Origin of the sequence: Fodinicurvata fenggangensis DSM 21160 (assembly GCF_000686045.1) — a bacterium.
GTDB lineage: Bacteria > Pseudomonadota > Alphaproteobacteria > Kiloniellales > DSM-21159 > Fodinicurvata > Fodinicurvata fenggangensis.
The window spans coordinates 1-56,247 of sequence record NZ_JMLV01000014.1 but is presented as its reverse complement, the minus strand read 5'-3'; the positions used below and the strand labels follow the sequence as shown (position 1 = coordinate 56,247).

Genomic DNA, 56,247 nt, shown 5'->3' with positions numbered 1-56,247 from the left:
GAACATCACTTCCGAAGCGATGAACAGCAGCATGCCATAGCGCAGGCCGATCTGGACGATCGGGGTGTGATGGCCTTCGACGACGGCCTCGCGAATGACCTGGGCCCACCAGCCGACCATGGTGATAAGGACCATCAGAATGCCCAGGGCCATCAGCCAGACCCCTTCCCCGTGCATGAAGAACACGGTCCCAAAGGCCAGGGTGCCGCCCGAGATCGCGCCGATCAGCGGCCAGGGGCTGGGATCGACCAGGTGATAGGGATGGTTCGGTTTGCCGTGTGCTTCACTCATGTTCCTTCGTTCCCCCAGTCGGCGCCGCCCCCTGCACAAGGGGCCGCGCGCTGTTGCTCTATCAGTTCGCTTTGGCCACCCGGCCCGTCTTGCCGGAGGAGTCCTCACGGCGGCTGATTTCCGTTTCCTCTCCGGGATCCTCGATCTCGTCAAGACTGCGGAAAAAGGTATAGGACAGCGTGATGGTCTTCACGTTGTCCAGGTTGGGATCCTCCTCGATCGCCGGATCGACGAAGAAGCTGACACCCATTTCCATTTCCTGGCCCGGCTGCAGGGTCTGCTCAGTGAAACAGAAACAGGCGACCTTGTTGAAGTACTGTCCGGCCTTGGTGGGCGTCACGTTGAAAGTGGCGACACCAGTGATCGCCTGGTCTGCCTCGTTTCTCGCCTTGTAGAAGGTCAGGCGGTTTTCACCAACCCGAACCGTCACTTCGCGCTCCTCAGCGGCAAAGCTCCAGGGCAGGTCACCGTTGACGTCGGCGTTGAAACGAACATTCATGCGCCGCTCGGAAACAGCCTCGGCGCCCGCCTCGGCCCGCTGTGTCGTGCCCCCGAAACCCGTGACCTGGCAGAACAGCTCATAGAGCGGAACGGCTGCGAAAGAGACGCCGACCATGCCGAAGACAATGCCCGAAAGCAGCAGGGCAATGCGTGCATTCTTGCCGGATGAAGCGGACATGCCTAGCCCCCCATCCTTACAATGGCGACGAAGTAGACAATCACGATAAAGGCAACCAGCGCCGCCAGGATCGCAAGATTCTTGCCCCGCTTGGCACGGTGCACCTTGGAATCCCCGGGGCGTCTGTTCCTGTCGTCTCCGGACATATTCGTTCCCTATGCCAACAGGCTTCCACTCAGGAGCCCCGGCGCACGGTCCAGGATCAGCAGAGCGAAAAGCAGGAATAGATACAGGATGGAAAAGGCGAACATCTGCTTGGCGGCGCGATGGGTCTCATCGCGCATAACCCTCAGGGCACAGAGGACGAACAGACCGCCAAGGCCAAGTGCGGCTCCGCCATAAATCCAGCCGGCAGTTCCGAGGAAGCTGGGCAGAACCGCCACTGGAAGAAGCACCAGGGTGTAGAGCAGCATCTGGCGTTTCGTGGACTCGGCACCGGCCACTATGGGCATCATGGGCACGCCGGCGCGCTGGTAATCATCGGAGCGATAGAGCGCCAGCGCCCAGAAGTGCGGTGGAGTCCAGAGAAAGATCAGCAGGAAGAGGACCAGCGACTCCAGGGATACGCCGCCCGTCACCGCCGCCCAACCGATCATCGGAGGAAAGGCCCCGGCCGCCCCGCCGATCACGATATTCTGCGGTGTGCGGCGCTTCAGCCAGATAGTGTAGACGAAGACGTAGAAGGCATTGGCCAGCGCCAACAGGGCGGCTGCCGTCCAGTTGACCGCCAGTCCCATCAGCATCACGGAAAAAAGCGACAGCACCACGCCAAAGGCCAACGCTTCGGGCGCCGCCACACGGCCCTGCACGATGGGACGACCGCGTGTGCGCTGCATCACGGCATCGATGTCACGGTCGTACCACATGTTGATGGCGCCGGCTGCCCCGGCCCCGATGGCAATGCAGAGCACCGCCACGGCCATGATCAGTGGATGCAGCGTCCCCGGTGCCACCAGCAGTCCGGCCAGGCCGGAGAAGACAACCAGCGACATGACACGCGGCTTGAGCAGGGCAATATAGTCCTGCACGCGTCCTTTCGCGTCTATCTCTTGGTCCAGGCTGACGGTTGCGTCCACCACGTTTGCTGTCCTTTTCGTTATGACCAGGCCGTCCCTGCAGGGACGGCCCGATTTACCTTACTTGATGCGCGGCAGTTCCTCGAAGGTGTGGAACGGCGGCGGGGAACTGACGGTCCACTCCAGGGTTGTGGCACCCTCGCCCCAGTAGTTCTCGCCCACCTTGCGGCCAGCGGCCAGGACCCAGATCAGCAGGCCGATGAAGAATAGGGTGGAGGCAAAGGAGATGTAGGCCCCGATGGAGGAGATGTAGTTCCAGCCGGCAAAGGCATCGGGATAGTCGATATAACGGCGCGGCATGCCCTGAAGGCCCAGGAAGTGCTGCGGGAAGAACACGAGGTTGACGCCGATGAAGGTCGTCCAGAAGTGCAGCTTCCCGGCCCATTCCGGATAGGTCCGTCCGCTCATCTTGCCCAGCCAATAGTACATGCCGGCAAAGATGCCGAAGACCGCGCCCAGGCTGAGGACGTAGTGGAAGTGGGCCACCACGTAGTAGGTGTCGTGCAGCACGGTGTCGATTCCGGCATTGGCCAGCACCACGCCGGTCACGCCGCCGATGGTAAACAGGAAGATGAAGCCCATTGCCCACAGCATGGGCGTCTTGAACTCGATGGAGCCGCCCCACATCGTGGCGATCCAGCTGAAGATCTTCACACCCGTCGGCACCGCGATGATCAGGGTCGCCATGGTGAAGTAGGCCTTGGTGTCCACGTCCAGTCCTACCGTGAACATGTGGTGTGCCCAGACCACGAAGCCGACCACGCCGATGGCGACCATGGCATAGGCCATACCCAGATAGCCGAAAACCGGCTTTTTCGAGAAGGTCGAGACGATGTGGCTGATGATGCCGAAGGCCGGCAGGATCATGATGTAGACTTCCGGATGCCCAAAGAACCAGAAGAGATGCTGGAACAGGATCGGATCACCGCCGCCAGCCGGATCGAAGAAGCTCGTCCCGAAATTGCGGTCGGTCAGCAGCATGGTGATGGCACCGCCCAGGACCGGCAAGGCGAGCAGCAGCAGGAATGCGGTGATCAGCATGGCCCAGACAAAAAGCGGCATCTTGTGCAGCGTCATGCCCGGCGCGCGCATGTTGAAGATCGTGGTGATGAAGTTGATCGCTCCCAGGATAGAGGAAGCACCTGCCAGGTGGAGGCCGAAGATCGCCATGTCCACTGACATGCCGGGATGCCCCAGACTCGATGACAGGGGCGGGTAGATCGTCCAGCCCGTGCCCGCGCCACTGCCCACGAATGCAGAAGCCAAAACCAAAGTGAAGGCCGGCACCAGAAGCCAGAACGAAATGTTGTTCATGCGCGGGAAGGCCATGTCCGGTGCGCCGATCATCAGCGGCACGAACCAGTTACCGAAACCACCAATCAAGGCGGGCATGACCACGAAGAAGACCATGATCAGGCCATGCGCCGAGATCAGCACGTTCCAGAGCTGCCCATCGGGGCTGCCACCCTGGGTCAGGAACTGGACGCCAGGCTCCTGCAACTCCATCCGCATGATGACGGAAAACAGACCGCCGATCAGACCTGTAATGATCGCGAACAGCAGGTAGAGCGTACCGATGTCCTTGTGGTTCGTCGAAAACAGCCAGCGCGTGATGAAGCCCGGCTTGTGATCGTGATGATCGTGCGAATCGTGTGTCTTGGCTTCAGCCATTTTTCTCATTCCCTGCTAGCGGATCATTCTGCGCGTTCGGCCTGGGCCAACTGCACGGCCCGGTCCTGTTCCGGCGCAGCCGCGTATTCCTCGGCCGCCTGGTCCAGCCATTCCTCGTACTCGTCCTTGGAAACGGCCTTGATCATGATCGGCATGTAGGCGTGGCCGGTGCCGCAGATCTCCGAACACTGGCCATAGTAAGTGCCTTCTTCGTCAATATTCACCCAGGTCTCGTTGATGCGCCCGGGCACGGCGTCCGTCTTCACGCCGAAGGACGGTACGGCGAAGGAGTGCAGCACGTCACCGGCCGTCACGAGAATCCGGATGTTGGTGTCCACCGGCAGCACGACGGTCGTATCGGTGGCCAACAGGCGTGGCAGGTCGGCCTCGGCTGCCTCCTCGTCCGTCAGCATGAAGGAATCGAACTGGAAAAGCCCCTCTTCCGGATGCTCGTATTCATAAGTCCAGAACCACTGCTTGCCGGTGGCCTTGATGGTCATTTCGGACTCGGGAATCTGGTCACTGGCATAGAGCAGCTTGAAGGACGGCACCGCAATGATCACCAGGATCAGCACCGGCACCACCGTCCAGACGATCTCGATCAGGGTGTTGTGCGTGGTCTTGGAGGGGGTCGGATTGGCCCGCGCCCTGAAGCGGATCATCACGTAGATCAGCAGAGCCAGCACAAACAGCGTGATGGCCGTGATGATGACCAGCAGCATGTTGTGGAAGCTTTCCATCTGCGACTTGATGACCGTCGCGGCCTCCTGAAGGCCCAGCCCCCAGTTTTCCGGCTGCCCCTTGCCCTGGGCATTGGCCGGCACGGCCAGCGCCATCAGTGCATAGAATGCCACCACCAACGTAGTGGCCCATCGAGAAACAAGCGCCATCTTATCTTTTCCCGTCTTCGCCTGAACGCGCGGACCCGGCACTGCCTGCCGCTCTCCTGCGACAGGTCACTTCCGGATATTCGGCATACAAGCCGTCCGCCCTACTTTCGAGGTGCGCAACCTAGCTTACTCCCTGCCGCCTCTCAAGCGGCTTCCCGGTTTTCAACACCTCTTTCGCTCTCGCTTTGCAATTGCCTCACTATAGCGAATACCCCAGGCTCTCCCGAGGTTATGCGGCGTTTTGCCGCAAAATCCCGGAGGGTCCTCACAAATATCCGAGGGGCCTGACAGGGCCTACTCCTGTTCGTGCCTCATCTCGTCCTCGACCTCGCGCCCTATGATACGGCGCACCCGGCGCATGCCGAACCAGACAAGGCCGGCAACCACGGGAATGGCGAATCCCGGCGTCATCTCCAGGTAGGCGCCCGGCACATCAAGGCCGCTGGCCTTCAGGCTCTCGGCGGCATAGGAAACCAGGCCCACGCCATAGTAGGTGATCGCCGCCACGGACAGCCCCTCGACCGTTTCCTGCAACAGGAGCTGCAGCTTGGCGCGCCGGCTCATGGTCTCCAGCAGGTCGCGGTTCTGGGCCTCCACCTTGATATCCACCCGCGTGCGCAGCAGTTGGCTGGCCCGGGCCACACGCTTGGACAGGGTATCAAGGCGCTCGGCCACGGCGACACAGGTATTCGTGGCCGGTGCCAGGCGCCGGTCCATGAACTCGCCAATGGTCTGGATTCCCTCGATCCGCTCTTCGCGCAGTTCCGTGATGCGCCGGCGGACCAGTTCGTAATAGGCGCGTGTCGCCCCGAATCGGAAGTTTGTCGCCGCGGCAATCCGTTCGATTTCCGAAGAGAGGTCTGTCAGTTGCGCCAGGAGTCTCTGCTCGCTCTCCAGTGCATCGCACTCGGAAAACTCCGCCGTGATGTCCATCAGGCTGTGACCGAGTTCCGTCAGTTCCACGCCGTGTCGACGCGCCAGCGGCAGCGCCAACAGGGAAAGCATGCGATAGGTCTCGATCTCGAAAAGCCGCTGGACCAGGCGCCCGGCCTGGCGGGGCCGCAGGCGATGGTCACGCAGAAGGATACGCCCGAATCCATCGGAATTGATGGTGAAGTTCATCCAGACCCGGGCGGCGCCTCCGGACACTGTGGAGCCGGCAAAATTCTGGATTCCCAGGATGCGCTCGATCTCATCCACATCGACCTCGCCCGCCTCACGCTCCTCCATCTCCATGTGAATGCCGGCCAGGACCTGCCCGGGAAGCCGGGAAAGCCACTCCTGCGGCACGAACTCCATGGCCGTGCGGGCAAAGCGCTCGCGTGCGCCCTCCCCGTCGAAAACCTCGGCGCGCACAAAGAAGCTGTAGCTCGTGAATTCGGTGTGCCGCTCCCAACGCAGGCGATAGTTCCCCAGATCGGCCGTATGGAAGTTGCTGCCCTCGGCAGGGGCCTCGACACCCTGCTTCTGGCAGAGCTCCGCCACCAGGGCGCGTTCCTCCTCGGCGCCGCGCTCTCCGGTCAGGAACGCCAGGTGCGTAGCCCGCTCGTTCTTGTTCAGGTGCATATAGGGCCGGGCATGCACCTCGGCCGAAAGCTCCTGACGCAGCGGATGGTCCGACAGTGGCAGATCGAAGCTCATGCTTTTCAAGGCCCCCCGATTGCGGAATCCTTGGATTCCGGTGCTGTTATTTACGCTTAGCAACGCTATATCAACAAGGACAGACTGTTCCACCGAGTTTGAGGATAATCTTCATGTCATTGATTGCCGAAACCGATTCGCTGTTCTTCGAACGTGCCGGCATGGACCGCGCCCGCACCCAGACACAGGTCGACGAGGCCCTGAACGGCGCCGATGATGGCGAGCTGTTCCTGGAATACCGGCAATCGGAGGCACTCGGCTGGGACGACGGCCGGCTGAAAAGCGCATCCTTCGATACCTCCCAGGGCTTCGGCCTGCGCTCGGTCAGTGGCGAGGCCGCCGGATACGCCCATGCCGGTGAACTCTCGGAAGCCGCTCTGGACCGTGCGAGCGAGACCGTCCGCGCCGTGCATCGCGGACGTGGCGGCGTCATGGCGGAACCGCCCCAGGGAACGAACAAGCGTCTCTATGAAAGCGACAACCCTCTCAACGATGTTGCTTTCGAGACCAAGGTCGCCCTGCTGGGCGAGATCGACAGCTACCTGCGCGCCAAGGACCCACGGGTGAAGCAGGTCTCGGCCTCGCTGGCCGGCAACTGGCAGGCCGTGCAGATCATCCGCGCCGGCGGCGAGCGCCAGGCCGATATTCGCCCCCTGGTCCGCCTGAACGTCTCGGTGGCGCTGGAAGAGGACGGCCGCATGGAAACCGGCAGCGCCGGCGGCGGCGGCCGCGTCAGCTTCAGCGGCCTGATCGAGGAGGACTCCTGGAAAGGGCTCGCCGACGAGGCCCTGCGCCAGGCCGAAGTCAACCTGGGCTCCATCGACACGCCTGCCGGCGAAATGCCGGTGATCCTGGGGCCCGGCTGGCCCGGCATCCTGCTGCACGAGGCCATCGGGCATGGCCTGGAAGGTGACTTCAACCGCAAGAAAACCTCGGCCTTCGCCGGCCTGATGGGACAGCGTGTGGCCGCCCCCGGCGTGACGGTCATCGACGATGGCACCATGGCCGAACGGCGCGGGTCGCTGACCATCGACGACGAGGGCACGCCCACGAAACGGACGACGCTGATCGAGGACGGCATCCTGACCGGCTACATGCAGGATCGTCAGAACGCCCGCCTGATGGGCATGGAACCCACCGGCAACGGACGCCGGGAATCCTACGCGCACATCCCCATGCCACGCATGACCAACACCGTCATGCTGAATGGTGACAAGGATCCGGGCGAGATGTTCGCCAGTGTGAAGAAGGGGCTTTATGCCGTGAACTTCGGTGGCGGCCAGGTGGACATCACCAGCGGCAAGTTCACCTTCTCCTGCACCGAAGCCTACCTGATCGAGAACGGCAAGATCGGACCCGCCGTCAAGGGCGCCACCCTGATCGGGAACGGTCCGGACGTGCTGACCAAGGTGAAGATGGTGGGCAACGACATGCAGCTCGATCCCGGCATCGGCACCTGCGGCAAGGAAGGGCAGGGTGTGCCCGTGGGCGTGGGACAGCCGAGCCTTCTCGTCGACTCCATCACCGTGGGCGGCACCGCCGCGTAAGCCCCCGGAACGGCACCACCCGGCCTATTCGGCCGGGTGCCCCTCTTCCCTGGGAGCGGCCGTAACGCGCTCGCTCTCTGCATCCAGTTGTTTTGCCACGGCGTTGCGCGAGGACGTGAAGCGGGCCAGCAGGTCATAGAGCACAGGGACCACGAAGAGGGTCAGCAGGGTCGCCAGGACCAGGCCACCAATCACCACCACACCGATGGCGCCTCGGCTTTCGGCTCCGGCGCCCGTGGACAGGACCAATGGAACCGCCCCGACCACCGTCGAGATGGCCGTCATCAGGATGGGGCGAAAGCGCAGGACCGAGCCCTCGACGATGGATTCGCGCACGGATCGTCCCTCTTCACGCAGCTGGTTGGCGAACTCCACGATCAGGATGCCGTTCTTGGACATCAGGCCGATCAGCAGGATGGCACCGATCTGGCTGTAGATGTTGATCGACATGCCGGTCAGCCAGAGCGCCAGCAGCGCGCCGGTCACGGCCAGGGGCACCACCAGCATGATGATGGCCGGATGGATGAAGCTTTCGAACTGGGCGGCCAGCACCAGGAAGACGATCACCAGGGCCAGCAGGAAGGTGAAGTAGATCTCGTTCGAGGTGTCCTGGAACTCCTGCGATTGTCCCAGGTAGCTCAGGCGGGCCGCCTCCGGCAGTTCCTCCTCCGCAAGTTCCTCGAAATAGGCCAGGGCTTCGCCCAGATCGTAACCTGAGGCCAGCGAGGCCGTGAGCGTCACGGACGGTAGGCGGTCCACACGGGTCAGGGACGGCGGCGCCCCGCGCTCGGTCAGGGTCACCAGGCTGCTGAGCGGCACCAGTTCCCCGCTGTCGGCCCGAACGAAGATGTTCTCCAGGTCGTTCGGTGTCATGCGGTCACTGTCCTCCAGCTGCACGATCACGTCGTACTCGCGCCCGCGATCCAGATAGCTGCCCACCACGCGCGAAGCGATCATGCTCTCAAGCGTGGTGGAGATGTCTCGCACGCGAATGCCCAGATCCGCCGCCCGCTTGCGGTCGATGGAAACGCTCAACTGCGGCCGTGTTTCCTTGTAGTCGGTATCCAGATTCAGGATGCGCTCGTTGTCCGATGCCCGCTCCGCCAGGCGATTGGCCCAGGTCCCCACGGTCTCGTAATCGGAGCCGCCCACCACGATCTGGACCGGCTGCTCGAAGGAACTCTGGCCCAGCCCCGGCGGATTGACGGCGAAGGCGCGCAGACCGGGAATGGCCAGGATTTTCGGGAAGATCTCCTGCGTGATCTCCTGCTGCTTCATGTCGCGCTCGGCCCAGGGGGCCAGCCCCAGGATCGTGAAACCGCTGTTGGGGACGTTTCCCCATCCGACAATGGAAAAGATCCGGTTCGCATCCCCGCGTTCATAGACCGGCCGGATGGCTTCCTCCACCTGAAGGACGCTGCGGAAGGTTTCCTGTGGTGTCGCCCCCTCCGGTGCCGAGCTGGGAATGATGATCACGCCGCGATCCTCGGTCGGAGTCAACTCGTTGGGCAGCAGGGAAAACAGCGGCAACGCAATCAGGGCCACCAGCAGGGCCACCCCCAGCACCGCCAGGGGCAGGACGATCACACGCTCCAGCAGCCAGCGATAGCCCCGGGTCAGACCATTCAGGACGGATTCCGTGCTGCGCATAAACAAATTCGGCCGGCGGGTGCGATCGGGGGCCTTCAGCCACTTGGAACAGAGCATGGGCGCCAGGGTCAGCGCGATCAGACTGGAAAAGGCGACAGCCGCCGCCATGGTCAGTCCGAATTCCTCGAACAGGCGCCCGACACTGCCCTGCAGGAAGGCGATGGGCACAAAGACCGCGATCAGGGTCAAACTGGTGGCGATCACGGCAAAGCCCACCTGGCGCGTACCGTGGAAGGCGGCCACCAATGGCGGCTCGCCCTCCTCTATGCGCCGCTGCACATTCTCCAGCACCACGATGGCATCGTCGACCACCAGGCCCACGGCCAGAATCATGGCCAGCAGAGTCAGGACGTTAATGGAGAATCCCAGCGGCGCCATGATGATGAAGGCGCCGACCAGCGAGACAGGGATGGTCACGGCTGGAATGAAGGTGGCGCGGATCGTGCGCAGGAACAGGAAGATGATCACCACCACCAGGCCAATGGCCAGCAACAGCGTCTTCACCACTTCCTTGATCGCCTCGCGAATGAACAGCGATTCGTCATAGCTGGCATTCAGCTCGACGCCCGCAGGCAAATCGTCCCGGATTGCATCGATCTCTGCACGCACCCGGTCCGACACATCGATGGTATTGGCCTTGGACTGCCGGATAATGCCCAGGCCGATGGCACCCTCGCCATTGGAGCGCAGGATGGAGCGTTCGCTTTCCACGCCCCGTTCAACGCGGGCCACCTCGCCCAGGCGGATCTGATAGCCGTCTTCCTGTTTCACCACCAGGCTGGCGAATTCCTCCGGATCTTGCAGTCGGCTTTCGGTGCGCACCGTCAGTTCGCGCGCTTCCGACTCCAGGCGTCCGGCCGGCAGTTCCAGGTTCCCTGCCCGCAAGGCCTGTTCCACATCGGAGACCGTCAGGTCACGAGCCGCCATGGCCTGCCGGTCCAGCCAGATGCGCATGGCATAGCGGCGATCGCCGCCGATGCGAACGCGCGCCACACCGTCCAGGATGGACAGGCGGTCCTCCAGTGTTCGCTCGGCATAGTCGCTCAGTTCTGCGGGATCCAGGCGGTCACTGGTCAGCGTGATCCACATCATCGGACGTGCGTTGGCATCCGCCTTGCGCACCACGGGATCATCGGCTTCCTCGGGCAGCTGCGACAGCACCCGCCCAACCGCATCGCGCACATCGTTGGCCGCCAGGTCCACATCCTGCGAGGTGTTGAACTCGATCGTCGTCTCGGCGCGCCCGTCACGGCTTTCCGACTGGATGTTGCGGATGCCCTCGACGCCGCTGATCGCGCCTTCGATCACTTCCGTGATCTCGCTGTCCACCACCTGAGGGGCGGCCCCGGTGTATGTCGTGTCGATGGACACCACGGGCGGGTCGATGTCGGGATTCTCGCGCACCGCCATCTGCATCAGGAAAGCAACACCCAGCACGACGATCATCAGGCTGATCACCGTTGCCAGGACGGGACGCTTGATCGAGGTATCGGAAAGAAACATCAGCCTGTCCGCCCTACTGCCCGGTCAGCTGCCGGCATCGGGGCCGTCGCCGGTCCCGACCACACGCACCGTGGCGCCATCCTGAAGGCGCTGCAGGCCATAGGTCACCACACGATCGCCCTTGGACAGACCCTCCCGGATTTCCACTTCGCCGGGCAGGCGCGTACCGATCTGCACATCCACACGGCGTACGCTGGCTTGGCCCTCGGCCTCCTCCAGTACATAGACATGCGGCCGGTCCCCCTCGGCCACGAGCGCCATTTCGGGAACCAGGAGGGCGTTTTCCCGCTGGCTGACCAGCAGGCGCACAGCCATGAACATGCCGGTGCGCAGGCGGCGGTCCTCGTTGGGCAGCGTTGCCTCCACACGCAGGGAGCGGGTGGTCGGATCCACGCGGGTATCCACGTCGCTGACCACGCCCTCGAAGGTTTCGTCCGGCCAGGCCACAGAGGTCGCCTCCACGGGCAGGCCGCGTGAAAGCACCCCCATGAAGCGTTCCGGGACCGAAAACTCCATCTTGATCTCGGACAGGTCGTCCAGGGTGGTCACGACGGTCTGGCTGTCGATATAGGCCCCCGGGGAAACACGCCGCAGCCCCACCACGCCATCGAAGGGCGCGCGGATCCTGCGGTCGGCAATATCGGTCTCGATTGCGGCCGCCCGGGCCGCGGCCGCTTCCAGCCCGGCCTGCAGTTCGTCAACACGCGCCTGCGGGACATTCTGGCTGCTCAGAAGCTGGCGTGCCCGCTCCAGCTGGCGGGCCATGTCCCGACGATTGGCCTCGGCTTCGCGCAGCAAGGCCTGCTGGCGCGTACTGTCGAGTTCCAGCAGGACCGCCTCGGCCGCAACCTCCTGGCCCTGCTCGAAATGGATGGTTTCAATGCGTCCGGCCACTTCGGGGACCACATCGATGGACTCCCGGGCCTCGGCCGTGCCGACGGCCTCCACGCGCTCGGCGACGAGGCCGACCCGCACGTCGCTGACCACCACAGGACTGGCCTGGGCGCCATTCCCCGGCGGGGCACCATCAGAGCCGCCGGGCCCGCTGGAAGAAAAGTTCTGCCAGGCATAGTACCCGCCACCGGCAAGTAGCAGGATGAAGAGAATTTGGAAGACTGTGCGCATCATCGGGTGTTTTACGAGCTCGATTCCTGTTCGGACCATTTCGCCGCAACACCCTTTCGTGCGGAGTCTCCGCAAAAATCGATCCGGACGCGACGAAATCCGCTGCTGAAAACTAGTGGCAATGTGTTAAACATTCCACCCGGAAAGTCATTCCGGTGGGGGAATATCATGCACAGAGTCGCGCGCAGAAGCCTGATGCTGGCCAGCATCATCCTCTGCCTGCTTCCTGGCCTGGCGGCGGCCCAGGGCGAAACGGCAGGGCAGAGCAATCCGAAAGGCCGCCAGATGGCCGCTTTGGAAGCCGGCGTGGATTACATCGAGGTCCGCAAGGGCGATCGGGTGCTGGAACTCCATCGCGATGGCGAGGTCCTGGCCAGCTATCCGATCCAGCTCGGCAAGCGTCCCGAGGGACACAAGCGCTTCGAAGGGGACCAACGTACGCCCGAAGGCACCTATCGTATCGGCTGGCGCAATCCGGAAAGCAGTTTCTTCCTCTCGCTGGGCATCACCTATCCCAACGAGCAGGACCGCGCCTACGCCGAACAATACGGGGTCAGTCCCGGCGGACAAATCATGCTGCACGGCATGCCCAACGACACGGAATACCGCAAGGAAGTCTTCAACGAACCCAACTGGACCAATGGCTGCATCGCGCTTCGCGATCACCACATGATGCAGATCTGGGAATCGGTCGAGGTCGGCACGCCCATCCGCATCAAGCCTTGATGCGCAGCCACAGCAGACCGAGCCACTCATGCAGTGCGTGATCGCTGCGTCGCAGGTTCCCCGCTGAGGGCAGCCAAGCCTGCAGTTCGGCTGCAGAAGCCTGCACCCGCCGAGAGTCCGTTGAGGCCGGAATCGGGTTCAGCCCGGCCCTGCCTGCCAGTTTCAGCGCCCGCGGCATGTGCGCGGCGGAGGTCACCAGGATAAATGGGTCCTGTCCCATCCTGCGCGCCAACGCCTGCATTTCCCCCGCCGTATCGCGCGGCGCTGCCTCGGCGACAATGGCCGCCTCCGGCACGCCCAGGGACACTGCTGCACGCTTCATCGCCTCGGCCACGGGCAGAGGCTCCCGCCCGGCGTCGCCCGTGAAGATCAGCGGCAGATCCGAAAGTCCGGCTAGGCCCCGCAGGCGCAGGGCTTCCATCAAGCGCGCCGAGGCCGCCCGCCCCAGCCAGTCCGCCGGCGGCTGGCCCGGCCGCACATGATGGCCGGCCCCCAGCACCACGATGGCTTCCGGTCGTGGCTGTGCCTCCTGAAGCCCTGCAAAGGGCGATACCTGGCTTTCCAGCGGGCGGAGCAAGGCATTGGGCAACCAGGGCAGGGAAAAGGCCAGAAAAAGCAGCAGCGAACAGGCCAGCAGTCCCCGTGCCAGGCGCGGCGCACCGCCCACCAGCATCAGGACCACGCCGGCCAGCAACAGCACCAGCACAAGCCCGACCGGCGACAGCAGCGCGCCCAGCAGCTTCTTCAGAAAGAACATTGCAGTTCACAGGTCGATATCGGCATCGGGCTGGCCGGCCGCCAGGGCATTGATACAGGCCAGGCACAAGTCCCGGAAAGCGATGACCTCATTCTCCGTGACGGCTTGCCAATCGGGCAATCGAGTCACGGCCTCTTTGAGGAAGTCGCTGGAAAAGAGCCCACTCTGTATTATTGTATCGACCGACACGAACGCCCCCTGCGCTCACCTGTTCAAATCACTGGTTACCCCGCCCCTGTTTGTCCTACAGGATAATCGGCGGCATCGGAAGAACCAGAAGCTACACATCTGGATCAGCACCCCTCCGGAACGGGACGCTTTACCGCGACTCATTCCGGACGTAGACTCCAGACTGGAGAAAGTCATGAGCAACGAGCAGCTTCGCTACACCTTCCGAATCAACGACAAGACGCCCGAAACCATGCCGTTCGGGCGTCTGCTGGACTATTATGTCCAGCTCAAGGACATGCTGGGTCTCGAAGACCATCTTCATTTGGTTGCAATTGGAGAGGGCAGTCATGCCAATGCCTTCTCCATGGATTGCGCGCATGAAACCGAACTCACGGAGCGGCTTTCCGGTCTGCAGAGTGGACAGGCTCCCAAGAAAGCCCTGACGGCCCGCAACAGAATCAATGAGATGCTGAGTGAGGATTCCACAAGCGGCTGCCTGTCCGGGCCGGGCAATGCACAAGTCATGACATTTCCAGGGAGTCACAAACCCTCCAAGGCTGCGCTTTCTCTCAGGGATACCATGAGCCTGACCGGGGAACTCTATTACCTGGCTGCCAGCGGCAACAATGTTGCCGTTCGCCTGAGGACGGAAAGCCATGGTGCCGTCTTTGGCACGACCAGCAAGGATGTGGGACATGCGCTTCGCAGCGTTCTGTTCGAACAGGTGAAACTGGATGGACATGGAGAATGGCTGCGCCATGAGGATGGAACCTGGTCGGTAGAGTCGTTTACCGTTGCCAGTTTCACTCCGGTTGGCAGTGCAAACCTGCGGGAAACAGTAGACCACATCCGCAACATGGACCTGGATTGGCCAAGTGACCCACTGGCACGCTTGCGTGAGATGGAAGAGAAGAACGGGCAGGCTCATTGATTGTCGCATTCGACAATACCTTCCTGTCCTTGGTGCTACGGCCAGGCAGTCCCCCCGCCTCGAATTACGAAACGGGCCAACCGGTTGAATACAGCAGAGAACGCATAGAGGCGCTTGTAGACAGTTTGGCGAATACGGGCGGACGTGTCCTGATACCCACGCCCTGCCTTACCGAACTTCTGTCTGCCGTGCCTGACCTGGAAAGAGCTGTTTCCGAAATAGACAGGTCTCCTGCCTTTCAGATCGCTTCCTTCGACGCCCGTTGTGCCATCGAGCTTGCAGAGGTTGTTCGCAAGGCATTTGACAAGGGTGACAAGAAATCTGGCTCCAAGGCAGGATGGAATGAGGTCAAATATGATCGCCAGATTGCAATGATTGCGAAGGTTTATGGTGCGGAAGCACTTTATACAGATGATCGTAACCAATCGACCTTTGCAGAGGAAATCGGCTTGAAGGTCCTGCACACTTGGGACCTGGAATTGCCTTCGGATTACGCTCAGGCAAGCCTGGACCTGGGAAAGCAGGAGTAAAGCAAACAAGCGGGGAAAGGCGTTGACAGCACGTTTGTCAGGGTTATATTCGCCCCTCTCGCACGGAAGGCATGGATTTCCGTGTCGTTTTTTACGTCCGAACGCAGGCATTTCATCATGTACGCAGTCATCAAGACAGGCGGCAAGCAATATAAAGTCGCCAAAGACGACGTTCTCACGGTCGAGAAGTTGTCTGCTAACGCCGGAGACAGCGTGTCTCTGGACGAAGTCCTCATGGTGGGCGCCGAAGGCGACCTGAAGGTGGGCAGCCCGACCGTGTCCGGCGCCAGCGTCAAGGCCGAGGTTCTCGAGCAGACGCGCGGCGACAAGATCGTCGTCTTCAAGAAGCACCGCCGCAAGCACTATCGTCGCAAGAACGGGCATCGCCAGGAGCTGAGCAAGATTCGCGTGACGGAAATCGTCGGCGCGGGCAAGGCCAAGAAGGCGGCCCCTAAGAAGGCGGCTGCGGAAAAGACCGAGGAGTAAGCTGCAATGGCACAGAAAAAGGCAGGCGGCAGTTCCAAGAACGGGCGCGACTCAATTGGTCGCCGCCTGGGCGTCAAGAAGTTCGGTGGCGAAGAGGTTCGCGCCGGCAACATCATCATTCGCCAGCGCGGCACCAAGTGGCGCCCGGGCGAGAACGTGGGCCTGGGCAAGGACCACACCATCTTCTCCCTGATCGAAGGCAAGGTTGCCTATCGCAAGGGCGCGGAAAACCGTACCTATGTGTCGGTCACGCCGATCCAGGAGCCGGCCGAGTAGATCGCGGACCCTGCCGCGTTCGAGGATTCGGGGGAATGGTACGCCATTCCCCCTTTTTCGTTTCAAACCAGGGCGCTGACATGAGCCTCTCCGCATGAAGTTTCTCGACGAAGCCAAGATATTCCTGAAAAGCGGTGACGGCGGAGGCGGATCGGTCTCCTTCCGGCGCGAGAAGTATGTCGAGTTCGGCGGACCTGACGGCGGCAACGGCGGTCGCGGCGGCGACATCGTCTTCCAGGCGATGGACGGCCTGAACACCCTGATCGACTTCCGCTATCAGCAGCATTTCAAGGCAGGGCGCGGCCATCACGGCATGGGACGCGACCGTTCGGGGGCCGCCGGAGACACGATTACCATCAAGGTGCCCGTCGGCACGCAGATCCTGGCCGAGGACAAGGAAGCCCTGCTGGCCGACCTGACCGAAGTCGGGCAGACCATGACCCTGCTGCGCGGCGGCGACGGCGGATTCGGAAATGCCCACTTCAAGTCCTCCACCAACCAGGCGCCACGACGCGCCGACCCCGGCTGGCCGGGCGAGGAGCGCTGGGTCTGGCTGCGCCTGAAGCTGATCGCGGATGCCGGCCTGGTCGGCCTGCCCAATGCCGGCAAGTCCACCTTTCTCTCCGCCGTCAGCCGCGCCCGGCCCAAGGTGGCCGACTATCCCTTCACCACCCTGCACCCCAACCTGGGCGTAATCCGCAACGACGAGGCCGACTTCGTCCTGGCGGACATTCCCGGCCTGATCGCGGGCGCGCATCAGGGCGCCGGCCTGGGCGACCGCTTCCTGGGCCATGTGGAGCGCTGCGGTGTTCTGCTGCATCTGGTGGATGGCACCCAGGAGGACCCGGTTGGCGCATGGCGAACCGTGCGCCAGGAGCTGGAGGCCTATGGCGGCGCCCTGGCCGAGAAACCCGAGGTTCTGGCACTGAACAAGACCGATGCGCTGGACGAGGAAACCATTCGTACGCGCCAGAAAGCCCTGGCCGAGGCCTCGGGTGAGGAGGTCCATCCGATTTCGGGCATATCGGGGCGCGGCGTCAAGCAGATGCTCCGGCTGTTGCAGCAGCATATCCGCGCCTACCGCGCAGCCGAGGCCGAAGCGGACGCGGCACGCCAGCAGGCGCTCGAGGAGCTGACCGCGCAACGCGACGATGACTGAGACCTCGCCCCTGGACAGCGCACGGCGCATTGTCGTCAAGATCGGCTCGGCCCTGCTGGTCGAGGAAAGCGACGGCAGCATCCGTCATGGGTGGCTGCAGAGCCTGGCCCAGGACCTGGCAAACCTGCATGGCCAGGGACGCGAGGTGATCGTGGTCTCCTCCGGCGCCATTGCCGTGGGTCGGCACTACCTGGGCCTGGGCAACGGACGCCTGAAGCTGGAGGAGAAACAGGCAGCCGCGGCCACGGGGCAGTTGCGACTGGCCCATGCCTACCAGGAAGGCCTGGCCGCCCACGACATCACGGTCTCCCAGATCCTGCTGACCCTGGGTGACACCGAGGAGCGCCGCCGGCACCTGAACGCACGCAACACCCTCAACACGCTGCTGCGCCACCGCAGCCTGCCGGTCATCAACGAGAACGACACCATCGCCACCAGCGAGATCCGCTTCGGCGACAACGACCGCCTCGCGGCCCGGGTCGCGGCCATGATCAATGCCGAGGCCCTCATCCTGCTCTCGGACATCGACGGCCTATACACCAGCGACCCCCGCAGCGATCCGAAGGCCAAGCATATCCCACAGATCCCGCGCCTGTCCGCCGAGATAGAGGCCATGGCCGGCCAGGCACCGCCCGGCCATTCCTCGGGCGGCATGGTGACCAAGCTTGCCGCGGCCCGGATTGCCGTCGGCGCCGGCTGTCACATGGCCATTGCGGATGGACGCGCCGAAGCGCCCCTGCGCCGGCTGGCCGAGGGCGCGCGGTGCAGCTGGTTCCTCTCCGACACCGAGCCGCTGGCCGCACGCAAGCAGTGGATTGCCGGCGCCCTGAAGCCCAGCGGCAGCATTCATATCGATGCAGGCGCCCGCCAGGCCCTGCTGAACGGGCGTTCGCTGCTGCCCGCCGGCATCACTGCAATCACGGGAGACTTCGAGCGCGGTGACGCGGTGCTGGTACGCGACTTGGCAGGCGAAGAAATCGCCCGCGGGCTCTCGGCCTATGGTGCGGAGGACGCCCGGCGCATCCTGGGTCACAAGAGTCGGGACATCGAAACCATCCTTGGCTACCGTGGGCGCGAGGAAATGATTCACCGTGACGACCTGGTGCTTACAACCCTGGAAAAGGGAGCTGCCGGATGACCGCAGAGACAGTTGAAAGCCGGATTGAACCGGGCCTGGAAGAGCAGATCGCGGAACTGGGCCGCCAGGCACGCACGGCCGCCCAGGAACTGGCCATCAGCAGCACGGAGCAGCGCAACAGGGCCCTGCGTGAAGCCGCCGCTGCCTTGCGCGCCGGCACAGCCGCCATTCTGTCGGCCAACAGCCAGGACCTGGACCAGGCCCGCAATCGCGGGACCACCGGCGCCTTCCTGGATCGCCTGGCGCTGGACGAGGGGCGTATCGAGGCCATGGCCAAGGGACTCGAGGATATCGCGGCCCTGCCCGACCCCCTCGGACGCACGCTGGCCGCCTGGGAGCAGCCAAGCGGCCTGGAGATCGAGCGGCGGTCGGTACCGCTGGGTGTGATCGGGATCATCTACGAAAGCCGGCCCAACGTGACCGCGGATGCAGGTGGGCTCTGCCTGAAATCCGGCAATGCCGCGATCCTGCGCGGGGGCTCGGAGTCCCATCACACCTCGGGGGTCATCCTGGACTGCCTGCGTGAAGGCCTGCTGGCGGCCGACCTGCCCGAGTCAGCCCTGCAGCGCCCTCCCACCTCCGACCGGGCGGCTGTGGGGCACCTGCTGCGCCTCAACAGCTGCATCGACCTGATCGTACCCCGCGGGGGCCGCAGCCTGATCGAACGTGTCAGCGAGGAAAGCCGGATACCTGTCCTGGCCCACCTGGAAGGCGTCAACCACTGCTACCTGCACCAGGCCGCCGACCCCGAGAAGGCGCTTCACGTGGTCATGAACGCCAAGATGCGGCGCACCGGCGTCTGCGGTGCTGCGGAAACCCTGCTGGTTGATCGTGCGGTTGCCGAAGAGCTTCTGCCACCGATCCTGAAGGCCCTGCGGGACAGCGGCTGCGAGCTGCGCGGCGATGATGCCGTGCGCCGCCTGGACTCCTCCGTTGCGCCGGCAACGGACACCGACTGGGATACCGAGTATCTCGATGCCATCCTGTCGGTCCGGCTGGTCGAGGGGCTGGAACAGGCGCTTGCGCACATCGCACGCCATGGCTCGGGGCACACGGAGTGCATCGTCACCGAGGACGCCCAGGCCGCAGACAGCTTCCTGGCCCGGGTGGACGCCGCCATCGTCATGCAGAACACCTCGACCCAGTTTGCCGACGGCGGGGAGTTCGGAATGGGGGCCGAGATTGGCATTGCCACCGGCAAGCTGCATGCCCGCGGCCCCGTGGGGGCAGACCAGCTGACCAGCTACAAGTACCTGGTCCGCAGCAACGGCGCCATCCGCCCCTGAATTCCTTTTCGAAGAGTGCCGTCCCGATCCATGTCGCGAACCCGTCCGAAACCTGTCCGCTGCCCCACGCCGGCCATGCTCGGACAGGCCCTGGGCGGCCCCCTGCCAAAGCCTGGCCGCCGGATCGGCCTGTTGGGCGGATCCTTCAATCCGGCCCACCAGGGACACCGGCATATTGCGCTGGAAGCGTGCAAGCGCCTGAAGCTGGACGAGGTCTGGCTGCTGGTCAGCCCGCAGAACCCCCTCAAGGAAGCAGCCGGGATGGCCGGTCTGGAGGCGCGCCTGGCCTCGGCGCGACAAATCGCGCAGCACCCGCGTCTGCGGGTCACGACCCTGGAAACCGCGTTGGGCACACGCGTGACGGCGGACACCCTGAAGGCGCTGCGCTGCTGCTTTCCCGGGATCGATTTCGTCTGGCTGATGGGGGCGGACAACCTGGCCCAGGTCCATCGCTGGGGGCGCTGGACAGAAATCTTTAACACGCTCCCCGTTGCGGTCCTTGATCGTCCATCCTATTCTTTATCTGTGTTGTATGCCAAGGCAGCGCAGCGGTTCGCGAGTGCCCGAGTTGCGGAAAGACGGGCCGCCACGCTTCCAGGGCGATCTGCGCCGGCATGGACGTTTCTGCACATACGGCTCAATCCCCTTTCGGCTACGGCACTGAGAGAAGGCCGCGGCCATCTGGTTGACGGCACGAGAACAACCAACCACGGCGAAGCGTTCGCCCATGCGAGCCCTCGCCCAGACAAGGAGTAAGACTGTCATACTCGACAAAGCCATGACGCAAAACAGCGTCGAAGAGATGCCCGGCAACCTGAAGGCCGTGCCCGGCACCGATTCCGACAGCCTGATTCAACTGGTCCAGGCCTCCCTGGATGAGGATCAGGCCGTGGAGCCCGTGATCATCGATCTTTCCGGAAAAAGCTCGTTCGCCGACTACATGGTGATCGCCAGCGGCCGTTCGGCCCGTCAGGTCGGCGCCATTGCCGAGCACCTGCGCGAACGACTGAAAGCGACCGGTCTGAAGGACCTGGCCGTCGAAGGCCTGTCCCACTGCGACTGGGTGCTGATCGATGCCGGAGACATCGTGATTCACCTTTTCCGTCCCGAGATTCGCGAATTCTACAATCTCGAGAAGATGTGGGGTGGATCGCTGTCCGATGAGACGCACGAAGCCGACGCCTGAGGCCGGCTAACACCAAGCCGGTCACACAGGCCCCGGTCACACAGGCGAATGTCCGGCCAAGGCTTGCGGGCGCGGGTCTCGTGACCTGCTGCCCTCCTGGAAGATATGAGCCCTTCAAGGGCCACGACCGCCCTTTACGACAAAGCTTCCTGACATGCAGATCACAATTCTTGCCGTTGGCCGCTTTCGTTCCGGGCCTCAACGCGCCCTCTACGAGGATTACGCGGCCCGCCTGAAGAAAGGCACCCTGCTGGGGCCACTCAAGCTGCAGGAAGTGGAGGAGAAACGTAATCTCGAGCCCGCGCGCCTGAAGGCGCGCGAGGGCGAGCTGCTGGACCGCGCACTGCCCGAGGGCGCGCGCTGCATCGCCCTGGACGAACGCGGCGACAACCTGGACAGCGCCCAGTTGGCCGGTCTTCTGGGGCAGTGGCGCGAGGAAGGTCTCCGCGAGACCGTGTTTCTGATTGGCGGGGCCGATGGCCTGTCGCCCGAACTGCGCCAACGCGCGGACAGGGTTCTCAGCTTCGGGCGCATGACCTGGCCGCACCTGCTGGTCCGCGGGCTGCTGGCCGAGCAGGTCTTCCGCGCCAACGCCATCCTGAGCGGCCACCCCTATCACAGGGCAGACTGAAGACAAGATCCGCCGGCCCCTTCCCTTTGCCGGGCAGGAAAGCTATGAAGGGGACCTCTCAGGGCCGATCCCGTCCGGGACCGGCAATCGGAACGGCAATACGGAGAAAGCAAGTCATGGGATGTCTGGTACTGCTGCGCCACGGACAGAGCGACTGGAACGCGCAGAACCGCTTCACCGGGTTCGTTGATGTCGAACTCAGCGACAAGGGACGGGCGGAAGCCGAGAAGGGCGGCCGCCTGCTGAAGGACATCCGCTTTGATCGGGTTTTCGCCTCCACCCTGAAACGGGCCTACGATACGGCCGAGATCGCGCTCGAAGCCAGCGGCAACAACGAACACCTGCGCGAGAACGGCGAATGGCAGATCACCAAGCATGACGACCTGCGCGAACGTGACTATGGCGACCTGGCCGGGCTCAACAAGGCTGAGACGGCCGAGAAATTCGGCGATGAACAGGTTCACATCTGGCGCCGCAGTTATGACGTGCGCCCGCCGGGCGGCGAAAGCCTGAAGGATGTGGTCGAGCGCGTCGCGCCCTATTTCGAACGCGAAATCCTGCCCGAGCTGAAGGCCGGCAAGAACATCCTGGTGGGCGCGCACGGCAACACCGTCCGCGCGCTGCTGGTGGCTCTGGATTGTCACAGCCCCGAGGAAATCTCGGGTGTGGAGATCCCCACCGGCGTGCCCATGGTCTTCGAAACCGACAACGGCAGTCCGAAGACCTACCGCTTCCTGGACGGAAAGTGAGATGGGGAGTGGGGCCTAGAGGCTCCCGGTCGCCAGTTCCCTTAAGGCATTGGCGTCTTTGATTTCCAGAAAACCTTGCCGGCTAAGGATCAATTCCCTTTCCCGGAACTCTCTCAAGACGCGACTGACATGCACCTGGGTCAGGCCCAGCGTGTCCGCTATGTCCTGCTGGGTCAGGGGGAACTGGATTCGATCATTGGCCTTCAGGTCCATGCTTTCCTGCTTGCTCTCAAGATAAAGGATAAGGCGCGCAAGACGCTCCTCTGCCCGGCACCGCCCCAACTCGAAGAGCCGCATCTCGTAGTCTTCCTTTTCCGAGAGGCAGGTCGCAATCACGTGATCGAGGAAGCTTGGATCCTGTTGGCATTCCCGACGAATGAGTTCGACGTCAAAGACGCAGGTCTCCAATTTCGTCAGGCTCTGGCCGGCAAACTGTGGCTGCGAGGAAAAAAGGAATGAGGGCGAAATGATCTCACCCGGAAGCTGGTAGGAAAGAATCTGTCGCCGTCCATCCTGGCTGAGCATGTAGCGAAAGGCCCAGCCCTCGCGAACAACATGGATATGCTTGATAGAACTCGACTGTGTGTAAAGGGTTCGACGTCGAAGAAAACTTTGCCGCCCCATGTAGAATGGCGCTGGTGCGTCCGGAAGCACGTCCTTGAAGAAACGGCAGAAGCCCAGCCGGCCGACCTTGCAGGACCGGCAGGGAGTCTCTTCTTCATGGGCAATTTTCTCCGAGCCACTGGGTGATGGCTCTGACAATCATACTCTCCAACCAAGGATAAACTTTACAGTTATACGAAATTTATCCTTTAATCTTAAAGTGCAAAATACCCAAGAACTCTTATTAGACTATACATATGTTATAAACTAGTATTATAAATAAATGATTTAAACTACTTGCATAATTTAATATTTTATAAATTTATATTCATTTATATTAATTATAGTTACAGTAAAAATAGTCTGTAATAATAATTACTGCGCAGAGACTCCATAACGCCCTAATGGCTAGAACAGGAGATATCTCGATGCCCTCCCAGAATGAGACAGCCTGCCATGAACGGCTTGAATTCATGGAAATCGATCAAGCGCTCTGCGAGCGCCTGAGAAACCTCTGGCCACACATCGAACAGGTTCTGCCGGCCATCCTGGACGAATTCTATGCACACCTGATGGAGCAATACCATCTCCGCTCACTTCTTGGTGACCAGCAGGAACGCCTGAAAAGAGCGCAAAGCCAGCACTGGAAGCGTTTGTTCACTTCTGGATTCAGTGAAGACTACATGGAGAGCGTGCGGATCATTGGCTATACCCACAATCGCATTGGACTCGAGCCACGCTGGTATATTGGGGGTTACAGCTTCATTCTGCGCCGATTGGTCAAAAGTCTCCTCACAAGACAAGGCTTCTTCGGAACACCCAAATATCTGGACGTCAATGCCGTCATCTCGGCGGTGATGATCGACATGGAAATCGCGGTATCCACCTATCAGGATGCCCTGATTGAAGACCGTATGGCACGCCAGAAAACACTCGAAGAGGCCATTGCAGAACTTGACTCTCAAGTCAGCCAGGCCCTCGGCAAGCTTGACAGCAACACCGGAGAAATGAGCACCCAGACAACAGCCTTGGCCAAACAGGCCCAGGTCGCGCGCGAAGCCGCGTCCTCCGTTGCCTCGGCCGCCGAAGAATCCTCGACAAGCGTCCAGTCCATTGCCGCGGCGAGTGATGAAACCCTCGAAAGCATCGCCGAAGTCGGTCGTCAATCCGAAACCGCCAGAGAAGTCTCGGGCCATGCCCTTTCTGGAATACAGAAGACCGACAGCGAGATGAAGGCGCTCGCGAGTGCTGCTGAGCGGATCGACGAAGTCGTGACCATGATCAACGACATCGCCGGCCAGACCAACCTCCTGGCCCTGAATGCAACTATAGAAGCCGCACGGGCCGGAGAGGCTGGCAAGGGCTTTGCCGTGGTCGCCAGCGAAGTCAAGAAACTTGCAGAACAGACCGCTAGCGCCACCCAGGACATCGAGTCCCAGGTGGCTGACATACAATCAGCCATGACCCGCTCGGTCCATTCGATCGATCAGATAAAGGAAACCATCGAACAGATGGATAGTGCAGCAGCGGAGATTGCCAGAGCCGTTCATGAACAGAAGCAATCTACCCAGGAAGTCACCCACAGTGTTCACCAGACGGCCGAAGGGTCCCGCGAGGTCACTGAAAACATCACCAGGGTCGCCAGTTCGACGGCTGAGACGGAGGATACCTCAGTCAGCCTTGAGGAAGTCGCAAGCAGCCTTTCCTCTTGCAGCAGAGATCTGCGACAGCATTTCGATACCTTTCTGGAGAGTATTCGCCAGGACGTAGCTTGAGCGCCTGTTGGCAGTAGATAGCTTAGAGAACCCCATGAATCATTCGATCCGGATACAAAGCCGAAGGCTTGCGTCTTTTCTTTCCACACAGATCGTCACTGCCCCCAACTGTCAGGAAGCACTCAAACTCAGCCTGCGTATGGGAAGTTTGCTCCTGAAGTCGGACCATGCACAGGCCGAACTCTCACTAAACGGAGTCGATGGCGAACGCACGAGCTACACAAGCAAGCGCGCACGCAAAGACGACATTTCGTCCATACACCCCTTGTCACTCAGGTTCGATGACAAGACGCCGCTTGGAGAGAATGCGGTTCTGCAGGTCCAATTCCTGGCCTGCAGGCGCCCGAAGAACAAGGAATTGACCGAAATGGTCCTTTCCCGCCTCTATCCCGCCCTTGTTTGTCGGGCCAGGGCGGATAGGGCCGAGACGAGCCACCGTCTGTTCAAGGATATCCTGCATGCCGCTGGCGATGCCATCCTGACCATCGATCAGTCACGAAACATCCTGCTTTTCAACGAACAGGCCCAGCGGTTGTTCGGATACACCTCAGAGGAAATCATCGGCAAACCTCTGCAAACCCTCATCCCCCATGAGGTGCAAGCCGCCCATGAAGCCCGTATCAGTGAATTTATGTCCCGGCCCGATCATTCGAAGTCCATGGGGCGCCGACCTGAGGTCTTTGGTCGGCGCAAGGATAACAGTCTATTCCCGGCCGATGTTTCCATAGCCAAGTCCACTAACGGCGATCAGACCCTGATGACCGCCGTTGTGCGTGATCTTACCCGTTTGCGGAACACCGAATACGCACTGCTTGAACGCGAAAGCGAGTTGGAGGAGATCATCGAGCGCATGCCGTTCGGTATTGCCATCTGCGGTGAGGACGATGGCCGGGTGCTTCTCGCGAACGACGCTTTCGTCGAGATGACACGCATGCCGGCCGAAGAGATCAAGGGCCTGCATGCCTCGGCATTCTTTGAGGGCCTCTCCGAGAGCTCACTGGCCCTGGAGCCGCTCTGGAGCCAGGCAACCTTCAAGGACATGGAAATCCCGATACGTCGAAGAGGGGCACCGAACGCCCACTCGATCGTCTCCACAGTTCGGCTGACCTACCAGGGAAAACGCACGGTCCTCTTCGGATGCAACGATATCAGCGCCCTGCTACAGGCCCTGGAGGAACTCAAGAAGCGCCAGGAGAAGCTGACACAGGCCCAGCATATAGCCAGGCTTGGAGATTGGGAATGGAACCTCTCCGACAACCAGCTCCACTGGTCAGATGAAGCAAGCCGCATCCTGGGGCCACAGCTTTCCACGACAACGGCCACTCCCGCCGATTTTCTGGAATGCGTGCACCCAGATGATAGGCACAAGGTGCAGGATGCCTTCGCTTCCGCTTCGACGACCCTCTCGCCGATCAGCGTGACTCTCCGATTGACACCTTCTCCGAAGGATCAATGCAGTGCAAACTCCTTCCCTCCGCATATCCGGCTTGAAGCGCGGCCGGAACAGCACGAAGACGGCAGTGCAGCCAAATGGGTCGGAACGATCCAGGACATCACCCAGCAAGCGCGCATCCATCAGGAACTGGTGGATGCGCGCAACACAGCCCTGGAAGCCAATCAGAGCAAGACGCGCTTCCTGGCAAACATGAGCCACGAACTGCGAACCCCGCTCAATGCCATCATCGGCTTCTCGGAGTTCATTTCCCAGGACCTGTTCGACGGTGACGTGCAGCGCTATCGCAGCTATGCCGAAGATATCCTGCGAAGTGGCAAGCACCTTCTCGATCTCGTGAATGATGTACTGGATTCCAGTCGGATCGAAAGCGGCAACATGCAATTGAACGAGGACTGCATCTGCCTCGCGGAAATCGCCCAGAATTGCCTCAAGATGATGCAGGGTCGAGCAGAAGAGAAGCACATCACCCTCTCCGTTGATCGCGCGCCTGACTTTCCATGGATCTATGCTGATTCTCGACTTTGTCGACAGATCTTTCTTAACCTTCTGGTCAATGCCGTGAAGTTTACGCAGGCAGGAAAGAAGGTCGGGGTCGACCTGAGAAGGGATACCACGGGGCGAGCGGTTGTTGAGGTCTGGGACAATGGCCTGGGAATTGCGGAAGAGAATCTCGATCGCATCCTCAGACCCTTCGAGCAGGTTGCCAGCGATCCCTATGCCCAGCATGAGGGGGTTGGTCTCGGGCTCTCACTCTGCAAGCGATTTGCCGAACTGCATGATGCGGAACTGATTTTGGAAAGCGAGGTTGGTTCAGGTACCTCGGCTCGCGTTATCTTTCCTGCAGATAGAAGCATCGAGACTCCAGAAACCTGCAAGGCTAGCGTCCAGAAAGCCTGAGCCACTCCAAGGTTACCCTGTCATCTTGCCCGTTTCACTGTAGCTGTTCCTGCTCTAGTATCCGGGGGATGCCGTCGCGTTCCGCCCACCTTGTCCAACTGACCGCTCTACTGCCGTTTGCGGTCGGGCTATGGCTGTCGTTCGCGGGACTCGCCGCGGCGCAGGAGGGTGAGGAAGCCGATACCGAAGAAGCCGGGGAACAGCTGGAAGAGGTGGAACGGGCCCTGGAGCGTGACCGCGAGCGGGCCCGCAAACTCGAGGAACAGGCGGAAAGCCTGCGAACGGAAATCCAGGAAGTCCGTGGCGAGAGTGTTGAAGTGGCCGCCTCGGTCCAGGAACTGGAGTCAGAGATCACCCAGCTGGAACTGCTGCTGGCGGTTCATCATGTACGGGCCCTGCGCCTGGATGTGTCCCTGACACGGCGCAAGGGCCAGCTTGCCGATACCCTGGCGGCCCTGCAACGCATTGCCGTCTTTCCTCCGGACGCCGTGCTCGGCGCCCCCGGACAACCGCTGGACAGCCTGCGCAGCGCCATGCTGCTGAGCGATGCCATACCACAGATGGAACGACAGGCGGCGACGATACGCAGGGAACTTGAGGAACAACAGGCGCTGGAAACCGAGATTCTCAGCCAGCGCGACAAGCTGACAGAGCGGCGCCGCCAACTGGAGGACGAGCAGCAGCAACTTGAACGCCTGGCCGAACGCAAGCGCGCCCTTGAGGAAGAAGCACGCGCTGAACGAGCGCGCACCGAAGAACGCCTGAACACCCTCGCCGACCAGGCCGACGACCTGCGCGATCTGATTGCAAGCCTGGAGGCCGAGGCCGAGCGTGAGCGGAAACGCCGGGAAGCCGAGGCCCGTGCAGCGGCGGAGGCCGCCGCCCGTGCCCAGCGGCTGCGTGAAGAGGCCCAGCGTGCGGAAGAGGAACGCCGCGCCGACCAGGAACGCGCACGGCAGGAAGCCGAAGCCGCGGAACGGGAAGCCGACGAAGCACGTGAGCGACAGCAGGCCGCTCTGCCCAGCCAGCCGCCCTCAAACCTGCGCAATTTCCCGGACCAGCCGGGTGGCCTGGTGATGCCGGCCCGAGGCAGCGTAACCGCCGGTTTTGGCGACCAGCATCCCCATCTGGAAGGGGAGGATTCCGAAGGTGTAATCCTGCGTACACGCAAGGCTGCACAGGTCGTGGCGCCCTTTGACGGAAAGGTGGCCTATGCCGGCCCCTTCCGTCGTTACGGGCTTATCTTGATCATTGAGCATGACGAACGATATCATTCCCTCCTGGCTGGCTTCGACCGCCTTTCGGCGGAAGCTGGCCAGTGGGTCATGGCAGGCGAACCTGTCGGTTCCATGAAGGAATCGGGTGACGAAGACCCGGAACTTTACATAGAGTTGAGGCGGGCCGGCCAACCCATCGACCCCCTGCCGTGGCTCGAAACAAGCAGAAATGAGGCGCAAGGCTGATGCGATTTCTCCTATCCGTGACACTGGCCGCTGTTTTTCTGATCAGCGCGCCAGCCTTTTCCCAAGACGAGGAAAATGACGATACCTACAAGCAACTGAAGCTTTTCGGTGAAGTCTTCGAGCGCGTGCGCGCCGATTTCGTGGAAGAAGTCAGCGATCGCGAACTGATCGAAGCCGCGATCGAAGGCATGCTCGCCGACCTGGACCCGCATTCGGGCTATCTTGACAGCGAAAGCTTCAAGGACATGCGCGAACAGACTCGCGGGGAGTTCGGCGGCCTGGGCATCGAGGTCACGATGGAGGACGGGGTGGTCAAGGTGGTTTCGCCCATCGACGACACACCGGCCTTCCGTGCCGGCGTCCAGGCGGGAGACCTGATCACGCACATTGACGGCGAACCCATCATGGGCATGAACCTGAACGAAGCTGTCAAGCTTATGCGCGGGCCCGTAGACACGAACATCGAGGTCACCATCCGGCGCGGCAACGAAGAGCCCTTTGACCTGGAGATCACGCGCGACATCATCCAGGTCCAGTCCGTGCGCAGCCGAGTCGAGGAGGACATCGGCTACATCCGCCTGACCTCCTTCACGGAGCAGACCATGAGCGGACTCGAGGAAGCATTCGGGGAGATTCGTGATGAGCTGGGCGATGACATGAAAGGAATTGTCCTGGACATGCGCAACAATCCCGGCGGCCTCCTGGATCAGGCCATCAGCGTCAGTGACGCCTTCCTGGACCGCGGCGAGATCGTCTCCACGCGGGGCCGGACCGAGGACGAAGCCCAGCGCTGGAATGCGGAAGGCGGGGACATGGCAGAAGGCCTGCCCATTGTTGTCCTGATCAACGGCGGCTCGGCATCGGCATCGGAGATCGTGGCCGGCGCGCTGCAGGATCATCGTCGCGCCATCGTCCTGGGCACCCCCTCCTTCGGAAAGGGATCCGTCCAGACGGTCATTCCGCTTTCCGGGAACGGTGCCATGCGCCTGACCACGGCGCGTTATTACACGCCCAGCGGCCGCTCGATCCAGGCCAAGGGCATCGAGCCGGATATCCTGGTAGAGCAGGCACGCTTGGAGAAACTGGACAACGGCCGCATTCGCCGTGAAGAGGACCTGCCCCGCCATTTGGAGAATGATTTCGATAACGGGGTTCCCACGGAAATCGAAACGCCTGACTCTCAGGAGCAGGGCAACAGCGAGGATGAAGAGGAACCGATGGTCTCGCCCGAGGATCAAGGGGATCCCGAGCAGGACTACCAGCTGGCACGGGCCCTCGATCTTCTGCGCGGCCTGTCGCTTCTCAGTCAGTTGGAAATGAACTGAGCTCGCACAGAAGCGCCAGGATAGATCAGGGGGGTTGGGGAAGAACGTGGCCGCTGAGCGCAAAGGGCGAAGAACAGGGCTGATCGCGCTGCTGCTGGGCTGGGGCATCCTGCTTGCCGGACTGACTGTCCTGGCAGTCTGGCTGTTCACCCGGCCACCCGAACCGGCATCCTATTCCCAGGAGCAGTTTGCCTATCAGGAGGTCCTGCCCGAAGGGCCCGAGGACGACCCCACCCCCGGGCCCGAAGCGGCTGATTCCGATCCCGAGCAGGAACGCACATCGCAGCAGGCCACTGCCGAGGGGGACCTGACCCGTCCTCCGGAGTTGCGGGGTGAGAACGAAGCCGCCCCCAGGGTACAGGACGCCCCACTGATCGACGCTGGCGAGGAAGACTCGCAACCTCTGCAGGACACGACATCACCACCGGAAGTCCCAGCCATCCCTGATACCTCCGACATACCCGAAGCAGTAGAAGCCGAGGTCCAGAAAGAGATATCGGAAACGGAAGGCAGCCCGGATACAGCCTCCGAAAAATCTCCCCCTGAGGAGGCCCCGGAAGCCGACCTGGCAGAGGAATCAGAAACCATCCTGGAAGGCAGCAAAGAGGATCCGGACAACGAGGACACAACGACAGGCGACGCGGCAGACCGTCAACAGCCGGCTTTTGCTCCGCCCCAGTCCTCGCCCGGCCTGCCACCGCCGCCAATTCCGGCCCGCGACGACAGCGCGGACAGCGAAGATGACGAAGACGCAGACGAGAGGGACACAGAGGTCGCGCCAGAAGAGGTGAGTGAACCACCTCAGCCAGACAGCCCGGCGGAGCCGGCGGATAGCGAACAGGAAGCCACGACACCTCGCAGCGGCACGCCAGCCTGGCAGCGCTATGCGCAGCCCTTCGAGCCTGCTGCCGACAAACCGATGATCGCCATTGTCATCACCGGCCTGGGTTTGTCGGAAGGCGCAACGGAAGCGGCCATTCGCCAGCTCCCCGCTGAGATCACTCTGTCCTTCAGTCCCTATGCGCGCCGAATCGACGAATGGATTGCCCTGGCGCGCTCGCAGGGACACGAAGTCTTGCTGGACCTGCCCATGGAACCTGAGACCTTTCCTGAGGACGACCCTGGTCCGCAGGCGATCCTGACCGAGTTGGGTCCGCAGGAAAATGCCGAGCGCCTGCAGTGGGTCCTGTCACGCGGCAGTGCCTATCTGGGTGTGGCCGGTACGGAAGGCGGTGGCTTCACGGCAGCACGTGGTGCCATTGATCCACTGTTCGAACGCCTGGCCCAGGATGGCCTGGTCTTCCTGGGCAACCCGATGGAAGGCCAGCAGGCCATGCGCGAAGCCGCAAGCCTTGCCGGGCTGCCCCTGCTTTTCAGTGACCGCATCCTGGATCAGCAGGCCGCCAGCCGGGCCGTGATCGATGCCGGTTTGACGGCCACCGAGCGGACAGCCCTGTCTGAAGGCCAGGCCGTGGCCGTGGCACGCCCCTATCCGGTCAGCCTGGAACGCCTCCAGAGCTGGACCGAGCAATTGCCCGAGCGGGGCGTGCAACTGGCCCCGCTCAGTGCACTTGTCCGCCAGTAGCGGTAAATGCAATGTCCTGTTACAAGAAAAGCATCCTGAGCGAATGTCCAACTCTCCCTACGACCCCAACAGCGACCTGACCCTGACACCACAGGAGATCGAAAAGCTTCCCTATCGCCCCGGCGTGGGAATCGTTCTGTTCAACCGTGATGGGCGAGTCTTCACAGCCCAGCGCATCGACATGGCCAGCGATGCCTGGCAGATGCCCCAGGGCGGGATTGATCCCGACGAGGATCCACGTGCGGCGCTTTTTCGCGAACTCGAGGAGGAAACCGGTGTCCGCAATGCGGAACTGCTGGCCGAAAGCCGGGACTGGCTCAGCTACGACCTGCCCCATGACCTGGTGCCGAAGATCTGGCGCGGTCGCTTCCGGGGCCAGCAGCAGAAATGGTATGCGCTGAAGTTTCTGGGCGATGAGAATGAAATTGATATCGGCGGTCCTCACGCCGAATTCTCGACCTGGAATTGGCGCCCCCTGCCCGAGACACCCCAGTTGATCGTGCCATTCAAACGGAAACTCTACGAACGGGTGGTGGACGAATTTGGCCACCTGGCAGAGCGTATCCGTACGCGCGGGACCTGAACGGCAGGCCGCCCGGAAAATCAGGCCCGGAAAATCAGCCCAAAATTCAGGCAGCGGCAGCCGTTGCTGCCTCAGCTCTGCGCTGCTTCGACTTCATGAGATGATAGGCCGCTTTCGCGAGCAGTTGTGCCGTGCGCCCGCGCGGATTCAGGCCGGCCGCCTTGCAGGTCATGGCGGCTGCCCGCTCGACACGGACCGGCTTGTAGATGGCAAGGGCCCGGTTCATGTAGGCCTTGCTCCAGCGCTTGCGGTCGTAATCCTCGTTCGCGGGCGTATTGGCCGCGTAATAGGCATAGGCCAACTCGTCATCCTCGGTCTCGCGCACCCGACCCAGGGCGATCATCAGGCGCCGCAGCTTACCGATGCGCTCATGGTCCAGATAGCGGCGCAGATGTGTGTAGAACAGCTTGTAATGGCGCAATTCGTCGGCCGCGATGCGCTGGCAGATATCCTTCAGCACGGGCTCTTCGGTGCTGTCCGCCAGGGACCCGTAATAGGATGAGGTCCCCACCTCGACGATACAGCGGGCCACAAGCTCGCCACAACGTGAACCGCGCACGGAGGAGGTGGCTTCCACATCGACGCTGAAGCCGTCGCGGAAGCGTTTTACGGCGCTGTCGAAGTCGAACTCGGGATCGACCATCTGGGCCCAGCGGCCAAGGGCTTCGCCGTGTTGGACCTCTTCCGCCGCCCACTGCCGGGCGGCCTCCTGGAACTCGGGGTCGTCCCCGAAAACGTTGCAGAGATAGTCGGCATAGTCATCGCCGTTGTATTCCACAAGGCTGGCGGCCTTGATCAACTTGATCATCTCGGGATCGGTTTTGGAACGGTCGAAGCTGTTCCAGTCTATGTCATCGAGAGTCCAGTGCCCAGCCGACATGTTATCCGCCCTTCCTGAAATCCATGCACCCCTTTGCAGGTTCCTGCATATGTAGGGAAAAGCAGGATTGCTCGCAAGAGTACGCTTTGACTCGGCATTCTGCGCTGACCGTCCTTGCAGACAGGGGCGCGAACAAAAAAGCCGCCGCTGGCATCCCTGCTCAAGCGGCGGCCTGTGCGGTGCGGGCCCGCTGGATCAGAATGTCTCCAGGGCCCTCAGTTTTTCTTCCAGGACATTCACCTGCTTGGCAGCTTCGGTCTTTTCTATCTCGTTCTTGGCGTCTTCCAGGTCCTCGCGCGCATCCTTCAGTGCCCGCTCGGTTGCGCCACGATCGATCTCGTCAAAGGCCTCGACACTGTCGGCCAGGACCGTGCAGCGTTCCTGGGTCACCTCGGCAAAGCCCCCACCGACAAAGATGCGGCGGCTGACCATACTGCGGTTTTCCTCATAAACGGAAATGACACCCGGCCGAACGGTGGAAATCATCGGAGCATGGCGTGGCAGGACGCCGAAGTCGCCTTCCGCGCCGGGCACCACCACCATGGCAACCTCTCCCGAATGGAGAAGTTGTTCCGGTGAAACCAGTTCGAACTGCGTTTTTTCCATGACCTTTTCGTCTCTATCCTGTCTGTCGGGCCTCGGCCTGCCTCAGGGCTGCAATCAGGCAGCCTCTTCGGCCATCTTCCTGGCCTTCTCGACGGCCTTGTCGATCGTGCCGACCATGTAGAAGGCGCCTTCCGGAAGATGGTCGTACTCGCCTTCCACCAGACCCTTGAAGCCCTTGACGGTTTCCTCCAACGGAACCTGCACGCCCGGCGAGCCGGTGAAGACCTCGGCCACATCGAAGGGCTGGGACAGGAAGCGCTGGATCTTGCGGGCCCGCGAGACCGTCAGCTTGTCCTCCTCGGACAGCTCGTCCATGCCCAGGATGGCAATGATGTCCTGCAGCTGCTTGTACTGCTGCAGCGTCTCCTGGACCTTACGGGCCACGTCATAGTGTTCCTTGCCGACCACATCCGGCTCCAGGATACGACTGGTGGAGTCCAGCGGGTCAACAGCCGGATAGATGCCCAGCTCCGCGATCTGGCGGCTCAACACCGTGGTGGCATCAAGGTGCGCGAACGAGGTTGCCGGCGCCGGGTCGGTCAAGTCGTCGGCCGGAACGTAAATGGCCTGGACCGACGTGATCGAGCCCTTGTTGGTCGTGGTGATTCGCTCCTGCAGACCGCCCATGTCGGTGGCCAGCGTCGGCTGATAGCCCACTGCAGAAGGAATACGGCCCAGCAGCGCCGAGACCTCGGCGCCCGCCTGCGTGAAACGGAAGATGTTGTCCACGAAGAACAGAACGTCCTGGCCTTCATCGTCGCGGAAGTACTCGGCCACGGTCAGGCCGGTCAGGGCGACACGCGCACGCGCACCAGGCGGCTCGTTCATCTGGCCATAGACGAGCGCTGCCTTGGAATCACTGCCGTCGGTCTTGATGACGCCGGAGTCCATCATTTCGTGATAGAGGTCGTTGCCCTCGCGTGTGCGCTCGCCGACGCCGGCAAAGACGGAGTAACCGCCGTGCGTCTTGGCGATGTTGTTGATCAACTCCATGATCAGAACGGTCTTACCGACACCGGCACCCCCGAACAGGCCGATCTTGCCGCCCTTGGCATAGGGCGCAAGCAGGTCGATGACCTTGATGCCCGTGATCAGGATTTCCGATTCCGTGTTCTGGTCCGCATAGGTCGGTGCCGAACGGTGAATCGGTGCCTTGTTCTTGGTCTTGACCTCGCCACGCTCGTCAATCGGCTCACCGATGACGTTCATGATGCGCCCCAGGGTCTCGGGACCAACCGGGACCTCGATTGGCGAGCCCGTATCCGTCACTTCCTGGCCGCGAACCAGGCCCTCGGTGGCGTCCATGGCAATCGTGCGCACACCATGCTCACCCAGATGCTGAGCAACCTCCAGGACCAGGCGGTTGCCGTGGTTGTCGGTTTCCAGCGCATTGAGAATGTCCGGCAGGTCACCGTCGAACTGCACGTCTACCACCGGTCCCAGGACCTGGGTGATCTTTCCGACGAGGTTCTTGGCCATCGTGTCTGCTCCTTATCGTGCCTCTACTGCGATCCAGCGCGGCCTAGACAGCGCTACATCGCCTCCTTGGCGGAGATGATTTCAATCAGTTCCTTGGTAATCTCGGCCTGACGCGTCCGGTTGTAGACCAGGGTCAGGTCCTTGATCATTTCCTCGGCATTCCGGGTCGCATTGTCCATTGCGGTCATCCGCGCCCCGTTCTCACTGGCGTTGTTCTCGAGGATCGCCTTGTAGATCTGTACCGCCAGGTTCCGCGGCAGCAGTTCCTTCAGGATCTCTTCCTCGTCCGGCTCGTAATCGTACACGAACCCGGCCTGCTTTTCAGCCTGCGCCTCTTCCTCGGCCGCTTCCAGGTTTGCACTATGCTCTTCATCGAAGGGCACGAGCTGCTGGCGGGTCACGATCTGACTGATCGCCGACTTGAAGCGGGCATAGAAAAGCGTGCAGACATCGAATTCACCCTGATCGAAGCGGTTCAGGACGTCCTGGGCGATGGCATGAGCCTTGTCGAAGGTCGGCCGCGGTTTGGTGACACCCTCGACGGTCTCCAGGATGTCGTTCCCATGCTGCCGCCTCAACTGGTCACGGCCCTTGCGTCCTACACAGATGATCTTGACCGTCTTGCCCTCGGACTTGAGCTGCTCGATATGCTTGCGGGCATCCCGCACGATCGAGCTGTTGAAGCCGCCGCAAAGACCACGGTCGGCCGTGGCCACGATCAGCAGGTGGACATCATCCTTGCCCGTTCCGGTCAGCAGCTTCGGACCGTTGCTGCCCTGCACGGACCCTGCCAGCGACCCGAGCATGCGGGCCATACGATCCGCATAGGGGCGCGAGGCCTCGACCTGCTCCTGGGCACGACGCAACTTCGCCGCCGCAACCATCTTCATGGCCGAGGTTATCTTCTGCGTCGACTTGACGCTGCTGATCCGGGAGCGCAGCTCCTTGAGGCTAGCCATATCGCTTCAACCGACTTTCCGTAATGCGGGGACCGATCAGACGTAGGTCTTGACGAAGTCTTCCAGGAAGGACTTCAGCTTGTCGTCCGTCTCGCTCGACAGGTCCTTCTCCTTGCGGATCGTCTCCAGGATATCCTTGCCCTTGTCCCGAAGCTCATCAAGGTACTTGGCCTCGAAGTCCTGGACCTTGTTGACGGCAACGCCATCCAGGAAACCGCGGACACCAGCATAGACCACACAAGTCTGTTCTTCGAACGGCAGCGGCCTGTACTGGGGCTGCTTCAGCAACTCCGTCAGACGCGCGCCGCGACTGAGAAGCTTCTGTGTGGAAGCATCCAGGTCCGAGGCGAACTGTGCGAAGGCCTCCATCTCGCGGAACTGCGCCAGTTCCAGCTTGATGGTGCCGGCCACCTTCTTCATGGCCTTGGTCTGCGCGGCCGACCCCACACGAGAGACCGACAGGCCGACGTTCACGGCGGGGCGGACACCCTTGTAGAACAGACTGGTCTCCAGGAAGATCTGGCCGTCCGTAATGGAAATGACGTTGGTCGGAATATAGGCACCCACGTCACCGGCCTGCGTCTCGATGATCGGCAGGGCGGTCAAGGAGCCCGCGCCATGCTCGTCGTTCATCTTCGCCGCGCGCTCCAGCAGACGGGAGTGCAGATAGAAGACATCGCCCGGGAAGGCCTCGCGGCCCGGCGGACGGCGCAGCAGCAGCGACATCTGGCGATAGGCGACGGCCTGCTTGGACAGATCGTCGTAGCAGATGACGGCATGCATGCCGTTGTCACGGAAGTACTCGCCCATGGCACAGCCCGTGTAGGGCGCCAGGAACTGCAGCGGCGCTGCATCAGAAGCCGTGGCGGCCACCACGATGGAGTATTCCATCGCACCCTGCTCTTCCAGGGTCTTCACCAGCTTGGCGACGGAGGAACGCTTCTGGCCGACCGCGACATAGATGCAGTAGAGCTTCTTCGATTCCTCGGCATCTGCGTTCGTATGCTTCTGGTTGATGAAGGCATCGACGGCAATGGCGGTCTTGCCGGTCTGGCGGTCACCGATGATCAACTCACGCTGGCCACGGCCAATGGGGATCAGCGTGTCGATGGACTTGAGACCGGTCTGGACCGGCTCGTGCACCGACTTGCGCGGAATGATGCCCGGCGCCTTGACCTCGACCTGCGAGCGCTGCTCGGTCTTGATCGGGCCCTTGCCATCGATCGGGTTGCCCAGGGCGTCCACGACGCGGCCCAGCAACTCCTTGCCGATCGGCACGTCAACGATGCGACCCGTGCGCTTCACGGTATCGCCTTCCTTGATGCCCCGGTCCTCACCGAACAGGACGACACCGACGTTGTCGTTCTCCAGGTTCAGGGCCATGCCCTGAACGCCACCCGGGAACTCGACCAACTCACCGGCCTGAACATTATCCAGCCCGTAAACACGGGCCACGCCGTCCCCGACCGAGAGAACCTGGCCAACTTCGGCCACATCGGCATCGGCACCGAAATTCTCGATCTGTTCCTTGAGGATCGCCGATATTTCCGCGGCGCGGATGTCCATCACCCAACCCCTTTCATCGCGAACTGAAGTCTCTGCAGCTTACTCTTGATCGACGTATCGACCATGCGGCTGCCAACCATGACGATCAGACCACCAAGCAGGTCCGGATCGACTTTGACATTGAGCTGCACCTTGCCCCCCACCGACTTGGCGATGGTGTCGAGTAACGCTTTTTCCTGCGTTTTCGTCAGGGACGTGGCAGCGGTGACATCGGCACTGATCTCGCCGCGGCGGTGCGCCAGCTCGGCAAGATAGGCCTCTATGATTTCGGGAAGCGCGAACAAGCGGCGATTCTGTGCAATCACCAGAACGAAACGCCGGGTCAGATCGTCGGCGCCGGCCTTCTCGAGCACAGCCTGCATCGCTTTGGCTTGCTGATCGCGCCCATAAAGCGGGCTGCGAATGAGGGTCTGCAGATCACTGCTCTCCTCAATCAGCTTCTTGAGCTCACGCAGATTCTCGGCCACGGCGTCGAGGGACTTCGCCTCGTCCGCCAAATCGAACAAAGCAAGGGCATAGCGCCCCGCCAGACCGTCTTTGGAGGTCGTATTTCCTGCCAAACCCCAGTCGCTCCCCGGAAAGAAAACAGTCCGCAACATGCCTCTGGGCACGTCGAACCGCTCGCTTTCGCTAAAACCCCGTTGCAGAACACCGCTTCGATACGGCGGCGCCTCTGCCTTGAGACCAAAAAATGAAACGCTTGAAACGGGTATGCCCCCGTTCGTGCGAGCGGTTGGTATCACAGGGGCAGGGGCAGTGCAAGCCGCGACGGCGGCATTTGTCGAAGCCGCGGCACAGCCCCGCCACGCCTTCAATTGAAACGCAGGCGTCCCGGCCAGGCCAACCGTTTCGCAGGGCTTTGCTTGACGGAAAGCGAAGGCGGGCACAGACTGCCCATGACTTCCTAGGGGTGTCCTCATGCGACATGAGGGCTGAGAGCCGCGGTTTCAAAGCGGAAACCCTTAGAACCTGATCCGGATCATGCCGGCGTTAGGGAACGGAAGGGACAGTCCGCACTGGACCGCTGCATCCGCAGCGGGCGGATTCGCCGCTCCCTCACCCGTCCATCCAAGCGCCGGCGCATATGAGGGAGAACTACTTTGCGCCGACTATCAGGCCTTCTTGCGGGCCTTTTCCTGCTTTTCACAAGCCCATCCGTCCACGCCCAAAGCGATGAACCGCTCGAGGTCCTGCTGGACTGGTTCGTCAATCCCGACCATGCCCCGCTGATCGTGGCGCAGGAGAAGGGATTCTTTGAAGATGCCGGGATCGAGGTCCGCTTCACCGAGCCGGCCGATCCCAACGATCCCCCCAAGCTGGTGGCCGCGGGCCGGGCCGACCTGGCCGTATCCTACCAACCCACCCTGCACATCCAGGCGACACAGGGCCTGCCCCTTGCGCGCATCGCCACACTGGTGGCCACGCCGCTCAACACCCTGCTTGCCCTGGAAGAGGGCCCGATAAAGCAGATCTCGGACCTTAAGGGGCGCAAGATCGGCTACTCCGTGGGCGGCGTCGAGGAAGCGGTCCTGGGCGCCATGCTCGAACGACACGACCTGACTCTGGATGATGTTGAACTGGTCAATGTGAACTTCTCGCTCAGCCCCGCTCTGATGAGCGGGCAGGTCGACGCCGTTATCGGTGCCTACAGGAACTTCGAACTGAACCAGCTGGATATCGAGGGCGCGCAGGGACGCGCCTTCTATGTCGAGGAGGAAGGCGTGCCCGCCTATGACGAACTGATCGTCCTGGCCCACAGCGAGAAGCTCGATGACCCGCGCCTGCCAGCCTTCGTCGAAGCCATGGAGCGGGGCGTCCAGTACCTGGTCAACCATCCTCAGGAGAGCTGGAAGCTCTTTGCCGGCTACAAGGACGACCTGGACGACGAACTGAACCGACGGGCCTGGAGCGACACCCTGCCCCGCTTCGCCCTGCGCCCGGCGGCCGTGGATTGGGGCCGTTACCGACGCTTCGCCGCCTTCCTGGAGGACGCCGGCATCATAACCGATCCCCCGCCACTGAGCGACTACGTCACCGACCTGTCCCGCAAACAAGGAGAGCGGCCATGAGCCAACCCGACAGCTTCGCGGCCTTCCAGAGCAAGAACCCGGATGCGGCCTTCCACGACTGGCTGCGCGAATCGGCCGAACCCTTCTGGACCCGAGCCACGGCCCACCGCTTCACCGAAGAACTGGCCGAGGGCACCCTGGACCCTCAGGCCTGTGCCCGCTACCTGGTCCAGGACTATGCCTTCGTCGACAGCTTCGTCAGCCTGCTCGGCTACGCCGTGGCCTATGCGCCGGCGATGCCAGAGAAACGTCCCTTTGCCGGCTTCCTGGCTGCGGTGACCAGCGAGGAGAACGACTATTTCCTGCGGTCCTTCCGGGCCCTGGGCGTGCCTGACACGGAGTGGCGAGAGCCCGAACTTGCGCCTGTGACGGCGGAACTGCTCTCCATTCTTCAGGATTCGGGCCGCAGCGGCTCCTATCCCCTGGTCCTGGCAACCCTGCTGGCGGCGGAGTGGAGCTATCTCACCTGGGGCCTGGCCTGCGGCGCACGCCGGCCGCGGGAATTCTGGATGGCGGAGTGGATCGACCTGCACGCCGTCCCGGAGTTCCAGCAATTTGTCACCTGGCTGCGTGACGAGACGTCACGCGTCGGCGCCGCGTCTCCGCCCGATGTCCAGCAGCAAATGTGCCGCACCTTCCGCCACATGATGCAACTGGAGGAACGCTTCTTCGACCATGCCTACACGCCCGAAACCGGGACATGACTCCGGGCTGCGACCTGGCAGCCGGGAAACTGGCAAGGCTGTGAATGCAAGAACCCCCGCAAGGCAGGCAACCTTGCGGGGGTTCTTTTGTCGTTTGCCGTGAAAGCGTATCAGCCGGCGTTGGATATCTGCTTGGCCTTGTTGACCAGGTTCTCGGCCTGTTTGATGGAGGCGATGTCGATCAGGCGACCGTCCAGGGTGACCGCACCGCGGCCTTCCTTCTGGGCCTGCTCCATGGCCGCCAGGATCTTGTTGGCACGCTCCACGTCCTTTTCGCTGGGTGCGAAGAGTTCGTTGGCCAGCTCCAGCTGCGAGGGATGAATGGCCCACTTGCCTTCGCAACCCAGAACGGCCGAGCGCAGGGCCTGGGCCTTGTAGCCCTCCTTGTCCTCGATGTCGCCGAAGGGCCCGTCCACGGGCCGCAGGCCATTGGCACGTGCGGCCACCACCATGCGGGCAATGGCATAGTGCCACATGTCACCCCAGTGGAAATCGCGGTTGCCCGAGCCGTCATCGTCGGTCAACACGCCGTAGTTCGGGTTCGGTCCACCGATGTTCGTGGTCATGGCGCGCGTCGAGGCGGCATAGTCCGCCACGCCGAAGTGCAGTGATTCGTTGCGCTTGCTGGCGCCGGCGATGGCATCGACGTTTGCCATGCCCTGGGCTGTCTCGATGATCATCTCGAAGCCGATCTGCTTCTTGCGTCCGACCGCCTGTTCGCACTGGGTCACCAGCATGTCGACGGCATAGATGTCCGCAGCCGTGCCGACCTTGGGGATCATCATCAGATCCAGGCGCTCGCCGGCCTGTTCGATGATGTCCACCACATCACGGTACATGTAGTGCGTATCCAGGCCGTTGAGGCGGACCGAAAGGGTTTTCTTGCCCCAGTCCAGTTCCTGCAGCGCCTTGATGATGTTCTTGCGCGCCTGCTCCTTGTCGTCGGGCGCCACGGCATCCTCGAGATCCAGGAAGATCACGTCGGCCGGGGCATCCGCGGCCTTTTCCAGGAAACGATAATTGCTGCCCGGAACCGCCAGTTCGCTGCGGTTCAGGCGGGCGGGGGCCTGCTCGATCGGTGTAAAGCTCATCTCGGGGTCCTTCCTCTTCCTTGATCGGGGTTGCCGTGACTGTGGAGACAGTACTTCTGTTATCGCACGCGATCCGATTTCTGTCGCGTTTAGCAAGTGGTAATACCAATTTCAACCGTTCCGGTCCGGCTCGTCCCTGTCCCGGGCCAGGGGATGATGGCCATGCACCAGTGTTTTCAGGCGTTCGTTCAGCACATGGGTATAGATCTGGGTGGTCGAAATGTCGGCATGCCCCAGCATCTGCTGGACCGAGCGCAGGTCGGCGCCATGGGCCAGCAGGTGGCTGGCAAAGGCATGGCGCAGGACGTGCGGTGAGACCCGGGAGGGACTGATGCCGGCAGCCACCGCAAGCTCCTTGAGCATCTGTCCGACCCGATGCCGGGTCAGGTGCCCGCTGGCCGAGCGCGAGGGGAACAGCCATCGTTCCTGGCCCGGCCGACGCAGGAAGTGTTCACGCACGGCCTTGTAGGCCGCCAGCGCGTCCGCTGCTGATTCGTTGAGTGGCACCATACGTTCACGTCCGCCCTTACCTTGGACGATCATCACCTTGGGCTCGCGCGCCACCGCGGCATAGGGCAGTGCGATCAGTTCGCTGACACGCATGCCTGTGGCATAGAGCAGTTCCAGCAACAGATTGAGCCTCAGGTCTTCGGGCTTCCCGCCTTCCTGGGCTGCCGTCAACAGGCGATCCACCTCGGCTTCCTCCAGGACCTTGGGCAGGGCCCGGCCCTGACGCGGCGATTCCAGCTTCAGCGCCGGATCGTCCCCGCGCTGTCCTTCGGTAAACAGGAAATGAAAGTACTGGCGCAGGCTGGACAGGCGCCGGGCAGAGGTGCGTGGCGCCATTCCGGCTTCGGACAAGCGGGTGAGATAGGCGCGCAGGTCCTCGCCATCGGCATCCTGAAGCGCGACACCTCGTGCGGATAGGAAGCCTTCCAGGTCGCAGAGGTCACGACGATAGGCCTCCAGTGTATTCAGGCTGGCGCCGCGCTCGGCCACCAGCATTTCCAGGAAACTTTCCAGTGAGGGCGACAGGGAAACGGCAGCAGCCTTGCGTCCGGGTTTGCGTGCCATGCCCTCAGCCGCCTTCGTACACTCTAGAGCCCGCGCGCGACCAGAGCGTCCATGGCCAGCAGCCGTGCTTCGCGCGAAAAGCCCAGTTGGGAAAGGGCCGCCAGGGCTTCGGTCAGGGGGCGTGGTGAAACCTCCGTCAAACGCCCCTGCCCGAAAGCCTGCAGGCTGAGCAGCAAGCCCTCCCCTCGCCGGTCCTCACGAACGGCCCCACGCAGACGCGCGTTGGCGTTCTCCAGTCCTCCGCGCCCGGACACCGCTACCTGCGCGCGCTCATAGAACTGCAACAGGGCACGTGTCCCCTCGCGGCCGGCGCCACGCGAAATGCGCGCTTCCGCCCAATCGGTGCTGGTCATGCCGGGTTCAAGGCCGTCCAACCCGGCCAACCGGAACAGGGGCCAGAGTTCCGTCAGGGCCGCGCGTGCCTCGGATCCGCTTCCGGTACGCCGTGCCATATCCGTCCAGGCCTGTGCCCGTTCGAAACGACCGGTCAACAGGGCAACCCGCACCGCGGTCGGCGCCAGCCAAGCGACAGCCGGTTCCGGATTCAGCTGCTCCAGAGCCGGCAGCGCGATTTCAGCGATCTGTGACTCCAGGCCCGCCTGGCGCGCCGAATCCATCAGTGCCTGAAGGGCTTCTCCCCGGGCTTCGGGTGTCGTGGCACGGCGAAGGACCTGATAGTAAAGGGCGCGCGCCGCCGCACCCTCGGCCTGGTTGGCTTGCCGCAAGGGATTGTCGATCTCACCCTGCGAAGGAGACGCGGTGTAGGCCTCGCCCAAGAGCCGCAGAGGCAGGACACCGCGGCGGGCGGCCTCCTCGGCCAGGCGGCGGCGCTGGTCGGCTTCCAGTCCTTGAAGCATGACGGCCCCAGCCATGAGCGAAGGTTCAAGCCTTTCTGTAACCAGTGCGTCACCAGCCTCCATCCAGCGCAGCAAGGCCAGATCCAGGGCCGAAGGCTGGGAAAGTCGCGGCACCTCGCCCACGCCCAGAGAGGCGTCTGCCAGGTTCAGGAAACCCGTATCGGTATTGCCAACCTCACGCTGCAGGCCAATGCCGATACCGGCAGCGCTCTTTTCTCCATTGTATATCTGGCAATAGATCTGCGCCTTGGGCCAGAAAGGCTGGCTGCGATGCAGGGACAGCGCGCGGCGCACCATCGGGCAGGCCGCCTCGGGCTCGGCGGCCAGCACGGCCGCTTCCACCTGCAGACGGGCCAGATCCGGAGCCTTCTCGAGGCCCGGTATCTGGACCAGCAGATTCACCAGGTTGTCGTATTCGCCCAAGGCCATCAGCAGATGGGCGCGCGCTTCCAGAAGTTCTGGCTCTTCGCCGCCGCGGCCCTCTTCGCGCGGCGGCTGCGCCGAGGACAGCAGCAGTCGGCGCAGCAGGTCGCGCGCAACGGGATTGCGCTGGCCACGCGGCTGCTCGCGCAGCAGTTCTATGATGTCCCCGCGGCGGCTGCCTTGCCAGAGATCCAGGCCCAGTCCCCCGTTCCCCGCTGTCAGCGGGCCCAGCGTCTCGGGAAATCGCGCGTCAAGTTCATCGACCAGAATGCCGCCCCGCAACCGCGCCTGCCCCTCGGTGGGGCCACTGGGTTGAGTGGAACGCTCCGGGCTGCGCCAACTGTTCTCGTTGCCGAATCCTTCATCGTCCGGGCGCGCCTGCTCAGGCGCGTCGCTGCGGTCTGTCTCGTAGTCCCTGCCCGACTCCGGCAGGGACCAGCTGTCGAGCGAACGCTCACGGTTAGGCGCCGTCCGTTCCGTAGGCGATGACTCACCCTCCGGGAACAGGTTGCGCGGCCCGTCCTGGGCCAGGACCGCCGATCCCGCGCACAGCACCACCAGCCCCAGGCCTGCTGCCAGGGCCACGCGCTGTGCTGTGCGTGACAGGCCGGCGAGGGGAAGGTTAACCTCAACGGTCAAAACGCCCCTCCGGCACTTCCTTCTCGATCGTTTCGGTGGGCGGCGGAATATCCACGGCCATCAGGGCCACCGCTCCCCCGCCGATGAGAAGAAGCAAGAGAAGAATAAGTACGACGCCGACTCGACCCATAAGGACTTCCCGATGTATTGATGGAAAGGTGAAGTTTTTCAGACTCACCGATAGCCTGTCTCTTGCAGGCCAGAATGATGGATAGTGATCCAGGATGCTAGGTTTTGACTGTGGCCAAACTGCGGCATACCCCTGCCAAGAACGTCGGGACAAGATATCGGTGAAGCACAGGTCACGCAACGCTGACGCAACATCTGCGGGAGGCAGACGAACATGAACTCTGGCCCGGATCCCCGGTTGCCCGAAATCCTGGAACGCAAGGGCGTCAACAAGATCGTGCTGGTCGGCCTGATGGGAGCCGGCAAGTCCTGCGTGGGCCGTCGCCTGGCCGCACGCTATGGCCTGGCCTTCATCGATGCCGACAGCGAGATCGAGGCCGCGGCCGGGTGCAGCATTCCCGAAATCTTCGCCCGCGACGGCGAGGAGGCTTTCCGCACCGGCGAGCGCAAGGTAATCGCACGGCTGCTCAGGACAGACGAACCGGCAGTGATTGCCACGGGGGGCGGCGCCTTCATGAACCCTGAAACCCGCGCGGAGATCCATGAACACGGCCTGGCCGTATGGCTTCGAGCCGAACTGGATGTCCTGGCGCGCCGCACATCCAAGCGGGACAACCGTCCCCTGCTGAAGAAGGGCAACCACCGCCAAGTCCTTGCAGACCTGATCGAGACTCGCTATCCGGTTTATGCCGAGGCCGACATCACGGTGGAAAGCCGCGAGGGCCCCATCGACGCCACGGTCGACGAAGTGGTTGCCAGCCTGGAACAGGCGGCCCGAACGAAGGAGGACCCCCTTGAACGTGCCTGAACGCCTGCCCGTTGAGCTGGGAGAGCGCAGCTACGACATCCTGGTGGGCGAAGGGCTGCTGGCCCTGGCCGGGCGGCACATCGCCGAAGTCGCGGGGCGGCGCAAGGTGATGATCGTCACCGACGAAACACTGGCCGAATTGCACCTGGCCAGCCTGCAGCGTTCCCTGGAAAGCGAGGGCATCGCCTTCGAGGCCTTTGTCGTACCCGCGGGCGAGGCCACGAAGTCGTTCAGCCACCTGGAAAAACTCTGCGAGCGCCTGCTCCAGGCCGGGGTGGAGCGCAAAACCCCCCTGATCGCCCTTGGCGGTGGCGTCGTCGGTGACCTGACCGGCTTTGCCTCCGCCATCCTTCTGCGCGGCACACCCTTCATCCAGATCCCCACCACCCTGCTGGCCCAGGTGGATTCCTCCGTGGGCGGCAAGACCGGGATCAACACCGCCCAGGGCAAGAACCTGGTGGGCAGCTTTCACCAGCCTCGGTTGGTGCTGGCAGACACCGAGGTGCTGACCAGCCTGTCCCGGCGGGAATTGCTGGCCGGCTATGCCGAGGCGGTGAAATACGGCCTGATCGACGACCCGGCCTTCTTTACCTGGCTTGAGGGGCATGGCCGTCGCCTGATTGCCGGCGATCCGGCGGCCCGCAGCCACGCCATCCTGACTTCCTGTGCCAGCAAGGCTCGGATCGTGGCTGCTGACGAACGCGAAGGCGGCGTGCGCGCCCTGCTGAATCTCGGACATACCTTCGGCCATGCACTGGAGGCCGAGTGCCGCTACGACGGCGACCTGCTGCATGGCGAAGCCGTGGCCATCGGCATGGTCCTGGCTTTCGAGCTTTCCGCCCAGCTGGGGCTTTGCCCGGCCGAGGACGCGGATCGCGTGCGCCGCCACCTGGCTGCCGTCGGCCTGCCGACAAGCTTCGAGCGACTGGCCCAGCGCAGCTGGACCCCGGAAGTCCTGCTGGAGCACATGCGCAAGGACAAGAAGGTAGCGGATGGCCGTATGACACTGGTCCTGGCCCGCGGCATCGGCCAGGCCTTCCTGACCCAGGAGGTGCGCGAGGAGGACATCCTGCAGCTGCTGGCCGAGGAAATCTCACAAACAGCCGTGATTCAAAGCTGATACCTGGCTCTCATAGAAGCTCTGCAACGGACCGATCATAACCATGGAAACCTCCATCATCCTCAGCCTGGTGGGCATCGTGATCTGCCTGGTGATCTCGGGATTCTTCTCAGGGTCCGAAACCGCGCTGACCGGGGCATCACGCCCAAGGGTTCACATCCTGGCCCGCCAGGGCAGCAAGGGCGCCAACACCGTCCTGAAGCTCTGGGACAGCAAGGAACGCATGCTGGGCGCCATCCTGCTGGGCAACAACCTGGTAAACATTCTGGCCTCGGCGCTCGCCACCTCGGTCCTGATCTACTTCTTCGGCGAGGCGGGCGTGGTCTATGCCACCTTCGGCATGACCGCCATCGTGCTGATCTTCTCCGAGGTTCTCCCCAAGACCTTCGCACTCCATCACGCCGACAAGACGGCGGTCACCGTCGCCCCTGTCATGCGTGTAATCGTGGTGCTCTTCAGCCCCATCACTCAGATGGTCCAGTTCCTGGTCACGCGCGCCCTCAGCCTGCTGGGCGCCGGCCCTGAGTCGGGCCATGCCGGTGAACGCTGGGAGGAGGAGCTGCGCGGAGCCATCGACCTGCACACCGGCACCGACGAAGAGGAAAGCCGCCACGAGCGGGAGATGATGCGCTCCATCCTGGACCTGGCCAATGTCGAGGTCGCCGACATCATGGTCCATCGGCGCAACGTGCTGACCCTCAATGCCGATGATCCGCCGGACAAGCTGCTCGAACAGGTGCGCGAAAGTCCCTATACCCGTCTGCCGCTTTGGAAGGATTCGCCGGAGAACATTGTCGGCGTGCTCCACGTCAAGGCGCTCTTCCGGGCCTTGCAGGCGGACGACCCGGATATCCAGAAGCTGGATTTCCTGTCCATCGCCGGTACGCCCTGGTTCATCCCCGAATCCACGGACCTGCTCTCGCAGTTGCAGGCCTTCCGCTCGCGCAAGGAGCACTTTGCCACTGTCGTCGACGAATACGGAGAGATGCGCGGCATCGTCACGCTGGAGGATATCCTGGAAGAAATCGTCGGCGACATCAGTGACGAGCACGACCTGCATATCGAGGGGCTGGAAGTTCAGAGCGATGGCTCGGCCATCGTCGCCGGAACGGTCACCATCCGCGACCTCAACCGCCAATGCGACTGGCAGCTGCCCGATGACGAGGCCTCCACCATTGCCGGTCTGGTTTTGCACGAGGCCCGGCGCATCCCCGATGTCGGCCAGGCCTTCTCCTTCCACGGCTTCCGATTCGAAATCCTTGGCCGCCAGCGCAACCAGGTCACCCTGCTGCGTGTCATGCCCCACGACGAGGACGAGGTCAGCGAGGATGAGCGCGGCTGACGGCGCGCTCGGGGCAGGTATCCCGGGGCAAGTAGAGCGTCACACGCATGTCGCTTGACCGCGTTTCATAGGGCTTCCAGACTGGTTGCCAGCGTTGGCCGGGTATCCTCCCGGCAAACCTGCAACAGGAGGACGCCATGCAACGCCGTGTAGTCCCTGATATCGTAAACAGCCAGAAGCTGACGACCTTTTCTCCTGAAACCACCGTCCGCACGGCAGCCGCCGTCATGACCGAACGCTCCATCGGAGCGATCCTGATCATGAAGGACGAACAGTTGGCCGGCATCTTCACCGAGCGCGACCTCTTGCGCCGGGTCGTGGGCGCTACGCGCGATCCCGACACCACGTCGCTCGAGGAGGTGATGACACCGGATCCGGACACCCTGGCCCCGAATGCTACGGCCATGGAAGCCCTGCTCTTGATGCGCGGACGCGGCTATCGCCACTTGCCTGTGCTCGACAAGGGCAAGCTGATCGGCATCGTCTCGATCCGCGACCTCTTTGCCGCGGTGCAGGAAGAACTGGAGCAAGACCTGCAGCAACGCGACGCCCTGCTGTTCGACACCGGCTACGGAACCGGCGCCGGCGGCTGAGTCCCACCTTTCCGGCCGGTGTCTTGCGTCGCCGCTGGCGCGGCGCTATGCCTTCTGTCCATTTCGAGCCTTTCAGGGAATCAGATTGCATGCCGCTTCCTCCGCCAGTCGAGCGTGAGCCGCTGCACACGCGCCGCTATCACTTCGAGGGTTTCCAGCGCAGCGACGGCCTCTGGGATATCGAGGGGCGCATCGTCGACACCAAGCACTACGCCTTCGACAACCAGCATCGGGGCAGCATCCAGCCGGGTGAGCCGCTGCACGAAATGGCCGTGCGCCTGACCCTGGACGATGACTTCGTGGTGCGCGACATCGCCGCCGACACCACGGCCTCGCCCTTTGCCATCTGTCCGGGCGTTACCCCCAACTACCGGAACCTGATCGGAGCCAGGGTCGGCCCAGGGTGGCGCAAGGCCCTGCGCCAGGCGGTCGGCGGCGCCGGCGGCTGTACGCACATCACCGAGATGCTGGGCGCCATGGGCACTGTTGCCTACCAGACCTATGTCTCGAAGAGCGACCCCTCGAACCGGGATGGAAAGCCGCGCCGCTCTAACCTGGTCAACAGCTGCCATGCCTTCTCGGCCGACGGCCCCCTGGTCAAGGAATTTTGGCCGGATCAGTACACGGGGGAGTGAGGCAGAAACGCTGCACTCGATCCCCTCGACACGACCCCCTTGTCGACCCCCGTTTCGAATACCGCCCTGGCGGGAATTTGATTTGACTCGAGAATTCGCCCCTTCATACTGCTGGGCTATCATCAATTCTGTTTCAGGGGGCAAACATGAGGAACGGGATTCTCGCCACGATCGGGATTCTATTCTCGGCACTAGTACTTACGGGCTGTGCCCAGACCGAAGGAAGCAGTTCCTTCAACCAGACCTACAATTTCCGTGACAGTTCGCGCATTGCCGTCGTGGCCGTCGAAGGCCTGGGCGCCAACGAGGCCGCCCGGACCCAGGTCAGCAACATGGTCACCCAGGACCTGATGGGCAAAGGCTATTCGCCGATCGAGCGGGATCGTGTGCGCGAAATCATCGATGAGCAGGATTTCCAGCTCAGCGAGCGCACCACGGCGGCGGGCGCGGCCCGCATCGGCCGCATCCTGAACACCGATCTCGCCATGATCATCAGCATCCCGAGCTATAGGGAGGACATGAGCCTCAGCGCACGGGCGGTGGACGTGCAGACAGCCGAGATTGTCTGGACCGGTTCGGGCTCCGGTACCACGGGTGATGGCATGAACCAGGCCGTGGGCGCCTTCCTCGGTGCTGCTGCGGGCGCCGTGACCGGGGCTGCGGTGACCGAACACGATACCACCGGCGCCATCGTCGGCGGCACGGCTGGTGCTGCAGGCGGCGGTCTGGCCGGTGCGGCCCTGACCCCGCGCAAGGAAGAGCAGATGCGGGAACTGGTGACGAAAGTCATGGAAGGCTTTCCCAGCCGCATGAGCTCCTTCGGCTCATAAGCAATCAAAAGGACGCCGGACCGCAGGCTTTACCCTGCGGCCCGTTCCTATCAGAGCCTTGTCGAGGCAGCTCCAAGCCTTGGCAGGGCTCTTTTCCTATCCGGCATCCTCGTCCGGAGTCAGCGTCCTGATCTGAAGGGCGTGGATACGCTCGGCCATCTCCTCGGACAGCAGGGCATAGACCCGACGCTGACGAGCGACGCGGTTTTCTCCCTCGAAGGCCTGCGAGACCACTTCCACACGGAAGTGCGTCTCGCCACCCGGCTGCCAGCCCGAGTGGCCTTCGTGCTTGTGGGAGTCATCGGCGACCTCCAGGCGCTGGGGCGCCAGGCCGGCACGCAGCTTATCCTCGATCCGCTGCTTCATGGAAGGCGCGCGCCCGGCGCCGGAGGAGGAGTCGGTGGGCATGGACATCTGGGCTTTCCCGCGTTAACGCTCAATTTCCGCTTTCATCGGGCGGCTGTCCTGCAAGGCTGGGAACCCCCCGGTCGCCTGTCAAGCTATCAGCGTTGAGGGTACAAAGCATGTCCCTGCGTGGCGCCTACCTCCTGCTCGGAGCGATCATCCTGCTCTGGGGCAGCAACTGGCCCATCATGAAGATCGGGCTCGACGAGGGTATTCCGCCTTTCTGGTTCGCCGTCAGCCGCCTGTTCCTGGGCATGGTGACCCTGCTGGCGCTGCTGGCCGCCCTGGGCCGGCTTGCCCTTCCGCGCCGCAGCGACCTGCCGGTCATCTTCACCGTGGGGCTGTTGCAGGTGGCGCTCTTCCTGGGCGCCATCAACTTCGCCCTGCAGTTCGTCGAGGCCGGGCGGTCCTCGGTGCTGGCCTATACCACGCCGCTCTGGGTCGCACCGGCCGCCATCCTGATCCTGGGCGAGCGGCCCTCGCGCCTGAAGGTGGGCGGACTGCTGCTTGGCCTGGCCGGCCTGATCGCGCTCTTCAACCCCCTGGCGCTGGACTGGAGCGACCGCGACGTGGTCACCGGCAACCTGATCCTGATGCTGGCGGCCGTCGGCTGGGCCATCGCCATCCTGCACGTGCGCGGCCACCGCTGGAGCAACTCGGTGCTCCAGGTCATCCCCTGGCAGATGATGGTGGCCCTGGTCCCGCTGACCGCCCTGGCCCTGGTCTTCGAAGGCGACTACAGGCCGGACCTCTCCACCAAGGCCTGGGTTGTCATCGCCTACAACGGTCCCATCGCCACCGGGTTCTGTTATTGGGCGACCATCACGGTCACGCGCAGCCTGCCGGCCATATCCACCTCACTGGGCCTGCTGGGCGTCCCCATGGTGGGCGTGGGCAGTTCCGCCCTGTTGCTGGGCGAAGCCATGACACCCAGCCTGCTGATGGGCCTGCTGGGCATTGTGGCCGGACTGGCCCTGGTCAACATGGCCGATCTGAGGGGCCAACCGGAGACGACGGGGAAATGAAGCCGAACGGCAGCCGATAGCCGGCCGGCACCTTGTCAGCACCGGGAGTGCGCCTCATACTCATGGCATGACGTCACGCACGCCACGGATGGAAAGCCTGCAAACCGATGGGCCGCAGGCTGGCGAGAGGGCTCGTGTCTGCGACCACCCCGACTGCGGGGCGGCCGGGGACTACAGGGCGCCTGTCTCGCGCGACCGGCTGAACGAGTACCTCTGGTTCTGCCTGGAGCATGTGCGCGCCTACAACGCCGCCTGGGACTATCACCGCGACATGGATCCCCAGGACATTGAAGCCGACCGCCTGAAGGCCTACACTTGGGATCGTCCAACCTGGCGGGTGGGCAGTGGCGCTGCGGACCTGCGCGATGCAGAGGCCGCCGCACGCGCCCAGGCAGAGGAACTGGCCGGACGGCGCCGTCGCCAGAGACAAAGGCATCGCGCCGGCGACCGGAGCGAACAGGCCGGAGCCCAGCCCGTCTCTGACCGGGACCGCGCCCTGGAAGCCATGGGACTGTCCGCACCTGTTACCTGGGCGGCCATACGCAAGCGCTATCGGGAGTTGGTGAAAAGCCTGCACCCGGACACCAACGGCGGGGACAAGGTCGCCGAGAATCGCATGAAGGCCGTGAACGAGGCCTACGGTATCCTCAAGGCCCTTTATCTCTAAGGGCCACGCACCAACTTGAGTCACAACAGAAAGTCCAAGGAAAAATCAGTATCATGTCCGAAATGACAGAGAACGGCGCCAGCGAAATGCCGAAGGGCGCACCCGACATCAAGGTCTCCGTGCGCCAGACCTTCGGCATCGACAGCGACATGATGGTGCCGGCCTTTTCCCAGGAATGCGACTACGTGCCCGACAGCGATTCCACCTATCGCTTCGACCGTGACACCACGCTCGCCATCCTGGCCGGTTTTGCCTACAACCGCCGCGTCATGATCCAGGGCTATCACGGCACCGGCAAGTCCACCCATATCGAGCAGGTGGCCGCCCGCCTGAACTGGCCGACGGTTCGCATCAACCTGGACAGCCACGTCAGCCGCATCGACCTGATCGGCAAGGACGCCATCGTGCTCAAGGACGGCAAGCAGGTTACCGAGTTCCGCGAAGGCCTGCTGCCCTGGGCGCTGCAGAACCCCACCGCCCTGGTCTTCGACGAGTATGACGCCGGCCGCGCCGACGTCATGTTCGTGATCCAGCGCGTGCTCGAGGTCGAAGGCAAGCTGACCCTGCTGGACCAGAACAAGGTCATCCGACCGCATCCGGCCTTCCGCCTGTTCGCCACGGCCAACACCATCGGCCTGGGCGACACCACCGGCCTCTATCACGGCACGCAGCAGATCAACCAGGGCCAGATGGACCGCTGGAACATCGTCGCCACGCTCAACTACCTGGAGCACGATGCCGAGGAAGAGATCGTCCTCAACAAGCTGCCGGGCTATGACAGCAAGGAAGGCCGCGAGCGCGTGCGCGCCATGGTGGCCGTGGCGGACCTGACCCGCAGCGGCTTCATCAACGGCGATATCTCTACGGTGATGAGCCCGCGCACCGTCCTCACCTGGGCCGAGAACGCCGAGATCTTCAATGACGTGGGCTTCGCCTTCCGGGTGACTTTCCTCAACAAGTGCGACGAGATCGAACGCACCACGGTGGCCGAGTACTACCAGCGCTGCTTCGGCACGGAGCTGCCCGAAACCGGTGTCCAGGCCACCCTGGTCTGAGGGGCTTGAGGGACGGAGAGCAGCATGAGTTCGGGTGATTCCCCCATCGAGCGGTTCAAGCGCGTGACCTCCGCAACCATGCGGGCGATCGCGGAACGCGACGACATCACGGCGAACTTCTCGCCGTCGGGTCGTGGCCTGCAGGGCACGGAGGCACGGCTGCCCATGCCGGCACGCGACCTGCCGCCCGAGGACATCGCCCTGGTCCGGGGCGAGGCCGACTCCATCGCCCTGCGCCTGCGCCATCACGACAGTGGGGTACATGCCGCACAGCAGCCGACCGACGGCGAGGCCCGCAGCGTCTTCGATGCCGTCGAACAGGCCCGCTGCGAAGCGCTCGGCATGCGGCGCATGAGCGGCTGCACGCTCAACCTGGATGCGGCCCTCGAGGAGAATTACCGCAGCCGGGGGCTGAACCAGGTCAGCGACCACAACGACGTTCCGCTCTCCGAGGTCCTGCGCCTGATGGCGCGTGAGGCCATATCCAGCAAGCCGCTGCCCCCTTCGGCCCAGCGGCTGGTGGAAAGCTGGCGCAACCATCTGGACCCGCAGATCTTCCGCGACATCGATGCCCTGCAGCAAACAGCCGGCGACCAGGAGGAGTACGCCCGCCAGGTCCGCCAGATGCTGCAGCACCTGGACATGGATGCCGGCAGCGAGCCCGAGCCCAACGAGGACCAGAGCGAAAGCGAACAGGAAGGCCAGGACAACGCCGGCGACGACAACCAGACCCGCGGCGAAGGCGGCGAGGAGGACTCCGACGAGTCCGAAAGCAGCCAGAGCAGCGAAATGGAGGACCAGGACAGCGGTGAAGGCCAGGAGGGCGAGGAGGCCGTCGAAAGCGAAGGCGAGACCGACGAGGGCGAGGGCGCCGAGGAACCGGGCAGCCCGAACCGTCCGCCCGAGTGGGACGACCGCCGCAACTCCATTCCCCAGGAAGCCTACCGCGCCTTCACCACGGAATTCGACGAGGTGGTGGATGCGGCCTCGCTCTGCGATCCCGACGAGCTGCAGCGCCTGCGCCAGCTCCTGGACCAGCAGTTGGCCCACCTTCAGGGCGTCATCGCGCGCCTGGCCAATCGCCTGCAAAGGCGCCTGATGGCCAAGCAGACCCGCGCCTGGGAATTCAATCTCGAGGAAGGCCTGCTGGATTCGGCGCGCCTGGCGCGCATCATCGCCGACCCGACGCACTCGCTGACCTACAAGCACGAGAAGGACACCGATTTCCGGGACACCGTCGTCACCCTGCTGATCGACAACTCCGGGTCCATGCGCGGCCGGCCGATCTCGGTCGCGGCCATGAGCGCCGACATCCTGGCACGCACGCTGGAACGCTGTGGGGTGAAGGTCGAGGTACTGGGCTTCACCACCCGCATGTGGAAGGGCGGCCAGGCGCGCGAGCGCTGGGTTTCGGCGGGCAAGCCGGCCCTGCCCGGGCGTCTCAACGACCTGCGCCACATCGTCTACAAGTCCGCCGACGACCCCTGGCGCCGCGCGCGCAAGAACCTGGGCCTGATGCTGCGCGAAGGCATCCTGAAGGAGAACATCGACGGCGAGGCCCTGCTATGGGCGCACAATCGCCTGATCGCCCGACCCGAGGCCCGGCGCGTCCTGATGGTGATCTCCGACGGGGCGCCGGTGGATGACTCCACCCTGTCGGTCAATCCCGGCAACTACCTGGAAAAGCACCTGCGCGAGGTCATCGAGTACATCGAGACCCGCAGCCCCGTGCAGTTGACCGCCATCGGCATCGGCCATGACGTCACGCGCTACTACAAGCGGGCGGTCACCATCGTCGACGCCGAACAGCTTGGCGGCGCCATGCTGGAACGCCTGGCCGAACTCTTCGACGAGCCGGAGATCCAGGACGCACGGCAACGCAAGGCCCAGAAACGCCGCGCCGGCTGACTCCTCCCGCTCCTGCCGGCCGTCGAGCCGGTATGGCCGCCGGCGGGGTTCCGAGGCCACACCACAGGGCACCAACTTTCCTGCATTGTCATGCCGTGACTCCCTTGACTATTTGCAAGTCGTTCTTATAATCATTCTAAGCAATGAAAGTGAGTTCAAGGTGACACCCATGAAACGCGATCTGGCCAAGACACTCAGCTACGGCTTCTTCCACATTCTGGTGGGATTCAGCATCGCGTTCGCCCTGACCGGCTCTCTCGCGATCGCCAGTGGCATCGCGCTCATCGAGCCCCTGGCCAACACGGTCCTCTACTTCTTCCACGAGCGCGTTTGGAAACGCCTGGGCCGCCGCCAGGAAATGCAGAGGGAAGGCCTCACCGGCCAGCACACCCGCGCACATGCATAATTCCAACAAGATTGCGCATCTAAAAAGGCGTCTTCCCAAAGCATAAGCCTTATCGATAGGCTATGCTGTCAGGACAGTTTTGTTTTCCTGAGGAGACACGCCATGGAAAAAGACCTGAACGCCTGGACGCCGCGTATGCTCAGCATCCTGCGGATCGTGACGGCCCTCATCTTCCTGGCCCATGGCACCCAGAAGCTGCTGGGCTTTCCGCCCAGTGAAAGCACGGCCGCGCCCTTCACCCTCTCATGGATTTCCGGCACCATCGAGCTGTTCTGCGGCGCCCTGCTGGTCGTGGGTCTCTTCACCCGGCCGGCGGCGTTCCTGGCCTCCGGCCTGATGGCCGCCGCCTACTGGATCGCGCATGCGCCCCGGGACGTCTTCCCCGTCAACAACGGCGGCGATGCCGCCATCCTCTACTGCTTCATCTTCCTCTACCTCGTCTTTGCCGGCCCGGGCCCCTGGAGCCTCGACGCCCTGCGCAGGAGATAAACGGCTCGCTGTTAGCCGTGCTCGAAATAGGCCCGAGAGGAAGTGTTTACGATGACTGACACCGTGACCATTCCCCGCGAAGAGTATGAGCGCCTCCTCAGGCTCGCTGAAGACGCCGCCGACAGTGCCGCCTATGATCGCGCAATTGCCCGTCTTGCCAACGGACAGGACGAACTCATCCCGGCTGAATACGCCAACCGCATCATCGATGGCGAGAGCCCTCTACGTGTCTTTCGCGATTGGCGCGCCATGACACAGACCGCACTGGCCGAGGCGTCAGACGTCAATCGCGTTCAGATCACCGAGATAGAAGCCGGACGGAATTCCGGGTCGGTCGAGACAATCCGAAAGCTGGCCGAGGCACTCGGAGTATCCGTCGACGATCTGGTTTAAAGCCTGTCGCGTTTAATTGATTTCATATCCGGCAGCCCTGAAGAAGTTGGTGCATTCCTCCTCGGTGAAGAGGTCGCAGACATGGCCGACGGCCTGCCAGAGTTCGTCGTATGAGCGGGCGGCGGTCTTGCGGATCAGGGTTTTCAACTTTGAGAACGCCATCTCGATGGGATTGAGATCGGGGCTGTAGGGCGGCAGGAACAGGAACCAGGCACCGACATCCCGCAGTGTTTGGGCAGCCTTTGGACTTTTATGGCTGGAGAGGTTGTCGAGGACGACCACATCGCCTGGCTGCAGGCTGGGCGCGAG

At 62.8% G+C, this 56,247-nt stretch carries 58 protein-coding genes and 1 riboswitch (1 of these 59 only partly in view); of the genes, 34 read left to right on the top strand and 24 right to left on the bottom strand.

The genetic code is table 11. The features are described from left to right. From BP38_RS0115940 to BP38_RS21070, 7 genes are all read right to left on the bottom strand, one after another. On the bottom strand, nt 1-291 hold the beginning of the coding sequence (locus BP38_RS0115940) for a cytochrome c oxidase subunit 3 (protein ID WP_026988550.1). It extends 543 nt beyond the left edge of the window; the window shows 291 of its 834 coding nt (coding positions 1-291); the start codon lies at nt 289-291; its stop codon lies beyond the left edge, outside the window. 61 nt (nt 292-352) lie between these two features. Further along, nucleotides 353-970, bottom strand: a complete 618-nt coding sequence (locus tag BP38_RS21075; RefSeq protein ID WP_051609456.1) for a cytochrome c oxidase assembly protein — start codon at nt 968-970, stop codon at nt 353-355. 2 nt (nt 971-972) lie between these two features. After that, nucleotides 973-1,116, bottom strand: a complete 144-nt coding sequence (locus BP38_RS22925) for a cytochrome c oxidase system small membrane protein (RefSeq protein WP_169737844.1) — start codon at nt 1,114-1,116, stop codon at nt 973-975. Nucleotides 1,117-1,125: 9 nt separating this feature from the next. Then, a complete protein-coding gene (locus BP38_RS0115925; RefSeq protein WP_051609455.1) occupies nt 1,126-2,049 on the bottom strand; it encodes a heme o synthase in 924 nt (307 codons plus the stop codon). A gap of 57 nt (nt 2,050-2,106) precedes the next feature. After that, nucleotides 2,107-3,717, bottom strand: coding sequence for a cytochrome c oxidase subunit I (ctaD, locus tag BP38_RS0115920; RefSeq protein WP_026988548.1), 1,611 nt, complete (start codon nt 3,715-3,717; stop codon nt 2,107-2,109). A 23-nt stretch (nt 3,718-3,740) separates the two neighbouring features. Further along, entirely contained in the window at nt 3,741-4,607 is an 867-nt protein-coding gene (coxB, locus tag BP38_RS0115915) for a cytochrome c oxidase subunit II (protein WP_026988547.1), read from the bottom strand. 294 nt (nt 4,608-4,901) lie between these two features. After that, complete coding sequence (locus tag BP38_RS21070) at nt 4,902-6,248, bottom strand: DUF3422 family protein (RefSeq protein WP_035725572.1); 1,347 nt, start codon at nt 6,246-6,248, stop codon at nt 4,902-4,904. A 113-nt stretch (nt 6,249-6,361) separates the two neighbouring features. Here BP38_RS21070 and tldD point away from each other — a divergent pair, with 113 nt between their 5' ends. Next, on the top strand, nt 6,362-7,795 hold the full coding sequence (gene tldD, locus BP38_RS0115905; RefSeq protein WP_026988546.1) for a metalloprotease TldD: 1,434 nt from the start codon (nt 6,362-6,364) through the stop codon (nt 7,793-7,795). 24 nt (nt 7,796-7,819) lie between these two features. On the opposite strand, the gene BP38_RS0115900 is transcribed toward tldD, so the two are convergent. Both BP38_RS0115900 and BP38_RS0115895 read right to left on the bottom strand, forming a co-directional pair. Further along, nucleotides 7,820-10,948: an efflux RND transporter permease subunit gene (locus BP38_RS0115900; RefSeq protein WP_026988545.1), complete on the bottom strand. Its 3,129-nt coding sequence runs from the start codon at nt 10,946-10,948 to the stop codon at nt 7,820-7,822. Nucleotides 10,949-10,972: 24 nt separating this feature from the next. After that, the gene (locus BP38_RS0115895) at nt 10,973-12,112 is read right to left on the bottom strand and encodes an efflux RND transporter periplasmic adaptor subunit (RefSeq protein WP_081816734.1); all 1,140 of its coding nucleotides are present in this window, start codon (nt 12,110-12,112) and stop codon (nt 10,973-10,975) included. Nucleotides 12,113-12,241: 129 nt separating this feature from the next. Between BP38_RS0115895 and BP38_RS21065 the strand changes: the two genes are divergently transcribed. Then, a complete protein-coding gene (locus BP38_RS21065) occupies nt 12,242-12,799 on the top strand; it encodes a L,D-transpeptidase family protein (protein ID WP_051609454.1) in 558 nt (185 codons plus the stop codon). Here the strand turns inward: BP38_RS21065 and BP38_RS0115885 are convergent. Together BP38_RS0115885 and BP38_RS22740 are read right to left on the bottom strand one after the other, a co-directional pair. Then, nucleotides 12,789-13,556, bottom strand: coding sequence for a YdcF family protein (locus tag BP38_RS0115885; protein WP_026988542.1), 768 nt, complete (start codon nt 13,554-13,556; stop codon nt 12,789-12,791). The two genes, BP38_RS21065 and BP38_RS0115885, sit on opposite strands and share 11 nt — an antisense overlap. A gap of 6 nt (nt 13,557-13,562) precedes the next feature. Beyond that, complete coding sequence (locus BP38_RS22740; protein ID WP_155992479.1) at nt 13,563-13,745, bottom strand: hypothetical protein; 183 nt, start codon at nt 13,743-13,745, stop codon at nt 13,563-13,565. 175 nt (nt 13,746-13,920) lie between these two features. Here BP38_RS22740 and BP38_RS0115875 point away from each other — a divergent pair, with 175 nt between their 5' ends. The 11 genes from BP38_RS0115875 (at nt 13,921) to BP38_RS0115825 (ending at nt 22,099) form a co-directional block, all read left to right on the top strand. After that, complete coding sequence (locus BP38_RS0115875) at nt 13,921-14,658, top strand: hypothetical protein (RefSeq protein ID WP_026988541.1); 738 nt, start codon at nt 13,921-13,923, stop codon at nt 14,656-14,658. Nucleotides 14,659-14,846: 188 nt separating this feature from the next. Next, complete coding sequence (locus BP38_RS22735; RefSeq protein WP_155992478.1) at nt 14,847-15,188, top strand: hypothetical protein; 342 nt, start codon at nt 14,847-14,849, stop codon at nt 15,186-15,188. Nucleotides 15,189-15,305: 117 nt separating this feature from the next. Then, a complete protein-coding gene (gene rplU / locus BP38_RS21055) occupies nt 15,306-15,674 on the top strand; it encodes a 50S ribosomal protein L21 (RefSeq protein WP_035725570.1) in 369 nt (122 codons plus the stop codon). 6 nt (nt 15,675-15,680) lie between these two features. Further along, nucleotides 15,681-15,950, top strand: coding sequence for a 50S ribosomal protein L27 (gene rpmA, locus BP38_RS0115860; RefSeq protein ID WP_022728767.1), 270 nt, complete (start codon nt 15,681-15,683; stop codon nt 15,948-15,950). A 94-nt stretch (nt 15,951-16,044) separates the two neighbouring features. Next, nucleotides 16,045-17,109 (top strand): GTPase ObgE, encoded by a 1,065-nt coding sequence (obgE, locus tag BP38_RS0115855; RefSeq protein WP_026988540.1) that lies wholly within the window; start codon nt 16,045-16,047, stop codon nt 17,107-17,109. After that, complete coding sequence (gene proB / locus BP38_RS0115850; RefSeq protein ID WP_026988539.1) at nt 17,102-18,247, top strand: glutamate 5-kinase; 1,146 nt, start codon at nt 17,102-17,104, stop codon at nt 18,245-18,247. Before obgE ends, proB begins: the two co-directional genes overlap by 8 nt. After that, on the top strand, nt 18,244-19,533 hold the full coding sequence (locus tag BP38_RS0115845) for a glutamate-5-semialdehyde dehydrogenase (RefSeq protein WP_026988538.1): 1,290 nt from the start codon (nt 18,244-18,246) through the stop codon (nt 19,531-19,533). Before proB ends, BP38_RS0115845 begins: the two co-directional genes overlap by 4 nt. A 30-nt stretch (nt 19,534-19,563) precedes the next feature. Then, nucleotides 19,564-20,289, top strand: coding sequence for a nicotinate-nucleotide adenylyltransferase (locus BP38_RS0115840; RefSeq protein ID WP_322098974.1), 726 nt, complete (start codon nt 19,564-19,566; stop codon nt 20,287-20,289). Between the two features lie 22 nt (nt 20,290-20,311). Beyond that, a complete protein-coding gene (rsfS, locus tag BP38_RS0115835) occupies nt 20,312-20,719 on the top strand; it encodes a ribosome silencing factor (RefSeq protein WP_051609452.1) in 408 nt (135 codons plus the stop codon). 154 nt (nt 20,720-20,873) lie between these two features. Then, entirely contained in the window at nt 20,874-21,350 is a 477-nt protein-coding gene (rlmH, locus tag BP38_RS0115830) for a 23S rRNA (pseudouridine(1915)-N(3))-methyltransferase RlmH (protein ID WP_026988535.1), read from the top strand. 116 nt (nt 21,351-21,466) lie between these two features. Continuing rightward, the gene (locus tag BP38_RS0115825) at nt 21,467-22,099 is read left to right on the top strand and encodes a 2,3-bisphosphoglycerate-dependent phosphoglycerate mutase (RefSeq protein ID WP_026988534.1); all 633 of its coding nucleotides are present in this window, start codon (nt 21,467-21,469) and stop codon (nt 22,097-22,099) included. 15 nt (nt 22,100-22,114) lie between these two features. Here the strand turns inward: BP38_RS0115825 and BP38_RS0115820 are convergent, their stop codons facing one another. Then, nucleotides 22,115-22,861 (bottom strand): Crp/Fnr family transcriptional regulator, encoded by a 747-nt coding sequence (locus BP38_RS0115820; protein ID WP_155992477.1) that lies wholly within the window; start codon nt 22,859-22,861, stop codon nt 22,115-22,117. A gap of 269 nt (nt 22,862-23,130) precedes the next feature. On the opposite strand from BP38_RS0115820, the gene BP38_RS0115815 reads away from it, so the two are divergent. The 6 genes from BP38_RS0115815 (at nt 23,131) to BP38_RS0115790 (ending at nt 31,786) form a co-directional block, all read left to right on the top strand. Further along, nucleotides 23,131-24,477 carry a globin-coupled sensor protein gene (locus BP38_RS0115815; RefSeq protein WP_026988532.1) on the top strand — a complete coding sequence of 449 codons (1,347 nt, stop codon included), beginning with the start codon at nt 23,131-23,133 and terminating at the stop codon, nt 24,475-24,477. Nucleotides 24,478-24,616: 139 nt separating this feature from the next. Further along, nucleotides 24,617-26,830, top strand: coding sequence for a PAS domain S-box protein (locus BP38_RS21940; RefSeq protein WP_051609451.1), 2,214 nt, complete (start codon nt 24,617-24,619; stop codon nt 26,828-26,830). Nucleotides 26,831-26,898: 68 nt separating this feature from the next. After that, on the top strand, nt 26,899-28,293 hold the full coding sequence (locus BP38_RS0115805) for a murein hydrolase activator EnvC family protein (RefSeq protein ID WP_026988531.1): 1,395 nt from the start codon (nt 26,899-26,901) through the stop codon (nt 28,291-28,293). Next, a complete protein-coding gene (locus BP38_RS0115800; protein WP_026988530.1) occupies nt 28,293-29,618 on the top strand; it encodes a S41 family peptidase in 1,326 nt (441 codons plus the stop codon). The genes BP38_RS0115805 and BP38_RS0115800 overlap by 1 nt, the downstream gene beginning before the upstream one ends. A 46-nt stretch (nt 29,619-29,664) precedes the next feature. Continuing rightward, complete coding sequence (locus BP38_RS21935) at nt 29,665-31,203, top strand: divergent polysaccharide deacetylase family protein (RefSeq protein WP_155992476.1); 1,539 nt, start codon at nt 29,665-29,667, stop codon at nt 31,201-31,203. A 43-nt stretch (nt 31,204-31,246) separates the two neighbouring features. Next, nucleotides 31,247-31,786, top strand: coding sequence for an RNA pyrophosphohydrolase (locus BP38_RS0115790; protein ID WP_211250363.1), 540 nt, complete (start codon nt 31,247-31,249; stop codon nt 31,784-31,786). A 46-nt stretch (nt 31,787-31,832) separates the two neighbouring features. Here BP38_RS0115790 and BP38_RS0115785 read toward each other — a convergent pair whose 3' ends face one another. The 6 genes from BP38_RS0115785 to BP38_RS0115760 all read right to left on the bottom strand — a co-directional run bounded on the left by BP38_RS0115785 (nt 31,833) and on the right by BP38_RS0115760 (nt 37,836). After that, nucleotides 31,833-32,666, bottom strand: a complete 834-nt coding sequence (locus BP38_RS0115785; RefSeq protein WP_026988528.1) for an acyl-ACP desaturase — start codon at nt 32,664-32,666, stop codon at nt 31,833-31,835. Nucleotides 32,667-32,861: 195 nt separating this feature from the next. After that, nucleotides 32,862-33,272: a F0F1 ATP synthase subunit epsilon gene (locus BP38_RS0115780; protein ID WP_026988527.1), complete on the bottom strand. Its 411-nt coding sequence runs from the start codon at nt 33,270-33,272 to the stop codon at nt 32,862-32,864. Between the two features lie 54 nt (nt 33,273-33,326). Beyond that, a complete protein-coding gene (atpD, locus tag BP38_RS0115775; RefSeq protein WP_026988526.1) occupies nt 33,327-34,751 on the bottom strand; it encodes a F0F1 ATP synthase subunit beta in 1,425 nt (474 codons plus the stop codon). A 53-nt stretch (nt 34,752-34,804) separates the two neighbouring features. Next, nucleotides 34,805-35,710 (bottom strand): F0F1 ATP synthase subunit gamma, encoded by a 906-nt coding sequence (locus tag BP38_RS0115770; protein WP_026988525.1) that lies wholly within the window; start codon nt 35,708-35,710, stop codon nt 34,805-34,807. Nucleotides 35,711-35,746: 36 nt separating this feature from the next. Beyond that, a complete protein-coding gene (gene atpA, locus BP38_RS0115765) occupies nt 35,747-37,276 on the bottom strand; it encodes a F0F1 ATP synthase subunit alpha (RefSeq protein ID WP_026988524.1) in 1,530 nt (509 codons plus the stop codon). Beyond that, nucleotides 37,276-37,836, bottom strand: a complete 561-nt coding sequence (locus tag BP38_RS0115760) for a F0F1 ATP synthase subunit delta (protein WP_035725586.1) — start codon at nt 37,834-37,836, stop codon at nt 37,276-37,278. The genes atpA and BP38_RS0115760 overlap by 1 nt, the downstream gene beginning before the upstream one ends. Before the next feature lie 336 nt (nt 37,837-38,172). Further along, nucleotides 38,173-38,290: riboswitch (TPP riboswitch) on the top strand. Nucleotides 38,291-38,376: 86 nt separating this feature from the next. Here BP38_RS0115760 and BP38_RS0115755 point away from each other — a divergent pair. Both BP38_RS0115755 and BP38_RS0115750 read left to right on the top strand, forming a co-directional pair. Beyond that, nucleotides 38,377-39,345, top strand: a complete 969-nt coding sequence (locus BP38_RS0115755; RefSeq protein WP_026988522.1) for an ABC transporter substrate-binding protein — start codon at nt 38,377-38,379, stop codon at nt 39,343-39,345. Further along, nucleotides 39,342-40,049, top strand: coding sequence for a TenA family protein (locus BP38_RS0115750; RefSeq protein ID WP_026988521.1), 708 nt, complete (start codon nt 39,342-39,344; stop codon nt 40,047-40,049). Before BP38_RS0115755 ends, BP38_RS0115750 begins: the two co-directional genes overlap by 4 nt. 110 nt (nt 40,050-40,159) lie before the next feature. Here the strand turns inward: BP38_RS0115750 and BP38_RS0115745 are convergent, their stop codons facing one another. The 4 genes from BP38_RS0115745 to BP38_RS22920 form a co-directional block, all read right to left on the bottom strand. Continuing rightward, entirely contained in the window at nt 40,160-41,140 is a 981-nt protein-coding gene (locus BP38_RS0115745; protein WP_026988520.1) for an HpcH/HpaI aldolase/citrate lyase family protein, read from the bottom strand. Nucleotides 41,141-41,251: 111 nt separating this feature from the next. Further along, nucleotides 41,252-42,214 carry a site-specific tyrosine recombinase XerD gene (gene xerD / locus BP38_RS21040; RefSeq protein WP_035725568.1) on the bottom strand — a complete coding sequence of 321 codons (963 nt, stop codon included), beginning with the start codon at nt 42,212-42,214 and terminating at the stop codon, nt 41,252-41,254. A 23-nt stretch (nt 42,215-42,237) separates the two neighbouring features. Then, entirely contained in the window at nt 42,238-44,133 is a 1,896-nt protein-coding gene (locus tag BP38_RS0115735; protein ID WP_026988519.1) for a hypothetical protein, read from the bottom strand. Beyond that, nucleotides 44,123-44,263 (bottom strand): hypothetical protein, encoded by a 141-nt coding sequence (locus BP38_RS22920; RefSeq protein WP_169737843.1) that lies wholly within the window; start codon nt 44,261-44,263, stop codon nt 44,123-44,125. The genes BP38_RS0115735 and BP38_RS22920 overlap by 11 nt, the downstream gene beginning before the upstream one ends. Nucleotides 44,264-44,476: 213 nt before the next feature. Here BP38_RS22920 and BP38_RS0115725 point away from each other — a divergent pair, with 213 nt between their 5' ends. The 6 genes from BP38_RS0115725 to BP38_RS21035 all read left to right on the top strand — a co-directional run bounded on the left by BP38_RS0115725 (nt 44,477) and on the right by BP38_RS21035 (nt 49,590). Further along, a complete protein-coding gene (locus BP38_RS0115725) occupies nt 44,477-45,070 on the top strand; it encodes a shikimate kinase (RefSeq protein WP_026988518.1) in 594 nt (197 codons plus the stop codon). Further along, nucleotides 45,057-46,190 (top strand): 3-dehydroquinate synthase, encoded by a 1,134-nt coding sequence (gene aroB, locus BP38_RS0115720; RefSeq protein WP_026988517.1) that lies wholly within the window; start codon nt 45,057-45,059, stop codon nt 46,188-46,190. The genes BP38_RS0115725 and aroB overlap by 14 nt, the downstream gene beginning before the upstream one ends. A gap of 43 nt (nt 46,191-46,233) precedes the next feature. Next, the gene (locus BP38_RS0115715) at nt 46,234-47,532 is read left to right on the top strand and encodes an HlyC/CorC family transporter (RefSeq protein ID WP_026988516.1); all 1,299 of its coding nucleotides are present in this window, start codon (nt 46,234-46,236) and stop codon (nt 47,530-47,532) included. A gap of 137 nt (nt 47,533-47,669) precedes the next feature. Then, nucleotides 47,670-48,125, top strand: a complete 456-nt coding sequence (locus tag BP38_RS0115710) for a CBS domain-containing protein (protein ID WP_026988515.1) — start codon at nt 47,670-47,672, stop codon at nt 48,123-48,125. A gap of 89 nt (nt 48,126-48,214) precedes the next feature. Further along, nucleotides 48,215-48,760: a DUF2889 domain-containing protein gene (locus BP38_RS0115705; RefSeq protein ID WP_026988514.1), complete on the top strand. Its 546-nt coding sequence runs from the start codon at nt 48,215-48,217 to the stop codon at nt 48,758-48,760. 146 nt (nt 48,761-48,906) lie between these two features. Next, nucleotides 48,907-49,590 carry a CsgG/HfaB family protein gene (locus BP38_RS21035; RefSeq protein ID WP_035725566.1) on the top strand — a complete coding sequence of 228 codons (684 nt, stop codon included), beginning with the start codon at nt 48,907-48,909 and terminating at the stop codon, nt 49,588-49,590. Nucleotides 49,591-49,686: 96 nt separating this feature from the next. On the opposite strand, the gene BP38_RS0115695 is transcribed toward BP38_RS21035, so the two are convergent. After that, nucleotides 49,687-50,004, bottom strand: a complete 318-nt coding sequence (locus tag BP38_RS0115695; protein WP_245602436.1) for a BolA family protein — start codon at nt 50,002-50,004, stop codon at nt 49,687-49,689. Between the two features lie 110 nt (nt 50,005-50,114). Between BP38_RS0115695 and BP38_RS0115690 the strand changes: the two genes are divergently transcribed. From BP38_RS0115690 to BP38_RS0115660, 7 genes are all read left to right on the top strand, one after another. Beyond that, nucleotides 50,115-51,020: a DMT family transporter gene (locus BP38_RS0115690; protein WP_035725565.1), complete on the top strand. Its 906-nt coding sequence runs from the start codon at nt 50,115-50,117 to the stop codon at nt 51,018-51,020. A gap of 67 nt (nt 51,021-51,087) precedes the next feature. After that, complete coding sequence (locus BP38_RS0115685) at nt 51,088-51,687, top strand: J domain-containing protein (protein ID WP_051609449.1); 600 nt, start codon at nt 51,088-51,090, stop codon at nt 51,685-51,687. 53 nt (nt 51,688-51,740) lie between these two features. Beyond that, nucleotides 51,741-52,742 (top strand): cobaltochelatase subunit CobS, encoded by a 1,002-nt coding sequence (gene cobS / locus BP38_RS0115680; protein WP_211250362.1) that lies wholly within the window; start codon nt 51,741-51,743, stop codon nt 52,740-52,742. 24 nt (nt 52,743-52,766) lie between these two features. Continuing rightward, nucleotides 52,767-54,650 carry a cobaltochelatase subunit CobT gene (cobT, locus tag BP38_RS0115675; RefSeq protein ID WP_026988509.1) on the top strand — a complete coding sequence of 628 codons (1,884 nt, stop codon included), beginning with the start codon at nt 52,767-52,769 and terminating at the stop codon, nt 54,648-54,650. Nucleotides 54,651-54,819: 169 nt separating this feature from the next. Continuing rightward, on the top strand, nt 54,820-55,056 hold the full coding sequence (locus tag BP38_RS0115670) for a DUF2061 domain-containing protein (protein ID WP_026988508.1): 237 nt from the start codon (nt 54,820-54,822) through the stop codon (nt 55,054-55,056). Between the two features lie 102 nt (nt 55,057-55,158). Beyond that, nucleotides 55,159-55,545 (top strand): DoxX family protein, encoded by a 387-nt coding sequence (locus BP38_RS0115665; protein ID WP_026988507.1) that lies wholly within the window; start codon nt 55,159-55,161, stop codon nt 55,543-55,545. A gap of 51 nt (nt 55,546-55,596) precedes the next feature. Then, nucleotides 55,597-55,938: a helix-turn-helix transcriptional regulator gene (locus BP38_RS0115660; protein WP_026988506.1), complete on the top strand. Its 342-nt coding sequence runs from the start codon at nt 55,597-55,599 to the stop codon at nt 55,936-55,938. 12 nt (nt 55,939-55,950) lie between these two features. Here the strand turns inward: BP38_RS0115660 and BP38_RS0115655 are convergent. Continuing rightward, the coding region (locus BP38_RS0115655) for a transposase (protein ID WP_026988505.1) at nt 55,951-56,247 on the bottom strand (297 nt) is incomplete at its 5' end.

Bases quoted from the DNA above. Each gene is read 5' to 3' on its own strand.
- BP38_RS21065 (WP_051609454.1), top strand. From the start codon at position 12,242: ATGCACAGAGTCGCGCGCAGAAGCCTGATGCTGGCCAGCATCATCCTC.
- BP38_RS0115815 (WP_026988532.1), top strand. From the start codon at position 23,131: ATGCCCTCCCAGAATGAGACAGCCTGCCATGAACGGCTTGAATTCATG.
- rsfS (WP_051609452.1), top strand. From the start codon at position 20,312: ATGACGCAAAACAGCGTCGAAGAGATGCCCGGCAACCTGAAGGCCGTG.
- rplU (WP_035725570.1), top strand. From the start codon at position 15,306: ATGTACGCAGTCATCAAGACAGGCGGCAAGCAATATAAAGTCGCCAAA.
- BP38_RS0115705 (WP_026988514.1), top strand. From the start codon at position 48,215: ATGCCGCTTCCTCCGCCAGTCGAGCGTGAGCCGCTGCACACGCGCCGC.
- BP38_RS0115685 (WP_051609449.1), top strand. From the start codon at position 51,088: ATGACGTCACGCACGCCACGGATGGAAAGCCTGCAAACCGATGGGCCG.
- BP38_RS0115725 (WP_026988518.1), top strand. From the start codon at position 44,477: ATGAACTCTGGCCCGGATCCCCGGTTGCCCGAAATCCTGGAACGCAAG.
- BP38_RS0115895 (WP_081816734.1), bottom strand. From the start codon at position 12,112: ATGGTCCGAACAGGAATCGAGCTCGTAAAACACCCGATGATGCGCACA.
- BP38_RS0115840 (WP_322098974.1), top strand. From the start codon at position 19,564: ATGTCGCGAACCCGTCCGAAACCTGTCCGCTGCCCCACGCCGGCCATG.
- BP38_RS0115670 (WP_026988508.1), top strand. From the start codon at position 54,820: ATGAAACGCGATCTGGCCAAGACACTCAGCTACGGCTTCTTCCACATT.
- xerD (WP_035725568.1), bottom strand. From the start codon at position 42,214: ATGGCACGCAAACCCGGACGCAAGGCTGCTGCCGTTTCCCTGTCGCCC.
- BP38_RS22920 (WP_169737843.1), bottom strand. From the start codon at position 44,263: ATGGGTCGAGTCGGCGTCGTACTTATTCTTCTCTTGCTTCTTCTCATC.
- BP38_RS0115785 (WP_026988528.1), bottom strand. From the start codon at position 32,666: ATGTCGGCTGGGCACTGGACTCTCGATGACATAGACTGGAACAGCTTC.
- BP38_RS0115885 (WP_026988542.1), bottom strand. From the start codon at position 13,556: ATGTTCTTTCTGAAGAAGCTGCTGGGCGCGCTGCTGTCGCCGGTCGGG.
- BP38_RS21940 (WP_051609451.1), top strand. From the start codon at position 24,617: ATGGGAAGTTTGCTCCTGAAGTCGGACCATGCACAGGCCGAACTCTCA.
- BP38_RS0115845 (WP_026988538.1), top strand. From the start codon at position 18,244: ATGACCGCAGAGACAGTTGAAAGCCGGATTGAACCGGGCCTGGAAGAG.
- tldD (WP_026988546.1), top strand. From the start codon at position 6,362: ATGTCATTGATTGCCGAAACCGATTCGCTGTTCTTCGAACGTGCCGGC.
- BP38_RS0115665 (WP_026988507.1), top strand. From the start codon at position 55,159: ATGGAAAAAGACCTGAACGCCTGGACGCCGCGTATGCTCAGCATCCTG.
- BP38_RS0115805 (WP_026988531.1), top strand. From the start codon at position 26,899: ATGCCGTCGCGTTCCGCCCACCTTGTCCAACTGACCGCTCTACTGCCG.
- BP38_RS0115825 (WP_026988534.1), top strand. From the start codon at position 21,467: ATGGGATGTCTGGTACTGCTGCGCCACGGACAGAGCGACTGGAACGCG.
- BP38_RS0115695 (WP_245602436.1), bottom strand. From the start codon at position 50,004: ATGTCCATGCCCACCGACTCCTCCTCCGGCGCCGGGCGCGCGCCTTCC.
- obgE (WP_026988540.1), top strand. From the start codon at position 16,045: ATGAAGTTTCTCGACGAAGCCAAGATATTCCTGAAAAGCGGTGACGGC.
- BP38_RS21035 (WP_035725566.1), top strand. From the start codon at position 48,907: ATGAGGAACGGGATTCTCGCCACGATCGGGATTCTATTCTCGGCACTA.
- BP38_RS0115800 (WP_026988530.1), top strand. From the start codon at position 28,293: ATGCGATTTCTCCTATCCGTGACACTGGCCGCTGTTTTTCTGATCAGC.
- BP38_RS21075 (WP_051609456.1), bottom strand. From the start codon at position 970: ATGTCCGCTTCATCCGGCAAGAATGCACGCATTGCCCTGCTGCTTTCG.
- BP38_RS0115780 (WP_026988527.1), bottom strand. From the start codon at position 33,272: ATGGAAAAAACGCAGTTCGAACTGGTTTCACCGGAACAACTTCTCCAT.
- BP38_RS0115690 (WP_035725565.1), top strand. From the start codon at position 50,115: ATGTCCCTGCGTGGCGCCTACCTCCTGCTCGGAGCGATCATCCTGCTC.
- atpA (WP_026988524.1), bottom strand. From the start codon at position 37,276: ATGGACATCCGCGCCGCGGAAATATCGGCGATCCTCAAGGAACAGATC.
- BP38_RS0115770 (WP_026988525.1), bottom strand. From the start codon at position 35,710: ATGGCTAGCCTCAAGGAGCTGCGCTCCCGGATCAGCAGCGTCAAGTCG.
- BP38_RS0115715 (WP_026988516.1), top strand. From the start codon at position 46,234: ATGGAAACCTCCATCATCCTCAGCCTGGTGGGCATCGTGATCTGCCTG.
- coxB (WP_026988547.1), bottom strand. From the start codon at position 4,607: ATGGCGCTTGTTTCTCGATGGGCCACTACGTTGGTGGTGGCATTCTAT.
- BP38_RS0115750 (WP_026988521.1), top strand. From the start codon at position 39,342: ATGAGCCAACCCGACAGCTTCGCGGCCTTCCAGAGCAAGAACCCGGAT.
- BP38_RS0115660 (WP_026988506.1), top strand. From the start codon at position 55,597: ATGACTGACACCGTGACCATTCCCCGCGAAGAGTATGAGCGCCTCCTC.
- BP38_RS22925 (WP_169737844.1), bottom strand. From the start codon at position 1,116: ATGTCCGGAGACGACAGGAACAGACGCCCCGGGGATTCCAAGGTGCAC.
- BP38_RS0115710 (WP_026988515.1), top strand. From the start codon at position 47,670: ATGCAACGCCGTGTAGTCCCTGATATCGTAAACAGCCAGAAGCTGACG.
- rpmA (WP_022728767.1), top strand. From the start codon at position 15,681: ATGGCACAGAAAAAGGCAGGCGGCAGTTCCAAGAACGGGCGCGACTCA.
- ctaD (WP_026988548.1), bottom strand. From the start codon at position 3,717: ATGGCTGAAGCCAAGACACACGATTCGCACGATCATCACGATCACAAG.
- BP38_RS0115900 (WP_026988545.1), bottom strand. From the start codon at position 10,948: ATGTTTCTTTCCGATACCTCGATCAAGCGTCCCGTCCTGGCAACGGTG.
- cobS (WP_211250362.1), top strand. From the start codon at position 51,741: ATGTCCGAAATGACAGAGAACGGCGCCAGCGAAATGCCGAAGGGCGCA.
- rlmH (WP_026988535.1), top strand. From the start codon at position 20,874: ATGCAGATCACAATTCTTGCCGTTGGCCGCTTTCGTTCCGGGCCTCAA.
- BP38_RS0115875 (WP_026988541.1), top strand. From the start codon at position 13,921: ATGAGCAACGAGCAGCTTCGCTACACCTTCCGAATCAACGACAAGACG.
- BP38_RS0115745 (WP_026988520.1), bottom strand. From the start codon at position 41,140: ATGAGCTTTACACCGATCGAGCAGGCCCCCGCCCGCCTGAACCGCAGC.
- BP38_RS0115790 (WP_211250363.1), top strand. From the start codon at position 31,247: ATGTCCAACTCTCCCTACGACCCCAACAGCGACCTGACCCTGACACCA.
- cobT (WP_026988509.1), top strand. From the start codon at position 52,767: ATGAGTTCGGGTGATTCCCCCATCGAGCGGTTCAAGCGCGTGACCTCC.
- BP38_RS21070 (WP_035725572.1), bottom strand. From the start codon at position 6,248: ATGAGCTTCGATCTGCCACTGTCGGACCATCCGCTGCGTCAGGAGCTT.
- proB (WP_026988539.1), top strand. From the start codon at position 17,102: ATGACTGAGACCTCGCCCCTGGACAGCGCACGGCGCATTGTCGTCAAG.
- atpD (WP_026988526.1), bottom strand. From the start codon at position 34,751: ATGGCCAAGAACCTCGTCGGAAAGATCACCCAGGTCCTGGGACCGGTG.